The 55070-nt window shown below is 67.8% G+C and carries 56 protein-coding genes and 3 tRNA genes (2 of these 59 cut by a window edge); 34 read left to right on the forward strand and 25 right to left on the reverse strand.

Features of this window, described 5'->3' with window-relative positions:
- A protein-coding gene (locus tag LZ686_RS09565; protein WP_349547614.1) for a nickel/cobalt transporter crosses the window boundary here: on the forward strand, nt 1–767 show its 3' portion. 142 nt of this gene lie to the left of the window's left edge; 767 of the gene's 909 nt are visible here — the last part of the coding sequence; the start codon falls outside the window, past its left edge; it ends in the stop codon at nt 765–767.
- Between the two features lie 16 nt (nt 768–783).
- Here LZ686_RS09565 and hisG read toward each other — a convergent pair whose 3' ends face one another.
- From hisG to hisS, 3 genes are read right to left on the reverse strand one after another with little or no spacing between them, the layout of a single operon-like run.
- Nucleotides 784–1479 (reverse strand): ATP phosphoribosyltransferase, encoded by a 696-nt coding sequence (gene hisG / locus LZ686_RS09570; RefSeq protein WP_139597567.1) that lies wholly within the window; start codon nt 1477–1479, stop codon nt 784–786.
- A complete protein-coding gene (locus LZ686_RS09575) occupies nt 1476–2537 on the reverse strand; it encodes an ATP phosphoribosyltransferase regulatory subunit (RefSeq protein ID WP_502921994.1) in 1062 nt (353 codons plus the stop codon). Before LZ686_RS09575 ends, hisG begins: the two co-directional genes overlap by 4 nt.
- Nucleotides 2534–4015 (reverse strand): histidine--tRNA ligase, encoded by a 1482-nt coding sequence (gene hisS / locus LZ686_RS09580; protein WP_349547615.1) that lies wholly within the window; start codon nt 4013–4015, stop codon nt 2534–2536. The genes LZ686_RS09575 and hisS overlap by 4 nt, the downstream gene beginning before the upstream one ends.
- A gap of 58 nt (nt 4016–4073) precedes the next feature.
- Here hisS and LZ686_RS09585 point away from each other — a divergent pair, with 58 nt between their 5' ends.
- The 5 genes from LZ686_RS09585 to ispG all read left to right on the forward strand — a co-directional run bounded on the left by LZ686_RS09585 (nt 4074) and on the right by ispG (nt 7910).
- On the forward strand, nt 4074–4289 hold the full coding sequence (locus LZ686_RS09585; protein WP_045980808.1) for a SlyX family protein: 216 nt from the start codon (nt 4074–4076) through the stop codon (nt 4287–4289).
- Between the two features lie 164 nt (nt 4290–4453).
- Nucleotides 4454–5746, forward strand: coding sequence for an adenylosuccinate synthase (locus tag LZ686_RS09590; protein WP_127898375.1), 1293 nt, complete (start codon nt 4454–4456; stop codon nt 5744–5746).
- An 87-nt stretch (nt 5747–5833) separates the two neighbouring features.
- Complete coding sequence (locus LZ686_RS09595) at nt 5834–6043, forward strand: DUF2842 domain-containing protein (RefSeq protein WP_045980810.1); 210 nt, start codon at nt 5834–5836, stop codon at nt 6041–6043.
- A gap of 11 nt (nt 6044–6054) precedes the next feature.
- A complete protein-coding gene (locus LZ686_RS09600) occupies nt 6055–6714 on the forward strand; it encodes a thiamine diphosphokinase (RefSeq protein ID WP_349547616.1) in 660 nt (219 codons plus the stop codon).
- Nucleotides 6715–6776: 62 nt separating this feature from the next.
- Nucleotides 6777–7910, forward strand: coding sequence for a flavodoxin-dependent (E)-4-hydroxy-3-methylbut-2-enyl-diphosphate synthase (gene ispG / locus LZ686_RS09605; protein WP_045980812.1), 1134 nt, complete (start codon nt 6777–6779; stop codon nt 7908–7910).
- A 62-nt stretch (nt 7911–7972) separates the two neighbouring features.
- On the opposite strand, the gene moaA is transcribed toward ispG, so the two are convergent.
- Nucleotides 7973–8980 (reverse strand): GTP 3',8-cyclase MoaA, encoded by a 1008-nt coding sequence (gene moaA, locus LZ686_RS09610; protein WP_349547617.1) that lies wholly within the window; start codon nt 8978–8980, stop codon nt 7973–7975.
- 117 nt (nt 8981–9097) lie between these two features.
- Here moaA and LZ686_RS09615 point away from each other — a divergent pair, with 117 nt between their 5' ends.
- Complete coding sequence (locus LZ686_RS09615) at nt 9098–9577, forward strand: hypothetical protein (protein ID WP_045999307.1); 480 nt, start codon at nt 9098–9100, stop codon at nt 9575–9577.
- Here LZ686_RS09615 and LZ686_RS09620 read toward each other — a convergent pair.
- Complete coding sequence (locus LZ686_RS09620) at nt 9565–10278, reverse strand: DNA alkylation repair protein (RefSeq protein ID WP_349547618.1); 714 nt, start codon at nt 10276–10278, stop codon at nt 9565–9567. The genes LZ686_RS09615 and LZ686_RS09620 overlap by 13 nt on opposite strands.
- A gap of 119 nt (nt 10279–10397) precedes the next feature.
- Between LZ686_RS09620 and aroA the strand changes: the two genes are divergently transcribed.
- On the forward strand, nt 10398–11729 hold the full coding sequence (aroA, locus tag LZ686_RS09625) for a 3-phosphoshikimate 1-carboxyvinyltransferase (protein ID WP_349547619.1): 1332 nt from the start codon (nt 10398–10400) through the stop codon (nt 11727–11729).
- On the opposite strand, the gene LZ686_RS09630 is transcribed toward aroA, so the two are convergent.
- Both LZ686_RS09630 and LZ686_RS09635 read right to left on the reverse strand, forming a co-directional pair.
- Nucleotides 11726–13612: a propionyl-CoA synthetase gene (locus LZ686_RS09630; RefSeq protein WP_349547620.1), complete on the reverse strand. Its 1887-nt coding sequence runs from the start codon at nt 13610–13612 to the stop codon at nt 11726–11728. The two genes, aroA and LZ686_RS09630, sit on opposite strands and share 4 nt — an antisense overlap.
- A gap of 174 nt (nt 13613–13786) precedes the next feature.
- Nucleotides 13787–16066: an NADP-dependent malic enzyme gene (locus LZ686_RS09635; RefSeq protein ID WP_252930510.1), complete on the reverse strand. Its 2280-nt coding sequence runs from the start codon at nt 16064–16066 to the stop codon at nt 13787–13789.
- Between the two features lie 142 nt (nt 16067–16208).
- Here LZ686_RS09635 and LZ686_RS09640 point away from each other — a divergent pair, with 142 nt between their 5' ends.
- The 6 genes from LZ686_RS09640 (at nt 16209) to LZ686_RS09665 (ending at nt 21709) form a co-directional block, all read left to right on the forward strand.
- A complete protein-coding gene (locus LZ686_RS09640) occupies nt 16209–16607 on the forward strand; it encodes a cytidine deaminase (protein ID WP_349547621.1) in 399 nt (132 codons plus the stop codon).
- Nucleotides 16604–17887 carry a thymidine phosphorylase gene (locus tag LZ686_RS09645; RefSeq protein WP_349547622.1) on the forward strand — a complete coding sequence of 428 codons (1284 nt, stop codon included), beginning with the start codon at nt 16604–16606 and terminating at the stop codon, nt 17885–17887. The genes LZ686_RS09640 and LZ686_RS09645 overlap by 4 nt, the downstream gene beginning before the upstream one ends.
- Nucleotides 17884–19062 carry a phosphopentomutase gene (locus LZ686_RS09650; RefSeq protein WP_349547623.1) on the forward strand — a complete coding sequence of 393 codons (1179 nt, stop codon included), beginning with the start codon at nt 17884–17886 and terminating at the stop codon, nt 19060–19062. The genes LZ686_RS09645 and LZ686_RS09650 overlap by 4 nt, the downstream gene beginning before the upstream one ends.
- Nucleotides 19053–20018, forward strand: a complete 966-nt coding sequence (locus LZ686_RS09655) for an adenosine deaminase (RefSeq protein WP_349547660.1) — start codon at nt 19053–19055, stop codon at nt 20016–20018. The genes LZ686_RS09650 and LZ686_RS09655 overlap by 10 nt, the downstream gene beginning before the upstream one ends.
- Nucleotides 20018–20647, forward strand: coding sequence for a uracil phosphoribosyltransferase (gene upp, locus LZ686_RS09660; RefSeq protein ID WP_197054767.1), 630 nt, complete (start codon nt 20018–20020; stop codon nt 20645–20647). Before LZ686_RS09655 ends, upp begins: the two co-directional genes overlap by 1 nt.
- Nucleotides 20648–20716: 69 nt before the next feature.
- Nucleotides 20717–21709: an SPOR domain-containing protein gene (locus LZ686_RS09665; protein WP_349547624.1), complete on the forward strand. Its 993-nt coding sequence runs from the start codon at nt 20717–20719 to the stop codon at nt 21707–21709.
- Here LZ686_RS09665 and hemE read toward each other — a convergent pair.
- Entirely contained in the window at nt 21706–22734 is a 1029-nt protein-coding gene (gene hemE, locus LZ686_RS09670) for a uroporphyrinogen decarboxylase (RefSeq protein ID WP_349375077.1), read from the reverse strand. The two genes, LZ686_RS09665 and hemE, sit on opposite strands and share 4 nt — an antisense overlap.
- A 74-nt stretch (nt 22735–22808) precedes the next feature.
- On the opposite strand from hemE, the gene hemC reads away from it, so the two are divergent.
- The gene (hemC, locus tag LZ686_RS09675; protein ID WP_349547625.1) at nt 22809–23747 is read left to right on the forward strand and encodes a hydroxymethylbilane synthase; all 939 of its coding nucleotides are present in this window, start codon (nt 22809–22811) and stop codon (nt 23745–23747) included.
- A gap of 32 nt (nt 23748–23779) precedes the next feature.
- Here hemC and lexA read toward each other — a convergent pair whose 3' ends face one another.
- From lexA to LZ686_RS09710, 7 genes are all read right to left on the reverse strand, one after another.
- On the reverse strand, nt 23780–24496 hold the full coding sequence (gene lexA / locus LZ686_RS09680; protein ID WP_045980823.1) for a transcriptional repressor LexA: 717 nt from the start codon (nt 24494–24496) through the stop codon (nt 23780–23782).
- An 89-nt stretch (nt 24497–24585) separates the two neighbouring features.
- Complete coding sequence (locus tag LZ686_RS09685; RefSeq protein ID WP_349547626.1) at nt 24586–25767, reverse strand: molybdopterin molybdotransferase MoeA; 1182 nt, start codon at nt 25765–25767, stop codon at nt 24586–24588.
- The gene (moaC, locus tag LZ686_RS09690; protein WP_045980825.1) at nt 25764–26237 is read right to left on the reverse strand and encodes a cyclic pyranopterin monophosphate synthase MoaC; all 474 of its coding nucleotides are present in this window, start codon (nt 26235–26237) and stop codon (nt 25764–25766) included. Before moaC ends, LZ686_RS09685 begins: the two co-directional genes overlap by 4 nt.
- Nucleotides 26234–27025 carry an indole-3-glycerol phosphate synthase TrpC gene (trpC, locus tag LZ686_RS09695; RefSeq protein WP_349547627.1) on the reverse strand — a complete coding sequence of 264 codons (792 nt, stop codon included), beginning with the start codon at nt 27023–27025 and terminating at the stop codon, nt 26234–26236. The genes moaC and trpC overlap by 4 nt, the downstream gene beginning before the upstream one ends.
- A gap of 48 nt (nt 27026–27073) precedes the next feature.
- Complete coding sequence (locus LZ686_RS09700; RefSeq protein ID WP_349547628.1) at nt 27074–27709, reverse strand: uracil-DNA glycosylase; 636 nt, start codon at nt 27707–27709, stop codon at nt 27074–27076.
- A complete protein-coding gene (trpD, locus tag LZ686_RS09705; protein WP_349547629.1) occupies nt 27706–28725 on the reverse strand; it encodes an anthranilate phosphoribosyltransferase in 1020 nt (339 codons plus the stop codon). The genes LZ686_RS09700 and trpD overlap by 4 nt, the downstream gene beginning before the upstream one ends.
- A complete protein-coding gene (locus LZ686_RS09710) occupies nt 28722–29312 on the reverse strand; it encodes an anthranilate synthase component II (RefSeq protein ID WP_349547630.1) in 591 nt (196 codons plus the stop codon). The genes trpD and LZ686_RS09710 overlap by 4 nt, the downstream gene beginning before the upstream one ends.
- A gap of 122 nt (nt 29313–29434) precedes the next feature.
- On the opposite strand from LZ686_RS09710, the gene LZ686_RS09715 reads away from it, so the two are divergent.
- From LZ686_RS09715 to trpE, 4 genes are all read left to right on the forward strand, one after another.
- Nucleotides 29435–29974 (forward strand): hypothetical protein, encoded by a 540-nt coding sequence (locus LZ686_RS09715; RefSeq protein WP_349547631.1) that lies wholly within the window; start codon nt 29435–29437, stop codon nt 29972–29974.
- Nucleotide 29975: 1 nt separating this feature from the next.
- Nucleotides 29976–31151 (forward strand): aminotransferase, encoded by a 1176-nt coding sequence (locus tag LZ686_RS09720; RefSeq protein ID WP_349547632.1) that lies wholly within the window; start codon nt 29976–29978, stop codon nt 31149–31151.
- A gap of 67 nt (nt 31152–31218) precedes the next feature.
- The gene (locus LZ686_RS09725; protein ID WP_349547633.1) at nt 31219–33096 is read left to right on the forward strand and encodes a peptidylprolyl isomerase; all 1878 of its coding nucleotides are present in this window, start codon (nt 31219–31221) and stop codon (nt 33094–33096) included.
- A complete protein-coding gene (trpE, locus tag LZ686_RS09730; protein ID WP_349547634.1) occupies nt 33096–34601 on the forward strand; it encodes an anthranilate synthase component I in 1506 nt (501 codons plus the stop codon). The genes LZ686_RS09725 and trpE overlap by 1 nt, the downstream gene beginning before the upstream one ends.
- A gap of 54 nt (nt 34602–34655) precedes the next feature.
- Here the strand turns inward: trpE and LZ686_RS09735 are convergent, their stop codons facing one another.
- The 4 genes from LZ686_RS09735 to fabI all read right to left on the reverse strand — a co-directional run bounded on the left by LZ686_RS09735 (nt 34656) and on the right by fabI (nt 37525).
- Nucleotides 34656–35423 (reverse strand): PRC-barrel domain-containing protein, encoded by a 768-nt coding sequence (locus tag LZ686_RS09735; RefSeq protein ID WP_349547635.1) that lies wholly within the window; start codon nt 35421–35423, stop codon nt 34656–34658.
- Between the two features lie 137 nt (nt 35424–35560).
- A complete protein-coding gene (gene gpt, locus LZ686_RS09740; RefSeq protein ID WP_045980835.1) occupies nt 35561–36061 on the reverse strand; it encodes a xanthine phosphoribosyltransferase in 501 nt (166 codons plus the stop codon).
- A gap of 11 nt (nt 36062–36072) precedes the next feature.
- On the reverse strand, nt 36073–36681 hold the full coding sequence (locus tag LZ686_RS09745; protein WP_349547636.1) for a LysE family translocator: 609 nt from the start codon (nt 36679–36681) through the stop codon (nt 36073–36075).
- Nucleotides 36682–36697: 16 nt separating this feature from the next.
- Entirely contained in the window at nt 36698–37525 is an 828-nt protein-coding gene (gene fabI / locus LZ686_RS09750; RefSeq protein WP_045980836.1) for an enoyl-ACP reductase FabI, read from the reverse strand.
- 79 nt (nt 37526–37604) lie between these two features.
- Between fabI and pdxH the strand changes: the two genes are divergently transcribed.
- The 4 genes from pdxH to LZ686_RS09770 all read left to right on the forward strand — a co-directional run bounded on the left by pdxH (nt 37605) and on the right by LZ686_RS09770 (nt 39568).
- A complete protein-coding gene (gene pdxH / locus LZ686_RS09755; RefSeq protein WP_295169049.1) occupies nt 37605–38219 on the forward strand; it encodes a pyridoxamine 5'-phosphate oxidase in 615 nt (204 codons plus the stop codon).
- A gap of 148 nt (nt 38220–38367) precedes the next feature.
- Entirely contained in the window at nt 38368–38949 is a 582-nt protein-coding gene (locus LZ686_RS09760; protein WP_045999287.1) for a cold-shock protein, read from the forward strand.
- Entirely contained in the window at nt 38936–39451 is a 516-nt protein-coding gene (locus LZ686_RS09765; RefSeq protein WP_349547661.1) for a DUF192 domain-containing protein, read from the forward strand. Before LZ686_RS09760 ends, LZ686_RS09765 begins: the two co-directional genes overlap by 14 nt.
- 40 nt (nt 39452–39491) lie before the next feature.
- A tRNA-Pro gene (locus LZ686_RS09770) sits at nt 39492–39568 on the forward strand.
- A gap of 88 nt (nt 39569–39656) precedes the next feature.
- Here the strand turns inward: LZ686_RS09770 and LZ686_RS09775 are convergent.
- The 3 genes from LZ686_RS09775 to tyrS form a co-directional block, all read right to left on the reverse strand.
- Complete coding sequence (locus LZ686_RS09775; protein ID WP_349547637.1) at nt 39657–40604, reverse strand: alginate O-acetyltransferase AlgX-related protein; 948 nt, start codon at nt 40602–40604, stop codon at nt 39657–39659.
- Nucleotides 40605–40812: 208 nt separating this feature from the next.
- Nucleotides 40813–40965 (reverse strand): hypothetical protein, encoded by a 153-nt coding sequence (locus tag LZ686_RS09780; protein WP_157001283.1) that lies wholly within the window; start codon nt 40963–40965, stop codon nt 40813–40815.
- 121 nt (nt 40966–41086) lie between these two features.
- Complete coding sequence (tyrS, locus tag LZ686_RS09785) at nt 41087–42328, reverse strand: tyrosine--tRNA ligase (RefSeq protein ID WP_349547638.1); 1242 nt, start codon at nt 42326–42328, stop codon at nt 41087–41089.
- A 57-nt stretch (nt 42329–42385) separates the two neighbouring features.
- Between tyrS and LZ686_RS09790 the strand changes: the two genes are divergently transcribed.
- From LZ686_RS09790 to LZ686_RS09810, 5 genes are all read left to right on the forward strand, one after another.
- Nucleotides 42386–43492, forward strand: coding sequence for an anhydro-N-acetylmuramic acid kinase (locus LZ686_RS09790; protein WP_349547639.1), 1107 nt, complete (start codon nt 42386–42388; stop codon nt 43490–43492).
- A gap of 115 nt (nt 43493–43607) precedes the next feature.
- Nucleotides 43608–44192 (forward strand): hypothetical protein, encoded by a 585-nt coding sequence (locus LZ686_RS09795; protein ID WP_349547640.1) that lies wholly within the window; start codon nt 43608–43610, stop codon nt 44190–44192.
- A gap of 194 nt (nt 44193–44386) precedes the next feature.
- Nucleotides 44387–44463, forward strand: a tRNA-Asp gene (locus LZ686_RS09800).
- A 28-nt stretch (nt 44464–44491) separates the two neighbouring features.
- Nucleotides 44492–44568 (forward strand) — tRNA-Asp (locus LZ686_RS09805).
- A gap of 77 nt (nt 44569–44645) precedes the next feature.
- On the forward strand, nt 44646–45902 hold the full coding sequence (locus LZ686_RS09810; protein ID WP_502921997.1) for a glutamate-5-semialdehyde dehydrogenase: 1257 nt from the start codon (nt 44646–44648) through the stop codon (nt 45900–45902).
- On the opposite strand, the gene LZ686_RS09815 is transcribed toward LZ686_RS09810, so the two are convergent.
- Nucleotides 45899–46522 carry a histidine phosphotransferase family protein gene (locus tag LZ686_RS09815; protein WP_045980844.1) on the reverse strand — a complete coding sequence of 208 codons (624 nt, stop codon included), beginning with the start codon at nt 46520–46522 and terminating at the stop codon, nt 45899–45901. The genes LZ686_RS09810 and LZ686_RS09815 overlap by 4 nt on opposite strands.
- A gap of 42 nt (nt 46523–46564) precedes the next feature.
- Between LZ686_RS09815 and LZ686_RS09820 the strand changes: the two genes are divergently transcribed.
- The 4 genes from LZ686_RS09820 (at nt 46565) to LZ686_RS09835 (ending at nt 50846) form a co-directional block, all read left to right on the forward strand.
- Nucleotides 46565–46744: a DUF3553 domain-containing protein gene (locus tag LZ686_RS09820; RefSeq protein WP_042249936.1), complete on the forward strand. Its 180-nt coding sequence runs from the start codon at nt 46565–46567 to the stop codon at nt 46742–46744.
- A 127-nt stretch (nt 46745–46871) separates the two neighbouring features.
- Entirely contained in the window at nt 46872–47657 is a 786-nt protein-coding gene (gene olsB / locus LZ686_RS09825) for an L-ornithine N(alpha)-acyltransferase (protein WP_502921925.1), read from the forward strand.
- Nucleotides 47654–48487: a lyso-ornithine lipid O-acyltransferase gene (olsA, locus tag LZ686_RS09830; RefSeq protein ID WP_349547642.1), complete on the forward strand. Its 834-nt coding sequence runs from the start codon at nt 47654–47656 to the stop codon at nt 48485–48487. The genes olsB and olsA overlap by 4 nt, the downstream gene beginning before the upstream one ends.
- Nucleotides 48488–48581: 94 nt before the next feature.
- Nucleotides 48582–50846, forward strand: coding sequence for an adenosylcobalamin-dependent ribonucleoside-diphosphate reductase (locus LZ686_RS09835; RefSeq protein WP_349547643.1), 2265 nt, complete (start codon nt 48582–48584; stop codon nt 50844–50846).
- Nucleotides 50847–51112: 266 nt separating this feature from the next.
- Here the strand turns inward: LZ686_RS09835 and LZ686_RS09840 are convergent, their stop codons facing one another.
- Nucleotides 51113–51241 (reverse strand): hypothetical protein, encoded by a 129-nt coding sequence (locus LZ686_RS09840; protein ID WP_255352761.1) that lies wholly within the window; start codon nt 51239–51241, stop codon nt 51113–51115.
- Between the two features lie 310 nt (nt 51242–51551).
- Complete coding sequence (locus tag LZ686_RS09845; protein ID WP_349547644.1) at nt 51552–52094, reverse strand: CAP domain-containing protein; 543 nt, start codon at nt 52092–52094, stop codon at nt 51552–51554.
- 839 nt (nt 52095–52933) lie between these two features.
- Between LZ686_RS09845 and LZ686_RS09850 the strand changes: the two genes are divergently transcribed.
- Together LZ686_RS09850 and LZ686_RS09855 are read left to right on the forward strand one after the other, a co-directional pair.
- Nucleotides 52934–54088 carry an efflux RND transporter periplasmic adaptor subunit gene (locus LZ686_RS09850; protein WP_349547645.1) on the forward strand — a complete coding sequence of 385 codons (1155 nt, stop codon included), beginning with the start codon at nt 52934–52936 and terminating at the stop codon, nt 54086–54088.
- Nucleotides 54085–55070: the 5' portion of an efflux RND transporter permease subunit gene (locus LZ686_RS09855; protein ID WP_349547646.1), read on the forward strand. Its footprint extends 2125 nt past the window's final position; only the first 986 of its 3111 coding nucleotides appear in the window; it begins with the start codon at nt 54085–54087; the stop codon falls past the right edge of the window. The genes LZ686_RS09850 and LZ686_RS09855 overlap by 4 nt, the downstream gene beginning before the upstream one ends.

A 55070-nucleotide genomic window follows, 5' to 3' on the forward strand; every position in this document is an offset into this window, starting at 1 on the left:
GGGCGCTGCGGTCGGGCCAGCCGGGGGCGGTCGCGTCGCTGCTGGGGTTGTGCTTTGCCTATGGCGTCGCCCATGCGGTCGGGCCGGGGCATGGCAAGGTGATCATCGGCAGCTATGGGTTCGGCGCCCAGGTTCCGCTGGTCCGGCTGGCCGGACTGTCGGTCGCGTCGTCGCTGGCGCAGGCAGGCACGGCCATAGCCCTGGTCTGGGGCGGCATCACCATCCTGGACCTGGGACGCCAGACCCTGACCGACCTGTCGGAGGTCGCGATGGTGCAGGCCAGCACGGTCCTGGTCGCGTCGGTCGGCCTGTGGCTGGCATGGCGCGGCCTGTCGATGCTGCGCGCGCTGGCGCGGGCGGATCGCCACCACCATCACCACCACGGCGACGCCTGCGGCTGTGGCCATGCGCATGGCCCCACACCGCAGCAGGTGGCACAGACGCGGTCGCTGCGCGACGGGGTGCTGGTCGTGGCGGGCATCGCGCTGCGACCCTGCACCGGAGCGCTGTTTCTGCTGATCCTGACCTGGCGGATGGGCATCTTCGAGATGGGCATCCTGGGGACGCTGGCGATGGGCCTGGGCACCGCGGTGGTGACGGTCGCGGTCGCCTGCCTGGCAGTCTGGGCGCGGCGCGGCAGCTTTGCCCTGTTGTCCGAACACGGCCCCTGGGCGGGTGCCGCGCGCTGGCTGCCCGGAACGCTGCAACTGGGCGCAGGGGTGCTGATCGCGGCGATCTCGGTCGCGGTGCTGCTGCCGTGGCTTTGACGCGGATGCTGCGCGGTTAGGCTGACCGGTCTGCCTGCGGCGGCACCAACCGGGCGATCAGCGCGTCCATTGTCGGGCCCATCGCCGCGCGGCTGGCGAACAGCGTCGCCTGCGACCGCAGGATCGGCGCCTCGTCCAGGATGCGCAGGTTGTTCGCGCGCAGCGTTTCGCCCGACGAGGTGATGTCGGCGATCGCTTCGGCGGTCAGGTTGGCGACCGTGCCCTCGGTCGCGCCCTGGCTGTCGACCAGCTGATAGTCGGCGACCTCGTGGGCGGACAGCCAGGCGCGGACCAGGCGGTGATATTTCGTGGCGATGCGCAAACGGAATCCATGTTCGGCCCGGAAGTCGCGCGCGATGGCCGCGAAATCGTCCAGGTCCGTGCAGTCGCGCCAGCAATCCGGCACGGCCAGGATCAGGTCGGCATGTCCAAAGCCCATCGGCGCGACCTCGACCAGGTCGCTTGACCATCCGGCCAGCTTTTCGCGCACCAGGTCGGTGCCGGTCACACCCAGTTCGATCCGGCCGGCGGCCAGTTCGCGCGGGATCTCTCCGGCCGACAGCAGGACCAGCGACACGCCCTCGACCCCCTCGACCCGGCCCGCATATTCGCGGTCGGACCCGGCCCGCGACAGACGCACGCCGCGGTCGGCGAACCAGTCGAAGGTCTGTTCCATCAGCCGCCCCTTGGACGGCACGCCAAGACGGATCATGCCTGCGCCTCCAGTTCGGCAACAAGGCCGGGGCGGATGATGCCACCCACGGCGGGGATCTCGCGGCCGCGGCCCAGCACGCGGGTCAGCGCGTCATAGCGCCCGCCCGACGCCACCGGCGGCCATCCGGCGCGGTCGGCCTGGAACGTGAAGGTGAAGCCGTCGTAATATTCCATCGTGGTGCGCCCGTGGCTGGCGTCGAAGATCACCGTCTGCAAGTCGATGCCGCGCGCGGCGATGGCGTCCAGGCGGTCGCGGATGCGGGCCACCGCCGGCGCGATGGCGGGCATGTCGCGGGCCAGGTCGGCCAGCGTCGATAGGGCCTGCGGCGCCGGGGCGCGCAGGGCGAAAAGACGTTCCAGCCGGTCGGTCCAGACCGGGGCCAAGGGCGGCACCGCCACGTCCGACTGCAGGCGGGCGATGCGGCGGATCATCTCGTCCTCGGTCCGCATCCCGGCCCAGGACACGGTTACGTCGGGAAACTCCCGCGCGATCGACGGGGCCGAGAACCGCGCCAGCAGGCGCGCAAAGCGGCCCGGCCGCCAGATATGGTGCAGCAGCGCCACCGAACGCGCCTCGGTCAGGGGCAGGCCGCGCACCGCATCCAGCAGCAGGCCCATGTCGCCCATGCGCGCCTGCAGGCCCAAGGGCGCCAGCGCATCGTGGAACAGCGCAAAGACCTCTGCATCGGCCTGGGGATCGCGGGTGAACAGCTCGAACCCGCATTGCAGGTATTCGTGGTCGCGCGGCGTGGCGGGGCGGGTGTCGCCCGTGTCCTGCTTGCGGAACACCTCTCCCAGATAGCAGTAGCGGGCCGGATCGGCGCCGTTCTGCATGTGCGCCTGCACCACCGGCACGGTGAAGTCGGGGCGCAGCATCATCTCTCCACGGATCGGGTCCTGGGTGACATAGGCGCGGGCGCGGATGTCCTCTCCGTACAGGTCCAGAAGGTCGCCCGCGGGCAGCAGGATGTCGGGCGCGATCTCGGTCGCACCGGCGTCGCGGAACCGCGACAGCAGCCGCTGTCCGACCGCCTGCTTGGCCTGCTTCGGGATCATCCGATGATCCTGCGGACTTCGGCAACCAAGTCGGCGCGCGCGACCTCGGTCTGGGCGGGCTGGGATTTCCATTCCTCGACAGAGGCTTCTGCGGCAATCTTCGCGCCCAGGATCAGGTCCTTGACCTGCACCACGCCGCGTTCCGCCTCATCCCCGCCCTGGATGATCGCGACGGGTGCGCCGCGCTTGTCCGCGTATTTCAGCTGGTTGCCAAAGTTCTTGGGGTTGCCCAGATAGACCTCGGCACGGATGCCGGCGGCGCGCAGGTCGGCGGCCATGGACTGGTAATCCGACATGCGGTCGCGGTCCATCACGGTCACGACCACGGGACCGGCGACCTCGGCCCCGGCCAGACCCTTGGCGCGCAAAGCGGCCAGCAGACGGTCGACGCCGATGCTGACGCCGGTTGCCGGGACCTTCTGCCCGGTGAAACGCTCCACCAGCCCGTCATAGCGGCCACCGCCCGCGACCGATCCGAACTGCCGCTTGCGGCCCTTTTCGTCAAGAATCTCGAAGGTCAGCTCGGCCTCGAAGACCGGGCCGGTGTAATAGCCCAAGCCCCGGACCACGGCCGGATCGATCACGGCGCGATCTTCGGCCACGCCCATCGCGGCCAGCATCGCGGCGATCTGGCGCAGCTCGTCCACGCCCTCGGCGCCGATGGCCGATCCGCCGACGGCGGCCGACAGGTTGTCCAGCGTCGCGGCGTTGTCCGCACCCTTGGCCTCCAGGAAGGCCAGCACCGGCCCCGCCTGCGCCTCGGACAGGCCCACGCCATCGATGCGCGCGCCGCTATCGTCCAGGCGGCCCGTGGTCAGCAGGGCCAGCACGCCCTCGCGGCCGACCTTGTCGAACTTGTCGATCTGGCGCAGCACATCCTCGGCCTGATCCTCGCGAACCTGGGCCGCCTCCAGGACGCCGTTCAGAACCTTGCGGTTGTTGATCCGCACCAGATAATCGCCGCGGTCGATGCCCACCCCCTCCAGCGCATCGGCCAGCATGCCGCAGATCTCGGCATCCGCCGCCACCGAGGCTGACCCGACCGTGTCCGCGTCGCATTGATAGAATTGGCGGAACCGACCCGGCCCCGGTTTCTCGTTGCGCCAGACCGGGCCCATTGCAAAGCGGCGGTACGGGCTGGGCAGGTCGTTGCGGTACTGCGCCGCGACGCGCGCCAAGGGCGCCGTCAGGTCATAGCGCAGTGCCAGCCAGTCGCCCGCCGTGCCGCCGCCGGGCACCGCCTCCTCCTGCCAGGCAAAGACGCCGGCATTGGGCCGGTCCACGTCGGGCAGGAACTTGCCCAGGGCCTCGACCGTCTCGACGGCGCTCGTCTCCAGCGGATCGAAGCCATGGCGGTGATAGACCTGCGCGATGCGGTCCAGCATGTCGCGCCGTTCGGTCACGTCCTGCCCGAAATAGTCGCGGAACCCCTTGGGCGTCTCGGCCTTGGGACGGGGCTGCTTCTTGTCTTTTGCCATGGTATCAGTCGCCTTTTCGGGCCCATATTCAGGCGCCGCTGTAACGGAAGGTGACGACATGGACAAGCAGCAGGACCGCCTGCATCAGCTGGAGGAGGCCTTGGCCCATCTGACGCGGCTGACGGATGAGCTGTCCGAGGTCATCGCCCGACAGGACCGCGACCTTGCCCGCGTCACCCGCCGCCTGGATCAGCTGCTGCTGGCCGAGGCCGAGCGTCAGGCCGATGCGGCGGGCAGTGTCGCGCTGGCCGACCAGCGCCCGCCGCATTACTGAGACCGCCCGCTTCTTCTTTGACCAAATACCCTCCGGGGGTCCGGGGGGCGAAGCGCCCCCGGCGGTCGCCCCCCGGCAGGGTCCCGACAAAGCGGCTTTCCCCGCCGTGCCCGATGCGCTAATGCCGGGCTGAAAAGAACTTCGGACAACGAAAAGGATCGCTCATGGCCAATGTTGTGGTTGTCGGAGCCCAGTGGGGCGACGAGGGCAAGGGCAAGATCGTCGACTGGCTTTCGGAACGCGCCGATGTCATCGCGCGCTTTCAGGGCGGTCACAATGCCGGCCACACGCTGGTCATCGGCGACAAGGTCTTCAAGCTGTCGCTGCTGCCCTCGGGGATCGTGCGCGAGAACAAGCTGGCCGTGATCGGCAACGGTGTCGTGCTGGACCCCTGGGCGCTTTTCTCGGAGATCGACAAGCTGGCGGGGCAGGGCGTCGCCATCTCGACCGAGAACCTGATGATCGCAGAGAACACGCCGCTGATCCTGCCGCTGCACCAGGACCTGGACAAGCTGCGCGAGGAGGCCGCCGGCAAGGCCAAGATCGGCACGACCGGCCGCGGCATCGGCCCCGCCTATGAGGACAAGGTCGGCCGCCGCACGATCCGCGTCGCCGACCTGGCCGACGAGGAGACGCTGGACAGCCGTCTGGACCGCCTGCTGGCCCACCACGACGCGCTGCGCGCGGGTCTTGGCGCCACGCCGATCGACCGCGCCGAGCTGAAGGCCAAGCTGATGGAGGTGGCGCCCAAGCTGCTGCCCTATGCCCAGCCCGTCTGGAAGATCATGGGCGACGCCCGCAAGGCCGGAAAACGGATTCTGTTCGAGGGTGCGCAGGGATCGCTGCTGGACATCGATTTTGGCACCTATCCCTATGTGACCTCGTCCACGACGACGTCGGGGGCGGCGGCCAGTGGCACCGGCATGGGGCCGGGCGCGATCGGCTTTGTCCTTGGCATCGTCAAGGCATACACCACCCGCGTGGGCGAAGGTCCGTTCCCGTCGGAACTCGACGACGCCGACGGCCAGCGCCTTGGCGAGCGGGGCCACGAGTTCGGCACCGTCACGGGCCGCAAGCGCCGCTGCGGCTGGTTCGATGCGGTGCTGGTGCGTCAGACATGCGCGATCAGCGGCGTGAACGGGATCGCGCTGACCAAGCTGGACGTGCTGGACGGGTTCGACACGCTGAAGATCTGCACCGGCTACGAGATCGACGGCGTGACGTATGACTATCTGCCGACGGCGGCCGCGCTGCAGGCCAAGGTGCGCCCGATCTACGAGGAGATGGAAGGCTGGCACGAATCGACCGCCGGGGCGCGCAGCTGGGCAGACCTGCCGGCCGCCGCGATCAAGTACGTGCGCCGCGTCGAGGAGTTGATCCAGTGCCCCGTGGCGATGCTGTCGACCAGCCCGGAGCGTGACGACACGATCCTGGTGACCGATCCCTTCGCCGACTGATTGCGTCCCGCGACGTGCCGGGGGACATCCTGTCCCCCGGACCCCCTTGGGGCGCGTTCGGGGATACCGAGGAAAGAGCCAGACGACATGGAACTGAAGACCCGCAAGCGGCTGTCCATCCTGATCCTGGTGATCGGCATGCCCGCCTATGTCGTCGCGGCGGTGTCGCTGATGAACTGGCTTGACGGGCGGTTCGGCCGCCAGCCGATCTGGATCGAGCTGCTGATCTATGTCGCGCTTGGCGTGCTGTGGGCGCTGCCGTTCAAGCGCGTCTTCAGCGGCGTCGGCAAGGGCTGAGGGCGGGAATGGTGGACCAGCCCCGACCGGTCCGCCACCTGCGCGGGGTCACCGTGATCGGCGGCGGCATGGTGACGCCCGCCGATCTGTCGGTGGCGCTGTCGGTCGCGCCCCTGCTGGTCGCCGCGGATGGGGGTGCGGACCGGGCGCTGGCCCTGGGGCACGCGCCGGACTGGGTGATCGGGGACCTGGACAGCATCTCGGACCCGGCGCGGCGGTCGGTTCCGGCCGCCCGCGTGCTGGAGGTAGCCGAGCAGGACAGCACGGATTTCGCCAAATGCCTGGGACGAATCGACGCGCCGCTGGTCATGGCGGTGGGTTTTGCAGGGCTGCGACTGGACCATACCCTGGCCGCGCTGACGGTGATGGTCCAGCCCAACGTTCCGCGCGTTGTGATGCTGGCCAGCGATGACGTGATCGTGCTGTGCCCGCCGCGCCTGACCCTGCCGCTGATGCCCGGGACACGGGTGTCGCTGTACCCGATGGGACCGGCGCGCGGCAGCAGCCAAGGCCTGGAATGGCCCATCGACGGGATCGATTTCGCTCCGGGCCAGCGGGTCGGCACCTCGAACCGGGCGACGGGGCTGGTCAGCCTGCGGGTGCAGGGGCCGATGCTGCTGATGCTGCCCCGAGACTGTCTTGGAACGGTGCTGACGGCGATGCAGCGCTGAGGGGGCGGTTGTCGTTGCGGCCTGCATGGCTTATCTGAGGGGCGAACCCCCGGAGGCCTGCCATGTCGCTGAACCCGATCCGTCCCTGGCGCAACATCGAGCGCCGCAAGTCGCGCCAGATCATGGTGGGCAAGGTCCCCGTCGGCGGCGATGCCCCGATCAGCGTGCAGACCATGACCAACACCAACGGCCACGACGTCAAGGCGACCCTGGCCCAGGTCATCGCCGCCGCAGATGCCGGCGCCGACATCGTGCGCATCAGCGCCCCGGACCAGGAGACCACGCGCGCGCTGCGCGAGATCTGCCGCGAGAGCCCTGTGCCGATCGTCGCCGACATCCATTTCCACTACAAGCGCGCCATCGAGGCTGCCGAGGCGGGCGCCGCCTGTCTGCGCATCAACCCCGGCAACATCGGGGACGAAAGCCGCGTGCGCGAGGTCATCAAGGCGGCCAAGGATCACGGCTGTTCGATCCGCATCGGCGTGAATGCAGGCAGCCTGGAGAAGCACCTGCTGGAGAAATATGGCGAGCCCTGTCCCGACGCGATGGTCGAGAGCGGGCTGGACCATATCAAGATCCTGCAGGACAACGATTTCCATGAATTCAAGATCAGCGTGAAGGCCAGCGACGTGTTCCTGTCGGCCGCGGCCTATCAGCAGCTGTCCGAGGCGACGGACGCGCCGATCCATCTGGGCATCACCGAGGCCGGCGGTTTCGTCGGCGGCACCGTCAAGTCGGCGGTGGGCCTGGGCAACCTTTTGTGGATGGGGATCGGCGACACGATCCGCGTCAGCCTGTCGGCCGATCCGGTCGAGGAGGTCAAGGTCGGCTTTGAGATCCTGAAATCGCTTGGCCTGCGGACGCGCGGGGTGCAGATCATCAGCTGTCCCAGCTGCGCACGGCAGGGCTTTGACGTGATCCGCACGGTCGAGGCGCTGGAAAAGCGGCTGGAGCACATCAAGACCCCGATGAGCCTGTCGATCATCGGTTGCGTGGTGAACGGACCGGGCGAGGCGCTGATGACCGATCTGGGATTCACCGGCGGCGGGGCCGGGTCGGGCATGGTCTACATGGCCGGCAAGCAGAGCCACAAGCTGTCGAACGACCAGATGGTCGATCACATCGTCCGGCTGGTCGAGGAACGGGCCGAGGTCCTGGACGCCGAGGCGCGCGCTGCGGAAGCCGCCGCCGAGTAGGGTTGCGTCCCGCGAGGGCCGGGGGCGCTGGCGCCCCCCGGACCCCCCGCCGGCGCGCCTCGTCAGCCGCCGGTATGGCTCATGTGGCGGGTCATCTGGCCTGCGACGCCTTGGCGGGAATAGTCGAAGTCGTGACCCTTGGGTTTGCGCGCGATGGCCGCGCGGATCGTCTGGCGCAGGGCCTCGTCGTCGGCGCTGGCGCGCAGGGGCGCGCGCAGGTCGGCGTTGTCCTCCTGGCCCAGGCACATGAACAGCTCTCCGGTGCAGGTGACGCGCACGCGGTTGCAGCTTTCGCAGAAATTATGGGTCAGGGGCGTGATGAAGCCGATCTTCTGCCCGGTCTGGGCCAGCCTGACATAACGGGCCGGGCCGCCTGTGCGTTCGGCAAGATCCAGCAGCGTAAAGCGTTCGGCCAGCCTGGCACGCAGGTCGGACAGGGGCCAGTACTGATCCAGCCGGTCCTCCTCTCCCATCTCGCCCATAGGCATCACCTCGATGAAGGTCAGGTCGTGACCCTCGTCGCCGCACCATTGCACCAGATCGAACAGCTCGCTGTCGTTGACGCCCTTGAGGGCCACGGCGTTGATCTTGACGCGCAGGCCGGCAGCGGTCGCGGCCCGGATCCCCTCCAGCACCTGGGGCAGGCGGCCCCACCGGGTGATTGCCGAGAACTTGTCGGCGTCCAGCGTGTCCAGCGACACGTTCACGCGCCGGACACCGATATCGGCCAGTTCCGCCGCATGGCGGGCCAGCTGGCTGCCGTTGGTGGTCAGGGTCAGCTCGTCCAGGCCGTTCCCAAGGTGACGCGACACGTTGCGGAAAAAGCCCATGATGCCGCGACGGACCAGAGGCTCTCCTCCGGTGATACGCAGCTTGCGCACGCCCAAGCCGATGAAGGCGGTGGACAGGCGGTCCAGCTCCTCCAGCGTCAGGAGATCGGCCTTGGGCAGGAACTGCATGTGTTCCGCCATGCAATAGACGCATCGGAAATCGCAGCGGTCGGTCACCGACACCCGCAGATAGGTGATGGGGCGGGCAAACGGGTCGATCAGGGGCGGGTGCATGTCCATCCCCCATATCTAGGCGCGCCGGACTGCGGTCACAAGGCGGGGATTCGCCGGTCGGGTGGTGGACCTTGCCACGCTGGCGTGACTAATCTGCGGCAACGATGATTGAAGGAGACGCCGATGCGCCTGATCCCCCTTGCCGTCCTGGGCCTGTCGCTGGCCGGATGCACCCAGATGGCCGCGACGATGAACCGGCCCGAAGCGCCCAAGGCGACGGCGGCCCAGACCGCGGCCGCGACGGCCGTGACGCGCGCGCCCAGCCCCCGGCCTGCGGCACGCGCGACACCCGCACAGCTGGACACCACGACGCCCGAACAGCGCGTAGCCGCCGCCCAGGCCCCGGCGACGGCCGAGACGCGGCTTGGCACGACCGTCGGATCGCTTGGCAACCCGTCCGAGGGTGGGTTCTGGATGAAGACGCCCCTGGTCGATGCGCCCGTGCAGGGGCGCATCGTGAACCCCGCCACGGGCAAGTCGGCGCAGGTCGAGTTGCGGCCCCTGTCGGGATCGGGCACGGGCAGCCAGGTCTCGCTGCCGGCGCTGCAGCTGCTGGGCGTGCCGCTGACCGACCTGCCCACGCTGGAAGTCTACCGCTCCTGATCGCCGTCGGGGCGGGGCGCGTCGTCGGATTGCGGCGCGTCCTCGGCCAGAGGTTCAGGCTGCGGTTCGGGCGCGGCCATCGCCTCGTGGGCGCCGTGCCAGACGGCGACGCGATCCGGGTCGCGCTTTTCCAGGTTGCGCAGCCACAGCTTGGCCGCCTGACGCACGCCGCCGTGACGGTCGGACGCCAGGCGCAGCATCAGCTGCAGAACCTTTTCCCGAATCTCCAGATCCTCGGGCTTGGGGTTGTTCATCTTGGCCCAGGGCAGCGTGGCCAGCATCACGCCCCGGCGCAGCCACGGGTTCCGGCTGCCGGCCCATGCCGTGATCTGATCCAGACGGGTCGGATCGGCGACCACGCGCCGCGCGGCGGCGGTCATCACAGCATCGTCGATCTCGGCCCCGTCGATCTGCGGCGCCCAGTCCATGATCGCGGCCCAGGCCGCGTCGTCGGGCCGCATCCGGGCCTGCACCAGCAGGCGGGCGGCGGCCAGGCGGGCCTCGTGGACGTCGCTGTCCCACAGCGCCTCGGCCAGCGCGATGCGCGCGTCCAGATCGCGTTCCGCGCGCCATTCGGCGACGACCTCCTCCAGCGCGGCGGGGGTGACGCCCAGGGTCTCTCGATCACGCTTGTGGCGTGCACTGGCGCGGGCGGCGCGTTCGGGGTCGGCCAGGTCGCGCAGCCGGTCCAGTTCCTGCATGGGATTCTCCAATCCGTGATTGGCCCCCTTCTAGGGCGCGGGGGCGCCGGCCTCAAGATGATGGTGGCAGGGGCGCGCCGGGCGGGCTAAAAGGCGCGGCAAAACCACGAGGTAGGCCCATGTCGCATTCCGCAGACCCCCGTCCGATGACCGCCCGCCGCACCGGCCCCCTGTCGGGCGAGGCGCTGGTGCCGGGGGACAAGTCGATCAGCCACCGCGCCCTGATCCTGGGCGCGATGGCCGTCGGAGAGACGCGCATCACCGGTCTGCTGGAGGGCCAGGACGTTCTGGACACCGCCAGCGCCATGCGCGCGCTTGGCGCGCAGGTGACGCAGCACGGGCCGGGGGACTGGTCGGTGCATGGCGTGGGCGTGGGTGGGTTCTCCAGCCCGGCCGAGGTGATCGATTGCGGCAATTCCGGCACCGGTGTGCGTCTGATCATGGGCGCGGTCGCGACCACGCCGATCAGCGTGACCTTCACCGGCGACGCCAGCCTGTCGCGTCGTCCGATGGCGCGGGTGACGGACCCGCTGTCGCAGTTCGGCACCCAGATCACCGCGCGCGAGGGGGGGCGTCTGCCCATCACCATCCAGGGCGCGGCCGATCCGGTGCCCGTCACCTATCGCACGCCCGTGGCCAGCGCCCAGATCAAGTCGGCGATCCTGCTGGCCGGGCTGAATGCGCCGGGGGACACGGTGGTGATCGAATCCGAACCGACGCGCGATCATTCCGAACGCATGCTGGCCGGGTTCGGCGCGCAGATCCGGACCGAGACCACGCCTGACGGCCACAAGATCACCCTGACCGGCCGCCCTGAACTGCGCCCGCAGCCCGTGGCCGTGCCGCGCGATCCGTCCAGTGCGGCCTTTCCGGTGGCTGCGGCGCTGATCGTGCCGGGGTCCGAAATTCGCGTGCCGGGCGTCAGCCGCAACCCGACGCGGGACGGCCTGTACGTGACCCTGCTGGAGATGGGCGCCGACATCACCTTCGAGAACCCGCGCGAGGAGGGCGGAGAGCCCGTGGCCGACCTGCTGGTGCGCCACGGCCCGCTGAAGGGCGTGACCGTCCCGGCCGATCGTGCGGCCAGCATGATCGACGAATTCCCGATCCTGTCGGTGATCGCCGCGTTCGCCGAAGGCACCACGGTAATGAACGGCGTCGCGGAACTGCGCGTCAAGGAAAGCGACCGGATCGACGCGATGGCCGTTGGCCTGCGCGCGAACGGCGTCACGGTCGAGGACACGCGCGACACCATGACCGTTCACGGCGCGGCGCAGGTGGCGGGCGGCGGCCATGCGGTGACCCATCTGGACCACCGCATTGCCATGAGCTTCCTGATCCTGGGCCTTGCGACCCAGCAGCCCGTCACCATCGACGACGCGGGGCCGATCACGACATCCTTTCCCGACTTCGTGCCGCTGATGACCCGCTTGGGCGCGACGCTGGACTAGGCGGGATAGCCGATCCCGGCCAGGGATCGGCGGATCTCGTCCAGGATGGCGGGGTCGTCGATGGTGGCGGGCGCCTTGACCGTCTCGCCATCGGCGATCTTGGCCATGGTCGCGCGCAGGATCTTGCCCGACCGCGTCTTGGGCAGGCGGTCAACGACGCAGGCGGTCTTGAAGGCCGCGACGGGCCCGATGCGGTCGCGGACCATGCGCACCACCTCGGCCACGACCTGGGCATGCTCGGTCTCGACCCCCTTCTTCAGGCACAGAAGGCCCAGGGGTGCCTGTCCCTTCAGCGGATCGGCGACCCCGATCACCGCGCATTCCGCGACGGCGGGATGGCTGGACAGGACCTCCTCCATGCTGCCCGTCGACAGGCGGTGGCCCGCGACGTTGATGACGTCGTCGGTGCGGGCCATGATCCAGATATAGCCGTCATCGTCGACGTAACCCGCATCGCCTGTCTCATAGAAGCCGGGGAAATGCTGCAGATAGGCGCGGTTGAACCGATCCTCGGCGTTCCACAGCGTGGGCAGGGTGCCGGGCGGCAGGGGCAGCTTGATCGCGATCGCGCCCAGGGTGCCGGGTGCGACCGGGTGCCCCGCCTCGTCCAGGACCTGCACGTCGTAGCCGGGCATGGGCAGGGTCGGGCTGCCCTTTTTCACGGGCATCAGCCCCGCGCCGAAGGGGTTCGCCGCGATGGGCCAGCCGGTCTCCGTCTGCCACCAGTGGTCGATCACCGGAACCTTGACCCGATCCTCGGCCCAGGTGACGGTGTCGGGGTCGGCGCGTTCGCCTGCCAGGAACAGGGCCTGCAGGCCGGACAGGTCGTACTTGCCGACCAGCCGGCCCTCCGGGTCGTCGCGCTTTACCGCACGGATGGCGGTGGGCGCGGTGAAGAAGGACTTGACCTTGTGATCCGCGATCACCCGCCAGAACGTGCCCGCGTCGGGGGTGCCGACGGGCTTGCCTTCGAACACCACGGTCGTCGCGCCCGCGATCAGCGGCCCATAGACGATATAGCTGTGCCCCACGACCCAGCCCACGTCGGACGCGACCCAGAACACGTCGCCCGGCCCGATGCCATAGATGTTGGGCACGCTCCACGCCAGGGCGACCAGATGCCCCGCGGTATGGCGCACGACGCCCTTGGGCTGGCCCGTCGTCCCCGAGGTGTAGAGGATATAGGCCGGGTGGTTCCCCTCGACCGGGACGCAGTCGACGGGGTGCGCGTCCGCCACCGCCTGGCGCCAGTCCAGATCGCGGCCCGCCACCATGTCGGCCGCGCATTCGGGGCGCTGGAACACGATGGTGAAGTCCGGCTTGTGGGCGGCCTCGTCAATGGCGCGGTCCATCAGCGGCTTGTAGGGGACGACGCGACCCGGCTCCAGCCCGCAGCTTGCGGCGATGATCGCGCGGGGCTTGGCGTCGTCGATGCGCACCGCCAGTTCATGCGCGGCGAACCCGCCGAAGACGACCGAATGGATGGCCCCGATCCGGGCACAGGCCAGCATCGCCTGCAGCGCCTCGGGGATCATCGGCATGTAGATGATGACTCGGTCGCCCTTGCCGATGCCGCGCGCGGCCAGCACACCCGCCAGCCGGGCCACCTGGTCCTGCAGCTGGGCATAGGTCAGGCGACTGACGCTGCCGGTCATCGGGCTGTCGTGGATCACCGCCAGGCGGTCGCCGTGACCGGCCGCGACATGGCGGTCGATGGCGTTCCAGCAGGTGTTCACCATGCCATCGGCGAACCATTCCCCGGCAGGGCCCTGGTCGAAATGCGCGCGGCTTGGGGGCTGGGTCCAGTCGATGGCATCGGCGGCCTGCATCCAGAACGCCTCGGGATCGGCCTTCCAGCGCGCGTAGAGATCTTGATAGGACATGGACTCCCCTCCCTGAACCTGGGTTTTGTTACGCAGGAAGGGGGGCGTCGCGCAACCTTGTTAGCGGCGTGACAATGCGCTGATTAGCAGAAATCCGGCGATCGGGTTTGCAAACAGAACGGCTCGGCAAAGGCTCCTTTGCCGCGCCGCAATATTTGCAAAAATGTCGGCGAATCAGCCGTAATGCGTGACCGGCGTGCCGGCCAGCACCGACATGTTCAGCAGGCCGCGCGTGGTGATCGAGGGTGTCACGATATGGGCGCGGTTGCCCATGCCCATCAGGATCGGCCCGACCTCCAGGCCGCCCGCGCGCATCTTCAGCGCGTTGCGGACACCCGATGCGGCGTCGGTGCCCGCAAAGACCAGCACGTTCGCCACACCCTGCAGCCGCGAGGTCGGGAAGATGCGTTCGCGCAGCTCGGGGTCCAGGGCCGCGTCCACATGCATCTCGCCGTCATACATGAAGTCGGGCTCGCGTGCGTCCAGCAGCGCCAGGGCGTCGCGCATCTTGCGGCCGGAATAGCTGTCGGTGTTGCCGAACTGCGAATGGCTGCACAGGGCGATCTTGGGCGTCAGGCCGAACCGGCGGACGTGCCGCGCGGCGCCCATCACCGTCTCCATCACCTGCTGGGGCGTGGGGTCGTTGTGGCACTGGGTGTCCGCGATGAACAGCGGCCCGTCTTCCAGGATGATCATCGACAGTGCGCCAACCGGGTGCAGCCCGTCGCGGGCCAGGATCTGGCGCACGTATTGCAGGTGCCAGCTGTACTGTCCGAACGTACCGCAGATCAGGCTGTCGGCCTCGGCCCGGTGCACCATGACGGCGCCGATGGCGGTGGTGTTCGTGCGCATGATCGCGCGGGCGATGTCGGGGCTGACCCCGCGCCGCGCCATGATGCCGTGATACGTTTCCCAATAGTCGCGATAGCGGGGGTCGTTCTCGGGGTTCACGATTTCGAAGTCGACATCCGGGCGGATCGGCAGGCCCGCGCGTTCGGCGCGGGTGGCGATCACGTCGGGGCGGCCGATCAGAATCGGGACGTCGGTCGTCTCCTCCAGCATGGCGTTGGCGGCGCGCAGGACACGTTCGTCCTCGCCCTCGGCAAAGACGATGCGGCGCGTGGCGGTGGCCGCGGCCTCGAAGACCGGGCGCATGATCAGCGCCGATCGGAAGACCGACCCGTCCAGCTTCTGCTTGTAGGCGGCCATGTCGTCCAGGGGCCGGGTCGCAACGCCCGTCTCCATCGCGGCGCGGGCCACGGCGGATGACACGACGCCCATCAGGCGCGGATCGAAGGGCTTGGGGATCAGATAGTCGGCGCCGAAGGTCAGCGTCTCGCCGCGATAGGCCGCGGCGGCCTCGGCCGCGGTGGTCGCGCGGGCCAGGGCGGCGATGCCCTCGATGCAGGCGATCTTCATCTCGTCGTTGATGGTGGTCGCGCCGACGTCCAGCGCGCCGCGGAAGATGAAGGGGAAGCACAGGACGTTGTTGACCTGGTTCGGGAAATCGCTGCGTCCGGTGGCGATGATCGCGTCGGGGGCAACGGCGCGGGCCGCGTCGGGGTCGATTTCCGGGTTCGGGTTCGCCAGCGCGAAGATGATCGGGCGCGGGGCCATGCGGCCGACCATCTCGGGCGTCAGGACGCCCGGACCGGACAGGCCCAGGAACAGGTCGGCACCGTCGATCACCTCGGTCAGGCTGCGCTTGTCCGAGGCTTGGGCATAGGCGGCCTTCTGCGGGTTCATGTCGATGTCGCGGCCCTCATGGACCAGGCCGTGGATGTCGCACAGCCAGACGTTCTCGCGCTTGACGCCCAGTTTCAGCAGCATGTTCAGGCAGGCGATGCCCGCCGCCCCGCCGCCGGTCGAGACGATCTTGATGTCCTCGAACCGCTTGCCGGCGATGCGCAGCGCATTGGTCGCGGCCGCGCCCACCACGATGGCGGTGCCGTGCTGGTCGTCGTGAAAGACCGGGATGTTCATCCGCTCGCGGCAGATCTGTTCGACGATGAAGCAGTCGGGGGCCTTGATGTCCTCCAGGTTCACCGCGCCGAAGGTCGGCTCCAGCGCGCAGACGATCTCGGCCAGCTTGACCGGATCGGGCTCGTTCACCTCGATGTCGAAGCAGTCGATGTTGGCGAATTTCTTGAACAGGACCGCCTTGCCCTCCATCACCGGCTTGGAGGCCAGCGCGCCGATGTTGCCCAGGCCCAGGACGGCCGTGCCGTTCGAGATGACGGCCACCAGGTTGCCCTTGGTGGTATAGCGTGCGGCGGTTGCGGGATCGGCCTTGATCTCCAGGCAGGCTTCGGCGACGCCGGGGGAATAGGCGCGGGCCAGGTCGCGGCCATTGGCCATCGGCTTGGTCGCGCGGATCTCCAGTTTGCCCGGTCGCGGGAACTCGTGATAATCCAGCGCGGCCTGTCTTGCGCTGTCCTGCCTGCGGTCTTCCATCTTTCGCCCCTCCGGTTTCGGAATTGGTTTACCGTTAAACCATTCTGACGTCGGGGAACAGCGGGGTTCTGCGCGCCCGCGCGCGTCTTGCACAACCCCGTCCGCGGGCGCAGATTGGCGGCCAGATCGAACGGGGTGAACCATGACGACGTCATTGCTGGATGCGGCGCGCGACGTGCGCGAACGGGCCTATGTGCCCTATTCGAAATTCAAGGTCGGCGCGGCCATCCGCGGCGCGTCGGGCACCGTCTATCGCGGCTGCAACGTCGAGAACGTGGCCTATCCCGAAGGCACCTGCGCCGAGGCCGGGGCCATCGCCGCGATGGTCGCCGCCGGTGAGACGCAGCTGATCGAGGTCGCCGTCATCGCCGACAGCCCGACCCCCGTGCCGCCCTGCGGCGGCTGCCGCCAGAAGCTGGCTGAATTCGCATCCGCAGAGGTGTCGGTCCTGCTGGCCACGACCGACGGCGCGCAGATGCACACGACCGTGGGCGACCTGCTGCCCGGCCGGTTCGACGCGGGCCACATGGCGCGCACATGACGGATCCGCGTCCTGTCATATCGGCGATCCACGACGGGCGGGGCCTAGACGGGCCGGGCGCGGCGCTGATCGCGCAGGGGCTGGCCGACGGGTCGGTCAGCGACGCGCAGGCGGGTGCCTTTGCGATGGCGGTGCTGACCAAGGGCGTCGGACCGGCGGGCCGCGTGGCGCTGACGCGCGCCATGCGCGATTCGGGGCATGTCCTGCAATGGGACCTGTCGGGTCCGGTGGTGGACAAGCATTCGACCGGCGGCATCGGCGATACGGTGTCGCTGGTGCTGGCGCCGCTTCTGGCCGCGCGCGGGGTGTTCGTACCGATGATCTCGGGTCGCGGCCTGGGCCATACGGGTGGCACGCTGGACAAGCTGGAGGCGATCCCCGGCTATTTGTGCGACCAGCCGGAGGATGACTTTCGCCGCATCGTGCGCACCATCGGCTGCGCGATCGTGGCGGCCACGGGCGACGTGGCCCCTGCGGACCGTCGCCTGTACGCGATCCGCGACGAATCGGGGACAGTGGAATCGATCGACCTGATCACCGCGTCGATCCTGTCGAAGAAGCTGGCGGCGGGGCTGGATGCGCTGGTCCTGGACGTAAAGGCGGGGTCGGGCGCCATCCTGAAGAAGGCCGACAGCGCCGGCCGGCTGGCCCAGGCCCTGGTCGAGACCGCGAACGGGGCGGGCTGCCGCACCTCTGCCTTCATCACCGACATGGATCAGCCACTGGCCCGCAGCGCCGGCAATGCGCTGGAGATCCACGAGGCGATCCGCGCCCTGCGGGGCGAGGCCGGGGCGCTGCGCGACCTGACGCTGGCGCTGGCGGCGGAATGCCTGACGCTGGCGGGACGGTCCGCGGACGGTCTGGCCGACACGCTGGACAGCGGCGCCGCGGCCGAGGTGTTCGGCCGCATGGTCGCGGCCCAGGGCGGACCGCGCGACCTGCTGGACCGCCCCGAGGCGCATCTGGCCCGCGCGCCGCTGATCCTGCCCATTCCCGCGCCCGACGCGGGGCGCGTGGGGCGCATCGACGTGACCGCGCTTGGCCACGCGGTGCTGGCGCTTGGCGGCGGACGTGTGCGCGCGGCCGAGGCGATCGACCACCGCGTGGGCCTGGACCGCCTGGCCAAGCTGGGAGAGGAGGTCGGCCCCGACCGCCCCCTGGGCATGGTCCACGCCGCCGACGACACGGCGGCACAGGTGGCCATCGCCGCCGTGCAGGCCGCCTATGTCTTGGGCGACGGCCAGCCCGGCCCACTGATCCGCGACCGGATCGGCGCATGAGCCGGGCGTTCCTGATCGTCATGGACAGCGTGGGCATCGGCGGCGCGCCCGATGCCCACGCCTTCTTCAACGACGGTCGCCCCGATACCGGTACGAACACCGTCGGGCATATCGCGCAGGCGCGTCCGCTGCGGATGCCTGTGCTGGACGGGCTGGGGCTTGGGGCGGCGGTGCGGCTGGCCTCGGGCACGGATGCACCGGGTCTGGGCGCCGAACCCCGCGGCCTGTGGGGTGCGGCATCCGAGGTGTCGCGCGGCAAGGACACCCCCTCCGGCCACTGGGAGATCGCGGGCGTCCCCGTGCCGTGGGATTGGACTTATTTCCCCGACGCCGACCCCGCCTTTCCTGCCGACGTGACCGCGCGGATCTGCCAGCTGGCAGGGACCGACGGCATCCTGGGCAATTGCCACGCATCTGGCACGCAGGTCATCGACGACTTCGGCGCCCGGCATCTGCAGACCGGCTGGCCGATCTGCTATACCTCGGCTGACAGCGTGCTGCAGATCGCGGCACATGAGGAGGCGTTCGGCCTGGACCGCCTGATCGCGCTGTGTCGCGATCTGTCACCGATGCTGCACGCGATGCGCGTGGGCCGGGTCATCGCGCGCCCCTTTGTTGGCCAACCAGGCGCGTTCCGTCGCACCGGCAACCGCCGCGATTTCGCGATCGCGCCGCCGGGCGACACCATCCTGGACATCGCGCAGGGTGCGGGCCGGGTCACCCATGCCATCGGCAAGATCGGCGACATCTTCAGCCATCGCGGCATCACCCGCCTGCACAAGGGCGAAGATGACGCGGCCCTGGCCGAACACCTGGTCCGGCTTGGCACCCATGCCGAAGCCGGCAGCCTGACATTCGCCAACTTCGTCGAATTCGACACCAATTTCGGCCACAGGCGGGACATTCCCGGCTATGCCGCGCAACTCGAATGGTTCGACGGTGTCGCGGGGAGGTTCCTGGCGACGCTGTCGCCTGGCGATCTGGCGATCTTCACCGCCGATCACGGCAATGACCCGTCCTGGTCCGGCACCGACCACACCCGCGAGCGCGCCCCCGTGCTGGGCTGGGGCGCGGGCGTGCGCGGCGTGGGGCAGGTGGGCTTTGCCGATATCGGCGCCTCGATCCTTGCGCATCTGGGGCTGCCCGCCCCCCGACACGGGACATCATTCCTATGAAGAAGATCGAACTGCACCTGCATCTGGAGGGTGCCGCGCCCCCCGATTTCATCCGCGGCCTGGCTCAGGAAAAACGCGCCGACCTGTCCGGCGTCTTCGATGAGCGCGGGCATTACGCCTATGACGACTTTCCGGGCTTCCTGCGCTGCTACGAGGCCGCGACCAGCGTCATCAACGGCCCGCGCGACTATGCCTGCCTGCTGGCCGAGGTGCTGGACCGCTGCGCCGAGGAGGGCGTGGTCTATGCGGAACTGTTCGTCTCGCCGGAGTTCTGCGGCGGTGCGGACCTGTCGGCCTGGCGCGATCATCTGGCCGCGATGACCGAGGTCGCGGACCGCGCCCGGGCGGACGGCATCGACAGCCGCGGCATCGTCACCGCGATCCGTCACTTCGGCGCGGATCGTGCGCGCAAAACCGCGCGCTGTGCTGCCGAGACCGCGGGCGGCTGGATCACCGGCTTCGGCATGGGCGGGGCCGAACAGGTCGGCCGGGCCACCGATTACGCCTGGAGCTTTGACTGCGCGGCAGAGGCCGGGTTGGGCCTGACCTGCCATGCAGGCGAATGGGGCGGCCCCGACAGCGTCCGGCAGGCGCTGGACCTGGGCTGCACCCGCATCGGGCATGGCGTGCAGGCGATCGACGACCCTGCGCTGGTGCGCGACTTGGTCGAGCGCGGCGTGACGCTGGAGGTGTGTCCGGGATCGAACATTGCGCTTGGGGTCTATCCGTCCTGGGGCGCCCATCCCATCGCGCGGCTGGCCGATGCCGGGGTGCGGGTCACCGTGTCCACCGACGATCCGCCGTTCTTCCACACGACGATGCGCCATGAGTACGATCGGCTTGCGTCGACCTTTGGCTGGGGCGATACCGAGTTCCGACAGATCAACCAGTGGGCTGCCGACGCCGCGTTCTGCGATGCGTCCACCCGCGACCGCCTGAAAAAGGAATTCGCCTGATGCAACACCTGACCGTCGTCGACCACCCGCTGGTTCAGCACAAGCTGTCGATCATGCGCCAGAAAGAGGTGTCCACCGCCGGTTTCCGCCGCCTTCTGCGAGAGATCAGCCTGCTTCTGGCCTATGAGGTCACGCGAGAGCTGGAACTGACCACCATGCACATCGAGACGCCCATGTGCGAGATGGAGGCCCCCACGCTGGAGGGCAAGAAGCTGGCCCTGATCTCGATCCTGCGGGCCGGAAACGGGCTGATGGACGGCATTCTGGAGCTGATCCCCGGCGCGCGCGTGGGCTTTGTCGGCCTCTATCGCGACCCCGAGACGCTGAAGCCGGTCGAATACTACTGCAAGGTGCCGCGCGAACTGGACGCGCGGATGACCATCGTGGTGGACCCGATGCTGGCCACGGGCAATTCGTCGGTTGCGGCCATCGACATGCTGAAGGAGCGCGGCGCCAAGAACATGCGCTTCCTGTGCCTGCTGGCCGCCCCCGAAGGCGTCGAACGGATGCGACAGGCGCATCCCGACGTGCCGATCTTTACCGCCGCGCTGGACGACCGTCTGGACGATCATGGCTATATCGTACCCGGCCTGGGCGATGCAGGCGACCGGATGTTCGGTACGAAATAAGGCCGCCCGTTAACCGCCGTTTCACGGTTCTGCGCTAGGTCTGGTTCAGAACAACGGAATGGATGGCAGATGATCGGGCAATTGCGGGTCTTGGCGATGCTTTTGCTGGGCGGGGCGGCGCAGGCCGCCCCGACCCCTCCGCCCCCCGACAGCTTTGCGGGGGCACAGTATATCGACGGAAACGGCTGCGTCTTTGCGCGTGACGGCGCGGGCTGGACCGCACGTCAGGACGGGCAGGGACAGGGCCTATGCGGCTTTCCCCCCAGCCTTGCCGTGCGGCGCACCGATCCGCTGACGGAACGCGCGCTGCCGCTGACCCAGGCACCGCCCCCGGATGTCGAGACGCTGCTGCTGGAACAGCTGTCGCGCGACCTGCGTCCCGGCGAATGGGCCGCCGATCCGGCCACGGCCGAGACGCGCACCGAACCGGCCCCGTCGCGGGTCCCGGACCCGATCCAGACCGCGCTGCAGGATGCGCTGACCATGGCGCCCGCGCTGCGCGAGGCGTCTGGCCTTTCGGGCAGCCCCGAACTGTGCGCCCGCCTTGGCTACAAGCCGGATCCCTCGGGTTTGGCGCAGGGGTCCACCCTTGGCCTTTGTCCCGGAATGCGTGCGACCTCGGCGACCGCAGCGCTGACGCCCGGTGCTGCGGCCGCCCGCAGTCAACCAGAACCGGCCGTCGCACCATCACTGCCGGTGACCAGGACCGCCGCCGCGGCACCGCGGGCACCTGCCCGGCGAGCCGCTGCGCCCGCAGTCGCGGCGCCCGTTGCCGCGAAGCCTGTAGTCACGGCGCCAAGGCAGACCACGGCGCCGGGCCCCGAAATGATCCCGGCATCCGCCCGCTACGTCCAGGTCGGTGCCTATGGCGAGGAAGGGAATGCGATGATCGTACTGCGGGCGCTGGCCGCGCGAGGCTATCCGACGGGGCAGGGCCGCACCAACGATGGATCGAAACCCCTGAGGCTGATCATGGCGGGACCGTTCACCGACCGTCAGTCGCTAATTGCCGCACTGAACGATTTGCGCGCGAACGGCTATCCCAAGGCGGTGGCGCGCTAGGCGCTGCGCACCGCCTCGATCATCCGGGCGACGTTGTCGGGATCCGCGTCCGGCGTGATCCCGTGGCCCAGGTTGAAGACATGCGGCCCGCCGCGCAGGGCACGGGTGATGCGCTGCGCCTCGGCCACCAGCTCGGGCCCGCCCGTGACCATGTGCCGCGGGTCCATGTTGCCTTGGACGCAGCCCTCGGTCTGGACGTGGCGGGCGGCCCAATCGGTCGACACCGAATTGTCCAGCGCGACGCAGTCGGCTCCGACCGCCGCCCGAAACCCGACATAACGCTCGCCCGCCTCACGGGGGAATGCGATGACAGGCACGCCGGGATGACGCGCCTTCAGCGCGGCGATGATCCGCTTGGCCGGAGCGATCGCGAAGTCGTCGAAATCCTGGCCCTTCAGGCTGCCGGCCCAGCTGTCGAACAGCTTGACGACTTCGGCCCCGGCCTCGATCTGGCGTGACAGGTAATGGATCGTCGCATCCGTGATCAGGTCGATCAACGCGGCGAATGTCGCGCGGTCCTGATCCTTCAGCAGATGCGCCGGTCCCTGATCCTTGGTGCCGCGGCCCGCGACCATGTAGGTCGCGACCGTCCATGGCGCGCCGGCAAAGCCGATCAGGGCGGTTTCCCGCGGCAGTTCGCGCGACAGGATCCGCAGCGTCTCATAGACAGGTGCCAGCTGCGCATCGACCTGATCCGCCGGTTTCAGCTGCGCCAAATCCGACGCGCTGGTCACGGTGGACAGCCGCGGTCCCTCTCCGGTGACGAACCACAGGTCGGCGCCCAGGGCCTGGGGGATCAGCAGGATGTCGGCAAAAAGGATCGCGGCATCAAAGCCAAAGCGGCGGATCGGCTGCAGCGTGACCTCGGCGGCAAGGTCGGGATTGTAGCAGAGCGACAGGAAATCGCCCGCCTGCGCGCGTGTCGCACGGTATTCCGGCAGATAACGCCCGGCTTGACGCATCATCCAGATCGGCGGGGTGGGCAGGGTCTCGCCGGCCAGGGCGCGCAGCAGAAGTTTGGTCATGGGGCCTCCTGCGCCCCTTGAAGGTCAGGCGACAGGCGTTGTCAAGCGCAGCCCCGGCGGCTATGCCGTGGCGCATGACACAGATGCCCACTCCCACCCGACCGCTTCGGATCGGCACGCGCGGATCGGTCCTGGCCTTGGCGCAGGCCCATGAGACGCGCGATCGCCTGATGGCTGCGCATGGCCTGCCGCAGGACGCGTTCCAGATCATTCCGATCAAGACAACCGGCGACCGCGTCCTGGACCGCCCCCTGTCGCAGATCGGCGGCAAGGGCCTGTTCACCCGCGAGATCGAGGAGGCCCTGACCGAGGGCGCGATCGACATCGCCGTGCATTCGATGAAGGACATGCCCACGCTGCAACCGGACGGCTTGATCATCGACTGCCTTCTGCCGCGGGAGGATGTCCGGGACGCCTTTGTCAGCCCGCACGTGGCCTCGATCAGCGCGCTGCCGCAGGGGGCGGTCGTTGGTTCCTCCAGCCTGCGCCGGCGCGCACAATTGGCACACCGTCGTCCCGATCTGCAGTTGGTGGAATTCCGGGGGAATGTGCAGACGCGCCTGCAGAAGCTTGCAGACGGGGTGGCCGTGGCGACCTTCCTGGCAATGGCAGGACTGTCGCGGCTGGACATGCGTCATGTCGCCCAAAGCGCCATCGATCCGGACGAGATGCTGCCCGCTGTCGCACAGGGGGCCATCGGCATCGAGCGCCGTGCCGACGATCAGGGCTGTGCGATGCTGCTGTCGTCGATCAACGATCCGCTAACGGCGCTGCGGATCGAGGCAGAGCGCGCGTTCCTGCGCCGTTTGGACGGATCCTGCCAGACGCCCATTGCGGGGCTTGCCACGCTGGATGGCGACTGCATGACGCTGCGTGGTGAAATCCTGCGCCCGGATGGCAGCGAGGTCGTCGCCGGTGTCCGTGATGGTCTTGCGTCGAATGGTGCGGCCATGGGCACGGATCTGGCGGAGGAACTGCTGTCCCGCGCCGGACCCGGCTTTCTGATCGCCTGAGGATATGCCGGGGCACAGCCCCGGCAAGCGAGTCAATAGCTGCGGATCAGTCCGACCAGCCGGCCCTGGATGCGCACGCGGTCCTCGGGAAGAAGACGCGTCTCGTAGGCCGGATTGGCGGCCTCCAGCGCGATCATCGATCCTTTGCGGCGATAGCGTTTCAGGGTGGCTTCCTGATTGTCCACCAAGGCCACGATGATGTCGCCCGTCTCTGCGGTGTCCTGTTCGCGGATCACCACGACATCGCCATCGTTGATGCCGGCCTCGATCATCGAATCGCCGGTCACCTCAAGCGCGTAATGATGTTCACGGCCCGACAGCATCGTTCCCGGCACCGCGACATGGTGCGACACTTCCGAAATCGCCTCGATCGGCACACCGGCGGCGATACGGCCCATCAGGGGCAACTGAACCGCAGGGCTGTCGACGACCGTCATGGCGCCGCGCGGGCGGGCGGGGCGCGTGTTCGAGATGACGCGCGGCGTGAAGGCCGGACGCGTCTCCTCGGGGGCGGCGTCGGTCAGGTGGGACAGGGCGTCGGGCAGGCGAAGCACCTCGAGCGCGCGGGCACGGTGCGGCAGGCGCCGGATGAAGCCTCGCTCTTCCAGCGCGGTCACCAGCCTGTGGATGCCGGACTTGGACCGCAGGTCCAAAGCATCCTTCATCTCGTCGAAGGAAGGCGGCACGCCGTCCCGCGCCATCCGCCTCTGGATGAACTCAAGCAGTTGGATCTGCTTTTTCGTCAACATGGCCCGCCCTTTTCTTCGTGTTCCGCGTCTGTTCTAGCTTATCCACAGAATCGCGTCAATCAGTTGACCGTGAAAGGGTGAAAAAACAGTTAACTAGCGGCAAGGGGAATGTAATCGACCAGATCGCCTGCCGATCTGGCCGGATCATGCGGCGGACGAACCAGCAGTGCATTCGCCTGTGCCATCAGCGCCAGCCGTGCCGAATCCTGATCCGCGAAGGGCGCGATCAGGGGCAGGTCCTCGCCCGCAGCCAATGTCGCCCGCAGGTAATGCTGACGGGGTCCTTCAGCCGGCAGGTCATGGGCCAGCCTTGCCTTGCGCAACGGCGCATCCGCCGGAAGCCCCTGCATCGCGCGGATCAGCGGCTGCATGAACAGAACCGCGCAAACCATTGCCGATACGGGATTTCCTGGCAGGCCCAGCATGGCGCCTTTCGCCATCCGGCCCGCCATCAGCGGCTTGCCGGGACGCAGCGCGACCTTGTAAAAGGCCTGTTCGATACCGTGTTCCTGCGCGATCTTGCCGATCAGGTCGTGGTCGCCGACCGATGCGCCGCCGATGGTGACCAGCAGATCCGCGTCCGCCGCCGCGCGGAAACTGGCACGCAGGCTGTCCTCGGTGTCGCGGGCGATTGGCAGGATGTGCGGCTCGCCGCCCGCATCACGGACCATGGCCGCAATGGCCAGGCCGTTCGAGCTGATGATCTGACCCTCCGCAGGGTCCGTGCCAGGGGGAACCAATTCATCGCCGCCCGCCAAGATGGCGACGCGGGGGCGCGCGGCGACCGTGACATTGTCGACGTTCATCGCGGCCAGCAGACCGATATGAGCGGCGCCCAGGACGATCCCCGGCGCGACGTTATCGCCTTGCGCAAAGTCGTTGCCGCGCGCCCGGATGTTGCTGCCCCCGGATCGGGTCACAACGCGGATCACGTCGCCGTCGCGGTCCACGTTCTCCTGCAGTTCGACATGGTCAAAGCCTTGCGGGACCGGTGCGCCGGTGAAGATGCGGATGGCGGTGCCCGGGCGGGCAGTGCCGCCCCACGGATGGCCTGCCGCGCTGGTGCCGATCACAGTCAGGGCGTCGTCCAGATCGGCCGCCCGCATCGCATAGCCGTCCATCGCGGACGCGTCGAAGGGTGGCTGGGTCAGCCGGGACACGGCGGGCTGCAGCAGGGCGCGGCCATGGGCGTCGGCCAGGGACACAACCTCGGGGCGCGGCGGGTTGGCAAGCGCCAGAACGCGTTCAAGGGCCTCGGCGACAGAGATCATCGCGGCGCCTCGTAGGGGCCGGACTTGCCGCCGTCCTTGCGCAGCAGGCGGATGTCCTGAATTTCCATCGACTTCTGCGCCGCCTTCAGCATGTCGTATACGGTAAGGCAAGCGGTCGTGACGGCGGTCAGCGCCTCCATCTCGACCCCGGTGCGGCCGGTGGTGCGGACGGTCGCGGTGACGCGGATACCGGGCAGGTCTGGATCGGCCACAAGGTCGACCGCGACCTTGGCCAGCGCTAGCGGATGGCACAGCGGGATCAGATCGGCAGTGCGCTTTGCGCCCATGATGCCCGCCAGGCGCGCCACGCCCAGCACGTCGCCCTTGGCCGCGCCCCCCTGCGCCAGGGATAGCGTTTCCGGTGTCATGATCACGCAGCCCGTGGCCACGGCCTCGCGCGCGGTTTCGGACTTGGCCGAGATGTCGACCATATGCGCCTGACCAGCGGCGTCGAAATGCGTCAGGGTCATGCGGCAACGTCCAGTATGGCGCGGGTGGCCGCGGTCACGTCGGCCTGACGCATCAGGCTTTCCCCGATCAGGAAGCGCCGCGCGCCGGTCTGCATCATCGCGCCCAGGTCCGCCGGGGTGAACAGCCCGCTTTCGCAAACCAGCTGGCGGTCGTCGGGGATGCGCGGTGCAAGGTCGCGCGTTACGTCAAGTGTGACGTCGAAGGTCTTGAGATTGCGGTTGTTCACGCCGATCAACGGTGATTTCAGGCACAGGGCGCGGTCCAGTTCGGGCGCGTCATGCACCTCGATCAGGACATCCATGCCCCAGCTCATAGCAGCATCCTCCAGGTCGCGGGCCTGGGCGTCGTCGACCGAGGCCATGATGATCAGGATGCAATCCGCGCCCAAGGCCCTGGCCTCGGTCACCTGATAGGTGTCGTAGAGGAAATCCTTGCGCAGCGCCGGCAGGTCGCAGGCGGCGCGCGCGGCCGTCAGGAACGCGGGCGCGCCCTGAAAGCTGGGGCCGTCGGTCAGCACCGACAGGCAGGCCGCGCCGCCCGCCTGATAGGCACGGGCCAGCGACGGCGGATCGAAATCGGGCCGGATCAGGCCCTTGGACGGGCTGGCCTTCTTGATCTCGGCGATCAGGGCGGGGCCGCCGGCTGCGGCCCGGTCCAGCGCGCGGGCAAAGCCGCGGGGGGCGTCGGCCGCACGGGCCTGCGCGTCGAGGTCGGCCAGCGGACGCGCGGCCTTGGCGGCGGCGATCTCTTCCAGCTTGTAGGCCTTGATCTTGTCCAGAATATCCATGCCCCCGTTCTATCCCCACCGCGCGGGCGGGGAAAGGGGGCGCGGCGGTCAGCCGGTCCAGTCGATGGCCGCACGCCCCTGGTCCGTCAGCCAGTCGTTGATGCGGCTGAAGGGCCGCGATCCAAAGAACCCGCGCCGGGCCGACAGGGGCGAGGGATGGGCCGTGGCGATCACCAGATCCTGCGCGCGCGGCAGGCCCGCCACCGCTTTCCGCGCGTGATTGCCCCACAGCAGGAAGGCCAGCGGACCGTGCGCCTGCGCCTCGGCAACGGCCTGTCGGGCCAGCCGTTCCCAGCCCCAGCCCGCATGGGCCCCGGCCTGTCCCGGCACGACCGACAGCGCGGTGTTCAGCAACAGCACGCCCTGATGCGCCCAATGCGACAGATCACCCGTGGTGGGCGCGTCGCCCAGGTCGTCGCGCAGTTCGGCAAAGATATTGCGCAGCGACCGGGGCAGCGGCGTGTCGGGCGTGACCGAGAATGCCAACCCGTTCGCATGGCCCGGTGTCGGATAGGGATCCTGACCCAGGATCACGACGCGCACATCCCGCGGCGATGTCGCCTGCAGGGCCGCGAAGATCCGATCAGGCCCGGGCAGGAACGCCGTGTCCGCCAGCCGGTCGCGGATCACCGGCCAGTCGTCCCGAAAGAACGGCAGATGCGCCCAGTCCGACGGAGGGGTCACGATTCGGGTGCGCCGGTGACCTGCGCCAGCGCCACCAGCCGTGCCTTTGCCGCACCGCTGTCCAGCGATTCGGCGGCCATCCGGGCCCCGTCGCGCAGGTCGGGAACCCGCCCCGCGATCAGCAGCGCAGCGGCCCCGTTCAGCAGGACCGCGTCGCGATAGGCGCCCTGTTCGCCGTCCAGCAGGGCCCGGAAGGCCGCGGCATTGTGCGACGGCTCTCCGCCCACGATCGCGGTGAAGGGGTGACGGGAAAGGCCCGCATCCTCGGGGGCGATGGTGAATTCGGTGATCTGGCCGTCCTGCAGCGCGGCCACGTGGCTGTCCTCGGCGATCGACAGCTCGTCCGTGCCGTCGCCGCCATGCACCAGCCAGGCCGATGTCGACCCCAGGTCGCGCAGCACCTCGGCCATGGGGCGCAGCCAGTCGGCACTGAACGCACCGGTCAGCTGGCGGCGGACCCCGGCCGGATTGGTCAGCGGTCCCAATAGGTTGAAGACGGTGCGCGTGCCCAGTTCGGTCCGGGGCGGGCCGACATGGCGCATCGCCGGGTGGTGCATCGGCGCCATCATGAAGCAGATGCCCGCCTCGTCCAGCGCGCGCTGCGCCACGGCGGGGCCGCCCAGCACGTTGATGCCCATCTGGGTCAGCGCATCGGCCGCCCCGGATTTCGACGACAGGTTGCGGTTGCCGTGCTTGGCCACGGGTACGCCGGCCCCCGCCACGACAAAGGCCGTCGCGGTCGAGATGTTCAGCGTCCCCTTGCCGTCGCCGCCGGTGCCCACGATGTCCATCGCGCCGTCGGGGGCGGTGACGCGGTTCATGCGGGCGCGCATGGCGCGGGCGGCGGCTGCGATCTCGTCCACGGTTTCGCCGCGCACGCGCAAGGCCATCAGCAGGCCGCCGATCTGGGCGGGGGTCGCCGCACCGTCGAACAGCGCAGAGAAGGCGGCCTCGGCCTCGGATCCCGTCAGGGGGCGTTCGGCGGCAAGGCCGATCAGGGGGCGGATGTCCGTCATGCGGCGTCCTTGCGGAAAGTGCAGCGGTCCAGGAAATTGCGGATCATCTCGTGTCCGAACTGCGAGGCGATGGATTCGGGGTGGAACTGGACGCCCTCGATCGGCAGGTCGGAATGGATCAGACCCATGATCGTGCCGTCGTCCGACGTCGCGGTGACGCGCAGGCAGTTCGGCAGGGTCTCGGGTTCGACGGTCAGCGAATGATAGCGGGTGGCGTTCAGCGGCGATTGCAGCCCCGAAAATACGCCCGTGCCGTCATGGCTGATCGCGTCGACCTTGCCGTGCAGGATGCGGTTGGCGCGCACGACGCGACCGCCGAACGCCTCTCCGATCGCCTGGTGGCCCAGGCAGACCCCGAACAGCGTCACGGCGCGGTCCGCGGCCGCGCGGATCAGGTCCAGGCAGATCCCGGCCTGCGCCGGATCGCACGGCCCCGGAGAGATCACGATCCCGTCCGGCGCCATCGCCAGGGCCTCGTCCACGGTGATCTGGTCGTTGCGGCGCACGACGACCTCGGCCCCGGCCTCGCCCATGTAATGGACAAGGTTCCAGGTGAAGCTGTCGTAATTGTCGATCAGAAGGATCATCGATGCACCTTGCGGCCAGAAGAAGGGGGGCGGTTTCCCCCGGAAAAAGCGTCCGCTATAGATGGGCCAAAGCGCCACCGGGGGTCAAGACCGGGCGGACGCACAGCACGGACGGGGCAGGGATGGCACGGGGATTTCTGGCGGGGGCGGCGACGGGCGGGCTGGTTGGGGTCCTGACGCTGGCCGGGCTGTCGCTGGCGGTGCCGCTGGCGCCGCCGGGGCGCGACGCGCTGTCGATCGGCATGCCGATCGGGTCCGAATTTGGACGCGGGGGCGACGTCTCGCCGACCTTGCCCGCACCCAGTGCGGCCAGCCTGCGCGATGCGGCCACGCCCGCCGCGGTGCCCGCACCCCAGGATGAACCGGCCCCCGTGACGAATGACACGATGCGCCCCAGCCTGCAGCCCACGGACCGGATGCCCGCGCAACCCGCGCCCGACATGGCCGCCGATGCGCCCGGCCTGACCCTGCGCGACGATACGCCGGTGACGGTGACCGGCCCCGCGCCCCAGCCCGCGATCCGCGCGGCGCAGGACGGATTGCCGCGGATCGCGCCGTCGGACGATGTGCCGCTGGACCGGGCGCCCGCGATGCCCGCGCCGGCGCTGGACCTGTCGCTGCCGCCGGACCTGACCGACCTTCGCAGAATGGAACGAGACTGACATGCGCCCGCTGAACCCCGCCCTTGCCGCGACCTTTGCCCCCCCGGTGATGGAGGCGCGCCGCTGGCTGAGCGGCGTCAGCTTCCCCGCCGACCGACCCCTGATCAATGTCAGCCAGGCCGCCCCCGTCGATCCGCCGCCCGAAGGGCTGCGCCGGGCCATCGCCGAGGCGGCCCTGCACCGACCCGAGGCGCATCTGTACGGCCCCGTCCTGGGCAACAGCGATCTGCGCGATGCCGTGGCGGCGCAGTTTTCCGCCGCCTATGGTGGTGCTCTGACGGGGACCAACGTCGCGATCACCCAAGGGTGCAACCAAGCGTTCTGCGCGGTCATGGCGACGCTGGCCGGACAGGGCGATCAGGTGATCGTGCCGACGCCGTGGTACTTCAATCACAAGATGTGGCTGGACATGGCAGGCGTCGCCACGGTCCCGCTGCCCTGCGGGGCCGACATGCTGCCGGACCCCGATCACGCGGCGGCGTTGATCACGCCCGCCACGCGAGCGATCGTGCTGGTCACGCCGAACAATCCGTCGGGCGCGGAGTACCCGGCCGATCTTGTGGGGCGGTTCTTCGATCTGGCGCAGGCGCACGGGATCGCGCTGGTGGTGGACGAGACCTATCGCGATTTCGACAGCCGCGACGGGGCACCGCATGACCTGCTGACACGGCCTGACGGGGACGGGACGCTGATCCAGCTCTACAGCTTTTCCAAGGCCTATCGCCTGACCGGGCATCGTGTCGGCGCCATCGTCGCCGGCATCGAGCGGCTGCAGCAGGTCGAGAAGTTCCTGGACACCGTGGCCATCTCTCCGTCGCAATTGGGTCAGATTGGCGCAGTCTGGGGGATGGAGCACCTGAAGGACTGGCTGGCTGGAGAGCGGGCCGAGATCCTGGCGCGCCGCGCCGCCGCCGCGGCCGCCCTTGGCGCCTTGCCCGGCTGGCGGTTGAAAAGCGCGGGGGCGTATTTCGCATGGGTCGAACACCCGTTCGCCGAAGGCTCGGCCGATCTGGCGCGGCGGATGGTGCGGGACGCAGGCGTCCTGGCGCTGCCCGGAACGATGTTTACGCCCGAGGGCGACGCCACGGGCCCGCGCCACCTGCGCATCGCCTTTGCCAATGTCGATGCGGACGGAATCGCGGCGCTGGCGGACCGGCTGGCCGGCCTTTCGGCCTGATCCACTTGTGGCTGACCCGCCCGCGCCCTAAAGACGGGCGGGACACGACCACGAGGAAGGCCGCGCCATGTCACAGCTGCGTACCAAGGGCAAATCGACCATCGTCTGGATCCTGATGGGTCTGATGGTGCTGGGGCTGGGAGGCTTTGGCATCACCAGCTTTTCGGGCGGCACGACCGAGATCGGATCGGTCGGCGACACCAAGATCACGGCCGACGACTATGCCCGCGCCCTGCAATCGGAAATGCGCGCCTTTTCCCAGCAGACCGGCCAGCAGATCACCATGCAGCAGGCCCAGCAGATGGGGCTGGCGCAGTCGGTGCAGGCCAATCTGATCGCGGCGGCCGCGCTGGCGGAACAGGCGCGCGCCATCGGCGTGTCGGTGGGCGATGCGCAGGTCGCGCAGACGATCATGCAGGCGGGCGCCTTCCAGGGCCCGAACGGGTCGTTCGACCGTGCCGCCTATGCCGAGGTGCTGCGCCGCGAGAACCTGACCGAGGCCGATTTCGAGGCGACCGTGCGCGACGACGAGGCGCGCCTGCTTTTGCAGCGCGCCGTCGTGGGCGGCGTGACAGCGCCGGCGCCGATGGTCGACCAGACCGCGCGCTGGCTGCTGGAGACGCGCGATTTCAGCTGGCGCGAACTGACCGAGGACGAGTTGCCCGCCCCCGTGGCCGAGCCCGACGACGCGACGCTGCGCGCCTGGCATGCGGCCAATGGCGACCGCTTCACCGCGCCCGAGACGCGCGCGATCACCTATGCCTGGGTGACGCCCGACATGCTGTCCTCCGAGGTGCAGCTGGACGAGGCCGCGCTGCGCGACACCTATCAGTTGAACATCGACCAGTTCCAGCGCCCCGCGCGCCGGATGGTCAGCCGGCTTGTCTTTCCCGACGAGGCGCAGGCGCAGGCCGCCCGCGAGCAGATCGACGCCAACACCGCGCCCTTCGAATCCTTCGTCCTGCAGCGCGGACTGACGCTGGACGACGTCGATCTGGGCGAGGTGACCGAGGCGCAGCTGGGTTCGGCGGCCGAGGCCGTGTTCGCGCTGGACCAGCCGGGGGTCGTGGGCCCGCTGCAGACCGATCTGGGCCCTGCGCTGTTTTCGGTGAACGCGATCCTGGACCCCGTCGACATTCCCTTCGAGGAAGCGCGCGAAGGCCTGCGCGGAGAGGCGGCGCTGTCCGCGGCCGCGCGCCAGATCCAGGACCGCATCGCGGATCTGGAGGACGCGCTGGCAAGCGGCGCGACGCTGGAGGAACTGGCCGAGGATACCGAGCTGGAACTGGGCCAGATCGACTGGACCGCCGACGCGGAGCCGGCCGAGGGCAGCATCGCGGGATACGAGGCGTTTCGCGAGCGCGCCGCCCAGATGGAAAGCACCGATTTCCCCGAACTGGCCGAACTGGCGGATGGCGGCGTCTTCGCGATGCGCTTGGACGAGATCGTTCCACCGACCCTGCGCCCCTTCGAAGAGGTCCGCGACGAGGTTCTGGCCGATTGGCGCCGCGCCGAGGTCCAGCGCCAGCTGCTGGAACTGGCCGCCGATCTGAGCCTGGCCGAGGTCGCCCAGACCGAGGCGACCCCGGACGAGGCGCAGGCCGACGACGCCTCCGCGTGGACGACCGAAACCGGCCTGGCGCGCAGCGACTGGATGGACGGACTGCCGCCGCAGCTGCTGTCGCAGGCCTTTGCCGTGACCGAACCCGGTCAGGCCGAGGTTGTCGATGCGGGCGACCGGGTGTTCGTCGTGCGGCTTGACCAGATCAACGATGCCGACCTGTCTCAGCCCGATGCCGCGCAGGTGCTGGACGGGGTGCGGTCGCGTCTGGATCAGTCGCTGCAGGTCGACCTGTTCGACTATTACGCCCGCTATGCGCAGCGCCAGTCCGCGGTCGAATTGAACCAGTCCGCGATCAACGCCATCAACGCCCAGGTCCAGTGATGCAGCTGACGCCGGAATTTCCGCAGTTCGAGGCCGAATGGGCCGCAGGTCGCAACCAGCTGGTGACCATCCGGCTGGCCGCGGACCTGGACACCCCGGTCAGCCTGATGCTGAAGCTGGCCGAGGCCGCACCGCAGAGCTTCATGCTGGAATCGGTCACGGGCGGAGAGCTGCGCGGCCGCTATTCGATCGTCGGCATGAAGCCAGATCTGGTTTGGGAATGCCGCGACGGTCAGGCGCGGATCAACCGGCAGGCGCGGTTCTCTCAGGACTTCGAGGATGATACCCGCCCGGCGCTGGACAGCCTTCGGGCCCTGATCGCGGAAAGCCGGATCGACGCGATGCCCGAGGGCGTGCCGCCGGTCGCGGCGGGCCTGTTCGGCTATCTGGGCTATGACATGATCCGGCTGGTCGAAGATCTGCCGGATGTAAATCCCGATCCGCTGGACCTGCCGGACGCGATGATGATGCGCCCGTCGGTCGTGGCCGTGCTGGACGGCGTGAAGGGGGAGGTGACCCTGTGTGCTCCGGCTTGGCATGACGGTACCGACAATGCGCGCGCGGCCTATGCGCGGGCGGCGGAACGGGTCATGGATGCGCTGCGCTCGCTTGACCGGCAGCCGTCAGAGCCGCGGGTGATGGGCGACGACACGCAGATCGGCGCGCCGGTGTCCAATTTCGCCAAGCCCGATTATCTGGCCGCGATCGAGACCGCAAAGGATTACATTCGCGCGGGCGACATCTTTCAGGTGGTTCCCAGCCAGCGGTGGCGGATGGACTTTCCGCTGCCGCCCTTTGCGCTTTACCGCAGCCTGCGGCGGACCAACCCGTCGCCCTTCATGTTCTTCCTGAACATGGGCGGTTTCCAGATCGTCGGTGCAAGCCCCGAGATCTTGGTCCGCCTGCGCGACGGAGAGGTAACGATCCGCCCCATCGCCGGAACGCGGCCCCGCGGCGCGGACGAGGCGCAGGATCGTGCGCTGGAGGCCGATCTTCTGTCCGACCAGAAGGAACTGGCCGAACACCTGATGCTGTTGGATCTGGGCCGCAACGACGTGGGTCGCGTGGCCAAACCCGGCACCGTCCGCCCGACCGAGCAGTTCGTGATCGAACGCTATAGCCATGTCATGCACATCGTGTCCAACGTTGTCGGAGAGTTGCGGGAGGGCGAGGACGCACTGTCCGCGCTGTTGGCGGGCCTGCCTGCCGGGACGGTGTCGGGCGCGCCCAAGGTCCGCGCGATGCAGATCATCGACGAGCTGGAGCCTGAAAAGCGGGGCGTCTATGGCGGGGCAGTCGGCTATTTCGCGGCCAATGGCGAGATGGACATGTGCATCGCGCTGCGCACCGGCGTGGTCAAGGACAAGGCGCTGTATATTCAGGCTGGCGGGGGCGTCGTCTACGACAGCGACCCCGAAGCGGAGTTCGAGGAAACGGTTAACAAAAGCCGTGCCCTGCAGCGCGCCGCAGAAGGCGCGTCGCGGTTCGTCCGCGGAAACAGCTGAGCGCAACGAAAAACGGCGGCCAAAGGGCCGCCGTTCTTTCGTCAGGATCGCAGATCAGTTGGCGGGTGCGGTCTCGGTCGTCGTGCCGTCGGCCGGTTCCGTTGCCATCGTGTCTGCCGGCTCGGTCGCCATCGTGTCGCCGGGTTCAGCCATACCGTCGGCGGGTTCGGCCGCCATGTCACCTGCAGGTTCGGTCGCCATCGTGTCGGCGGGCGGGGTCGCGGTGCCGGTAGCCATCGGGTCCGCGGCAGGGGCGGCTGCCGGGTCAGCGGCCGGGTCGCTCATCATGTCGCCGGCCGGGGCTTCCTGATCGCGGAACACGTATTCGGGTGCGGCCTCAGCCTCTTCGCGGGTCAGATCACTGGTGATCTCCTGCGCGTCCGAGTTGATGGTCAGGTCAGCCCACGGCAGGGCGATCTGCTTCTGGCCGATGCCGAGGAAACCACCCACGCCGATGATCGCGGCCTTCATCTCGCCGGTGTCGCCATCGACGATCAGGTCGCTGATCGAGCCGATGTCAGTGCCATCAGGCGACGTCACGCTGGCGCCGGTGATCCAGTCGATGCGCCATTCGTTTTCAGCCTGCTGAACCTCGACCTTTTCTGCAGCGGATGCGGCAGCGGCGGCTTCATCGACGTCTTCGGTGGCCATATCGTCCGTAGCCATGTCACCCGTCGCCATGTCCCCGGTTCCGGAGTCGGTCATGGGGGCGGTCTCGGCGGGCTCCATCGCGGGATCAGCGGCGGGCGCCGTATCCTGCGCGAAGGCTGCGCCAAGGGTCAGAGGCAGAGCAAGGGTGGTGGTCAAAAGCAGCTTACGCATGTCTTTGGTCTCCTGTGTGTGCCTTGCGGGTTGCTTGGGCAGCCCGCCATTGGGTGCTTAATGCACCGGCATCACGTCAGGTTCCCGCCCTGTCGGTGACAGAAATGTCAGGGGTTCGCCAAACCCCTGATATCGTTTCAGTCTTCGCCGCGGAAAGGTTGCACGTACTGCAATGCCATGTCCCATGGGAAGAAGATCCAGGTGTCCTGACTGACCTCGGTCACATAGCTGGCGACCATCGGCTTGCCCTTGGGCTTGGCATAGACGGTGGCCAGGTGCGCCTTGGGATACATCTCGCGGATCAGTTCCAGCGTGCGTCCCGAATCAACCAGGTCGTCCACGACCAGGATGCCCTCGCCGTCGCCCATCAATTCGGGGTCGGGGCGCTTGAGGACCTCCAGCTGGCCCTGGCCCGCTTCCGTGCCGACGCCCTTGTAGGAGCGGATCGAGATCGTGTCGATGGTCCGGATGTCCAGTTCCCGCGCGACGATCATCGCGGGGACAAGCCCGCCGCGTGTCACGGCGACCACGGCCCGCCATTCGGTGCCGTCCATGCGCCATGCCAGGGCGCGCGCGTCGCGGTGCAGCTGGTCCCAGCTGACATGGAAGCCTTTTTCGTGCGGCAGGCGGTCGTTCATCGTTGTCTCCTTCACGGGCGCAGGACCAGGGACAGGCCAAGGGCGGCAATCGCCAGCCCGGCCCCCCGGTCGATCCAGAATTTCAGGGCCGCATAGCGCCGCCGCAACAGCGGCAGGGCCATCAGGCTGGCCAGTGCGGTATAGAAGAACAGCTCGACCGACAAGGCCACGGCATAGATGGCGCCCTTGTCGGCGACACTCAGCGCTGTGGGGAAGATTGACAGCAGCACGGCGGAGTAAAACAGCGCCGGTTTCGGGTTCGACAGGTTCAGTGCCATGCCGGACCACAGGCTCATCCCGCCCGCCGCGGCGTCGGGCATCGGGTCGCGGGCATGGATCCACATCAGGATTCCGATGCGGATCAGATAGGCCCCGCCCAACAGTTTCAGCAGGATCAGGGTCCAGGGGGCGACGCGGAACAGGGCTGTCAGCCCCAGCAGCGCGACCAGGCACCAGACCGACGCGCCGATCGCCAAGCCCCACCCATAGGTCAGCGCGCGTCTGCGCCCCAGGGCAAAGGCGCCCTGGCTGACGGCGATCACGCCGGGGCCTGGTGACAGGATCGCGGCCGACAGCGTGGCCACGAAGATGCCCATCTGTTCGGCCGTGATCTGGATCATCGGGGCTACGTGTCCGTCAGTCCTTCTTGACGGTCGCGATGTCGGGGGCGTCGACGGCCTTCATGCCCACGACGTGATAGCCGGCATCGACGTGATGCGTCTCGCCGGTCACGCCAGCACCAAGGCGCGACAGAAGGTACAGGGCGGAATTGCCGACATCTTCCTGCGTGACATTGCGACGCAGCGGAGAGTTCAGTTCGTTCCACTTCATGATGTAGCGGAAGTCGCCGATGCCGCTGGCGGCCAGCGTCTTGATCGGACCGGCGCTGATCGCGTTGACGCGGATGTTGTCCTTGCCGAAATCCTCGGCCAGATAGCGGACCGAGGCTTCCAGCGCGGCCTTGGCGACGCCCATCACATTGTAATGCGGCATGACGCGTTCGGCGCCGTAATAGGTCAGCGTCAGCATCGACCCGCCATCCTTCATCATCGCGGCCGCGCGGCGCGCGACGGCGGTGAAGGAATAGACCGAAATATCCATCGTCATCAGGAAGTTGTCGCGTGTCGTCTCGGCATAGCGGCCGCGCAGCTGGTCCTTGTCCGAAAAGCCGATGGCATGGACGACGAAATCCAGCCCGTCCCATTTCGCGCCCAGATCCGCGAACAGGGTATCGATCGATGCCTCGTTCGACACGTCGCAGGGCAGCACCGTGTCCGACCCCAGCTGCGCCGCCAGCGGATCGACGCGCTTCTTCAGCGCATCGCCCTGATAGCTGAACGCCAGTTCCGCACCCTCGGCCGCCAAGGCCTTGGCGATGCCCCAGGCAATCGACTTGTCGTTGGCCAATCCCATGATGAGACCGCGCTTGCCGGCCATCAGGCCGGGCCTCTGCTCGCTTGACATGTCCTGTCCCTCACGCTTTCAACCGTTTCAAAGGTGATTAGGGCAAGTGTCCTGTCGCAGCAAGCACAAGGAATGCGCGATGAGTGATCGGACCGGAATCTTTGCGGGCGACGACCCGTTCGACATCGCCCGCGTCTGGCTGGAAGAGGCGCGGGCGTCCGAGCCCAATGACCCGAATGCCATCGCGCTGGCCAGCGTCGATGCAGACGGGCTGCCGGATGTGCGGATGGTCCTGCTCAAGGATATCGACGGGCAGGGGCTGGACGGATCCTTCGTCTTCTATACCAACTATGACAGCGCCAAGGGCCGCCAGATCGAGGCCTCGGGCAAGGCGGCCTTCGTGATGCACTGGAAATCGCTGCACCGGCAGATCCGCGTGCGCGGCACCGTCACCCGAGAGGACGGACCCCAGGCCGACGCCTATTACGACAGCCGAGCGCTGCAGAGCAGGTTGGGGGCTTGGGCCTCGCGCCAGTCGCAACCGCTGGATGCCCGCGCGACGCTGGTGGCCGAGGCCGCTAAGGCCGGGCTGCGCCACGGTCCGCGCCCCGCGCGGCCGCCGTTCTGGGGGGGCTATCGCATCACTCCGTCGCATCTGGAATTCTGGGCGGACGGCGCGTTTCGCCTGCACGACCGGTTCCGGTGGACCCGCGACGCGGATGCCGGATGGTCGGTCGAACGGCTCTATCCATGACCCGCCGCGATATGTCGTCGCAGGAACGGAACCAACTTTTGTTAACCTCGTTGGCATAGTCTCGCCTCCAAGCCACTGTTGTGTTGTAGTCAGTGGAGGGGGTCATTACTGTCCTAGGACAATTGGCTAGCGTGAATACGGAAATGCGATGACAGAAGACGGCAGCCTCAAGCTGGTGACAGGGTTGGTCAAGTGGTTTGACCCCTCGAAGGGCTATGGCTTCATTCTGGACGAAAACGGCGGCAGCGATATTCTGTTGCATGGCAACGTGTTGCGCAATTTCGGCCGCAGTTCCGTCGCTGATCAGTCACGCGTGCAGGTGCTTGTGCAGCATACCAGCCGCGGCGTGCAAGCCGCAGAGGTCGTTTCGGTCGAGCCACCCGCCACCGACGGACAGGCCCCCATCGCCGACCTGGACATCGACATCATCGAGAACCTCGACAGCCTGCCGCTACGTCCGGCGCGCGTGAAATGGTTCGACAAATCCAAGGGCTTCGGGTTCGCCAACATCTTCGGTTACTCCGAGGATGTCTTCATCCATATCGAGGTCCTGCGCCATTCCGGTTTTGCAGACCTTGCCATCGGGGAGGCGCTTTGCCTGCGCATCGTCGAGGGCCCGCGTGGCCTCATGGCGGCACAGATCGCGGCATGGGATGCGGCGCAGACGGCCCATGACGAAAAGGCGCAGGCCGAATCGCTTCACAACTCGCTTCCCCATGTTGCGGAGTAGCCTTGCCGCCGCCCTGTTGCTGGCGCTTGCTGCGCCGCTTGCGGCCCAACCCATCGTCCCGGCAGCCGATGCGCAATGCAGGTCGGATGCGGCGCTGATTCGCACAACTGGCGACACGGCTCTGTCCTTTCAGATCGAGGTTGCCGACACACCCGAATCACGGGCCCAAGGCCTGATGTTCCGCAGAAACCTGCCTGCGGGACAGGGAATGCTGTTCGTCTATCCCGAACCCCAGCCGGTCAGTTTCTGGATGCGTAACACGCTGATCCCGCTCGACCTGATCTTTTTCGACGAAACCGGCGTGATCCGTCATATCCACCGCAACGCCCGCCCCTTGGACGAAACGCCGATCCCCGGTGCCGCCGTCGGCGATCCGCAGCCGGACCGCCTGATGGTCCTGGAAATCGCAGGAGGCGAGGCGGCAAGGTTGGGCCTTGGCGCCGGCCAGCAGCTGGCTCATCCCGCGCTGGATCGCACTACCGCAGCTTGGCCGTGCCGCTAGGGCTTTTCACCACCGCGCCCTTGCGCTAAAGCGCAGGTGTCGGGGCGTAGCGCAGCCTGGTAGCGCGACGGTTTTGGGAACCGTAGGCCGTAGGTTCGAATCCTATCGCCCCGACCACTGAACACCGCGATTCTATTGATGCGTTGCGCGCCCGCTTACGCGGTATTCTCTCGATCTTTGTTCAGAACCTATCGCGATCAAACGATCATCTGTTCAATGCCAAGGCGTTGGCATCGATCATCTCGTCCCAAAGCGTGGCGAACATCGCATCGGGAGCGGTGCTTCGGCCGTGCATCAGCGGATAGGCAAGAAAGTGCGGTCGTTCAGTGTCGGGCCGGGTGGAGGCGAAATAGCGTTCCGCCAGCCCGCACAGAACGTCGTCCGGCTTGACCGCCGCCATCATCTCCTGATGAAAGAACGGCGTGCGGCAGAAGACGATCTTGCGCCAGTAACGTGCCAACTCTGTCAACAGCGAGCGAAAGAACGAGTCGCCAAAGATCATTAGCGTCCGCGGCGTTACCGATTTCGGGGACGATATCAGGTGCATGATTCCCATGTTCCCGGCCTGAACCCCATTGGCAGCCGAGGTGATCTGGGGGTGTGCCATCGGCGAACGCCTGATCTCGCTGATTTTCGGCGTGCATTGTGTACCCAGGTCCCCCACGTATTCTCTGTCCGGACCCATGCTGGATGTAAGATCAGCCAGAACCTTGCTTGCATCGATATGCAAAGTTCGTTCAGCCACGTCGGCGGCCAGATGCATGTTCGCGACGGGAGTGTAGTGACTGTCGGTCATGCTCAGCCGATCATTCCGCCCGAACAGATGGTCGATCGGATAAAGCAGATCGTTGGGCCGCGCGTCAGATGGCATCGAGCGTTCGAATATTGATCGATACCCAAGCCCTGCCGTGACGGCGTTCAGAACAATCGGATCGGGAAACACCCATTGGGAATAGGTGCAGCCGTTCTCATCCGCCCACTGCTTCCGCGTGCGATGATTGCGTCTGAAAATCTCGATGCGCTCCTCCGGCACCGTGGAACTGCCGCGTTCGAACATCTGCGCGACCCCGTGATTTCCGCCGACAAGCACAAGCCGCCCGTCCTCCAGGCGACGTATATTGGGCGGCACCGTCACGTCGGGTTGCGCAATCATCGGGATGTGTCCTTTTCGACTGTCATGCCCATCTCAGTACCGTTCCGCAGCCTGACGTTTCAAGTTGTGACAGAACCGCATGGTGGGCCGCACCGCGACGCCCAACCGAACCCGTGCAGAGGCGACGGGTGGCAGCCGCGGTTCTTCCGCGGTCCGGACATGGAAAAGGGGCCGCATGGGCCCCTTGCTTCCGGCGATCTTTCCGGTGTTATGCAGCCTTCTGGGCGTCCAGTTCGCTGACGACGGGACGGGTGCCGTCTTCGCGGGCATAGTATCCGTACATCTGATCCAGTGCGGCATCTGCCTGCTGGCTGCGCTTGCGGTCCGCGATGCTCAGCGGCTTCTGGGTCTGGTTCGACATTGTCATTCTCCGATCAGGGCGTTTCCTCCCGTGACCGTCAGATATTGACTGCCCAGTCAAAATGAAACCGCCCTGACGCAAGGTCAGGGCGGGTGCAGGGCAGCCATGCAATGCGGACAACTCAGCCGATGCGCAGGATCCGATGCTTTTTCTTGCCGACCGAGATCTTGATGCCGCGCTCCAGTGCAGCCTGGTCCAAGGGCATCTGCGGATCGGTGACAGGCGCGTTGTCGGCGCGCAGGCCGCCTTCGGCCACCAGTCGCTTGACCTCCTTGCCGCTGGCGACGATGCCCGACTGGACCAGGGCCTGCGCGATGGTGACGCCTTGCGCCTGATCGGCGGGCAGCACCGCGACCTCCAGATCGCCGCCCGCGCCGCCGTCCTGAAAGACGCTGCGCGCGGTCGCCTCGGCACTGGCGGCGGCATCGGCGCCATGCAACAGGGTCGTCACCTCGTTAGCCAGACGGACCTTGGCCTCGTTGATTTCGGACCCCTGCAGCGCGGTCATGCGGTCGCATTCGTCCACCGGCAGTTCGGTGTACAGCTTCAGGAACCGGCCCACATCGGCATCGGTTGTGTTGCGCCAGAACTGCCAGAACTCATAGGGCGACAGCATGTCCGCCGACAGCCAGGTCGCTCCGCCCGCCGACTTGCCCATCTTGCGCCCGTCGCTGGTCGTCAGCAGCGGAGAGGTCAGGCCCCAGACCTGCCGGTCGTCCACCCGCCGCGTCAGGTCGATTCCGTTGACGATGTTGCCCCACTGGTCCGACCCGCCCATCTGCAGAACACAGCCGTGGCGGCGGTTCAGCTCCAGGAAGTCGTAGGCCTGCAGGATCATGTAGTTGAATTCCAGGAAGCTCAGCGACTGTTCCCGGTCCAGCCGGGACTTGACCGATTCGAAGGACAGCATTCGGTTGACGCTGAAATGCCGGCCGATGTCGCGCAGGAAGGTCAGGTAGTTCAGGCCGTCCAGCCATTCGGCGTTGTTCAGCATGACCGCCCCGTCGGGGCCGTAATCCAGATAGCGGGCGAAGACCCGGCCCATCCCGTCGATATTGGCCTGGATCGCGGCATCGTCCAGAAGCGGGCGCTCGTCGCTGCGGAAGGACGGATCGCCGACCTTGGTCGTGCCGCCGCCCATCAGGGTCAGCGGCTTGTTGCCGGTCTTCTGGAACCAGCGCAGCATCATGATGTTCAGCAGGTGCCCGACATGCAGGCTGGCTGCCGTCGCGTCATAGCCGATATAGGCCGTGATCGGTCCTGCCAGCAGCGCCTGATCCAGCCCGGCGTAATCCGTGCAGTCGGCCAGGTAGCCGCGTTCGGACATGATGCGCAGGAAGTCGGATTTGGGCTGGTATGTCATGGGCTTCATCCTTGTGTATCCGCGCGATATACAGGCAGGAGCAGCGAAGGAAAAGCGATGATCCGGGCTTTGGGGATGATGTCGGGCACGTCGCTGGACGGTGTCGACGCGGCGATGATCGAAACCGACGGGGTGCGAATCGGCGGCTTTGGGGACAGCGCCTTTCGTGCGTTCGGCGACAACGAATCGGCCGTGCTTCATGCGGGGCTGGGCCTGTGGCCCGACGCGCCGGAGGTGACGGAGCTGGCGCAACTGGTCCAGGCGGCCCATGCCGACCTGGCACGGCAGTTTCCAGATGCGCAGCTGATCGGGTTTCACGGCCAGACGCTGGCCCACGATCCGCGCGGGCGCGGCACGCATCAGGCGGGTGACGGCGCGGCGCTGGCGCGCATGACGGATCGCCCCGTGGTCTGGGATTTCCGGTCCGAGGATGTGCGTCAGGGGGGCGAGGGCGCGCCTTTGGTGCCGTTCTTTCATTGGGCCTGCGCGAACTGGGCCGTGGGGCAGGGGCGCCTGCCCGCGGCCCCCGTGGCGTTCCTGAACCTGGGCGGCGTCGGCAACATCAGCTGGGTGGACCCCACGGCCCCCGCACCCGAGACCGCCGGTGCCTGCGTCGCCTTCGACACGGGGCCTGCGAACGCGCCATTGAACGACCTGATGCGCCGGCGCCGCCGTCAGTCGCGGGACGAAGGCGGCGCACTGGCGGCCAGCGGCACCGCCGATCAGGGCATCGTCGCGGCGTTCCTGGATGATCCGTGGTTCCGGCGACCCGCCCCCAAATCCTTGGATCGCGATCAGTTCGCCGGCTTGACCAGCGCGGTTGCCCCGCTGTCCGATGCCGATGCGGCGGCGACGCTGGTGTCGGCACTGGCCGGATCGGTTGCGGCAGGCATGGCGTGGCTGCCCGCGCTGCCTGCGCAGGTTCTGGTCTGCGGCGGGGGGCGCCACAATACGGCCATCATGGACGCGCTAACAGCAGCGTTGCCCGTGCCCGTCCGGCCGGTCGAGGCGATCGGTCTGAACGGCGACATGCTGGAGGCGCAGGCCTTCGGCTGGCTTGCGGCGCGCGTGCTGCGAGGGCTGCCCATATCGGGGCCGATGACCACGGGCGTTCCGGCACCGGCCTGCGGAGGACGGATCAGTCACCCACGATCACGTGACTAGATCATACAAATGTTTAGGGAACGGTCTTCGAAATGCCCGCGTTGATGCCGTGAAGATGACGAAAAGACATCATCGAAACAAAGAATTGATGCGGAGATCTAGAATGAAAACCCTCATGATGACGACGGCTGCTGCTCTGGCATTTGCGGCTCCGGTGTTCGCACAGGACGCGACGACGCCCCCGGCCACCGACGCCATGCCGGCCGAGACGATGCCCGCAGAGACCATGCCCGCAGAGACCATGCCCGCAGAGACCATGCCCGCAGAGACGATGCCGGCGGATGCCATGCCCGCAGAGACGATGCCCGCCGACGAGATGGCGACCGACATGAGCGACATGGAAGTGACGCTGTCGGCCGAGAATCCGGGCATCACCGCATCGTGGCTGCAGGGCCGCGCCATCTATACGACCAACCAGCCGTCGACCACCGAATGGACCGATGCAACGGGCGATGCGGTTCCGGGTGACTGGAACGAGATCGCGACTGTGTCCGACATCGTGATGTCGCCGGATGGTCAGGTCATGGGCTATATCGCCGACATCGGCGGCTTCCTGGGCATGGGCACGCACACCGTGCTGCTGGACCGCGATGTCCTGAACATGGCGATGTTCGGCGACGACACGGTTCTGGCGACCAACTACAGCCAGGAAGAACTGGAAGCGCTGCCGGAATTCGACATGGAAACCGTCCGCGACTGATCCCACCCGGTTTGTTTACAAGTTGCTTGGTTCATCGGGGCGCCCATCGGGCGCCCCTTTCGCGTTCTTTGCACCGTCATTTCAAAGATTTGCCCGAATGTGGCAAAATTCGTTCAACGCGCCCTTGACGCCGCGCGGCGGTCTGCGTAAACCCCGGCCTACTCCGGCGGGCGATCGTCCGGGGGATGAGTTGGGCGGTTGTAGCTCAGTTGGTTAGAGTACCGGCCTGTCACGCCGGGGGTCGCGGGTTCGAGCCCCGTCAACCGCGCCACAACTCATCATTCGCCCGAAGGAAATGCGCGGTTGTAGCTCAGTTGGTTAGAGTACCGGCCTGTCACGCCGGGGGTCGCGGGTTCGAGCCCCGTCAACCGCGCCATTTCTTCCCTTCCCCTTCTCGGCAGGATCACGCTAAGACAGCGTCGATTTTGCGTATCGGAGGAAGCGATGACGGACATGGTCCAAGCCCGGCAACTGATCGACGCCCTTGGCGCCGCCGCCCGACAGGCCGCGGTGGTTCTGGCGCAGACGCCAGCCGGACCGAAACGCATGGCCCTGCTGTCCGCCGCCGACGCCATCGCTGCCCGTACCCCTGATATCCTGGCGGCCAACGCCCGTGATCTGGACTTCGCGCGCGAAAAGGGGCTGTCGGATGCGATGCTGGACCGGCTGCGTCTGGACGGCGCACGCATCGCCGCGATCGCGCAAAGCCTGCGCGAGGTTGCCGAACAGGATGATCCGGTGGGGCAGGTCATCGCGGAATGGGACCGGCCCACGGGGCTGCATATCCGCCGCGTGCGCACGCCCATCGGCGTGATCGGGGTCATCTATGAAAGCCGGCCGAACGTGACCGCCGATGCGGGGGCGCTGGCGTTGAAGTCCGGAAATGCGGTGATCCTGCGCGGCGGTTCGGAAAGCCTGCATTCCAGCAGCGCGATCCATGCCTGCATGGTCGAGGGTCTTCGCGCGGCGGGCCTGCCGGAAACCGCCATCCAGATGGTGCCCACGCGCGACCGCGCGGCGGTCAGCGCCATGCTGGGCGCACAGGGGCTGATCGACGTGATCATCCCGCGCGGCGGCAAGGGGCTGGTCGGGCTGGTGCAGGACCAGGCCCGCGTGCCGGTCTTTGCGCATCTGGAGGGGATCTGCCACATCTATGCCGACGCTGCGGCCGATCTGGAAAAGGCGCGGCGCGTGGTGCTGAACGCCAAGACGCGGCGCACAGGCGTCTGCGGGTCGGCCGAATGCCTGCTGATCGACAGGGCGTTCCATGATCGCCATGGCGACGTCCTGATCCGTGACCTGCTGGAGGCGGGGGTCGAGGTGCGTGCGGATGGCGATCTGGCGCGCATCCCCGGCACCGTGCCGGCCAAGCCCGACGATTTCGGGTGCGAGTTCCTGGACATGATCATCGCCGCCAAGCTGGTGGACGGGGTCGAGGAGGCCATCGCCCATATCCGCCGCCATGGCAGCCAGCACACCGAATCGATCCTGACCGAGGATGACGCGACCGCCGAACGGTTCTTTGCCGGGTTGGACAGCGCGATCCTGATGCGCAACGCCTCGACCCAGTTCGCGGACGGTGGAGAGTTCGGCATGGGCGCCGAGATCGGCATCGCCACGGGCAAGATGCATGCCCGCGGGCCTGTGGGGGCGGAACAGTTGACCAGCTTCAAGTACCTGGTCACGGGCGACGGGACGATCCGCGCCTAGAACGCGATCTCGCCCCCGGTGTCGTCGAACTCATGGCGCAGGGGGCGGTTCTCGGCCCGCGCGGCCTCGGCCAGCAGGGCGAAATGCACCTCGGACGGGGCCAGGGTGCGGGGTTGGGGGCCGTCCAGCCAGCCCCACAGGGTCGGGTCGACCTTGCTGCGGTCGCATTCCGCGACCAGCCGCCATTGCGGGCCGTCACGCAGCACGATCACCCGGCCGCCCCAGGGCATCGCGCTTTCCATGCACATCACCGCCAGCACCAACATGCGGATCTCGGGCCGCGCGAAATCGCCTGCGGCGTCCAGGGTGATCGTCAGGCGGCCCTGTGCGGCGATCCCGTCCAGCAGACGGCGCAACTCGGCCAGGCCGATCCGCTGTTCGCCCTGCGCCATGCCGAACGCCATGCGATAGGCCTGGATGCGCGCGCGTGCCGCGCCCACCGCTTCGGAGATCAGGCGCAGTTCGGGGGATTGGGCCAGGCCCGGAAAATCGGGCGACATCTCCAGCAGCTCGACCCCGTTGCCGATGGCCCCCAGGGGCGACACCAGGTCATGGCACAGCCGCGATCCCAGCAGTGCGGCCAGATCGCCCGCAGCGATCCGCGTTGTATCGACCGTCATGTATGATTACCTTCCAAAGTGCAGAGAAATGGAGTTTTCGCGGTGAACGATATCCTTGAACCCGGCATGATCGTGCGTCATCCCGGCGCGCCCGAATGGGGCGAGGGGCAGGTCCAGTCCCGGATCGGCGACCGCATCACCGTGAACTTTACCGAGGCCGGCAAGCAGGTCATCGACGGACGCCGCGTGGCGTTGCAGATCCTGCGCATGGGCGACATGTAAACTCCTGATATTGCTTGCGCGACGATGCAACTGAAGGTTGCGCGATGCAAGCGGAACTTGGGCCGCACGTGTTGCATTGGCCGCGCGGCTTTCCTAGACAGGCCGCAGCCCAAGCACCGAGGCCATCGTGAACCGCGCCGACCCCGCCTTTTTCCAGATCCGCCTTGCCACGACGCCCCGCGACCTGATGGCCGCACAGCGCCTGCGCTATCGCGTGTTCGTCGAGGAGCTGGGCGGCACCGGCCCGCTGGTCGATCACGACGCGCGGCTGGAACGGGACGAGTTCGACCCCGTCGTCGACCACCTGTGCCTGATCGACACGCGCCGCGACGCGGAGGCGCTGGATCACGTGGTCGGCGTCTATCGCCTGCTGCGCAGCGATGTGGCGGCCGATTTCGGGCGGTTCTACTGCGACGGCGAATACGACCTGGCCCCGCTGCGCGACAGCGGCCGACCGCTGCTGGAACTGGGGCGGTCCTGTGTCGATCCCGATCACCGGGGCGGGGCGGCGATGTTCCTGATGTGGAACGCGCTGGCCGATTACGTGCTGGACCACGGCATCCAGATCCTGTTCGGCGTGGCCAGCTTTCACGGCACAGACCCGACGCTGCTGGCGCCGTCGCTGTCCTGGCTGCACCACAATCACCTGGCCCCGCCGGACCTGCGGCCCCGCGCGCGGCCCGACGGGTTCCAGACCATGGACCTGATCGCCCCCGACCGCCTGGACCGGCGCGAGGCGTTGGTCGGGATGCCCGCGCTGATCAAGGCCTATCTGCGCCTTGGCGGTCTGGTGGGCGAGGGGGCGTTCATCGACCGTGCCTTCAACACGACCGACGTGTTCCTGCTGATGGACACGGGCGCGATGTCCGCCAAGCACAAGCAGTTCTACGAAAGCCGCTGGCAGCCGACATGAGCCCGACCTGGCGCGATGCCGAACCGCCTGTGCCGGCCCCCCCGCGCGGGCTGCGCGACTGGCTGCGGGTGATCCGCCGCGGCGTGCCGGCGGTTCTGGTGCTGATGCTGGGCGTGCTGCTGATCCTGCCGCTGCGCGGGATCGAGCGACTGGTGCATGGCCGCCGCCGCCCCTGGACCGGACCGCATGTCCAGATCGTCTGCCGTCTGGTCCTGGCCTGCATCGGCCTGCGCTGGCGGCGCGAAGGGACGCCCCTGCGAGGCCCCGGCGCGGTCGTGGCGAACCATTCCAGCTGGCTGGACATCCTGACGCTGAACGCCGCCCTGCCGGTCTTCTTCGTCAGCAAGGCCGAGGTCGCCCGCTGGCCCGGCATCAACATCCTGACCCGCGTGACCGACACGCATTTCGTGACACGCGACCCGAAACTGGCCCGCGCGCAGGCGGTGGAATTCGCCGAACGCATCCGCGCCGGGCATCGCCTGCTGTTCTTCCCCGAAGGCACGTCCAGCGACGGACGCCGCGTCCTGCCGTTCAAGCCGACCCTGTTCCAGGGGTTTCTGGCCGACGACCTGCCCGCCAGTCTGGCGATCCAGCCGGTCAGCGCGACCTATCACGCGCCGCCCGGGCGGGATCCGCGATTCTATGGCTGGTGGGCGGACATGGATCTGGGGCCGCACCTGCTGTCGATTCTTGCGGCAAGACGCCACGGGCATGTGACCGTCCGGCTGCACCCCCCGATTCCCGTCGCAGGAAACGGCCGCAAGACCCTTTCGGCAGCATGCTATTCTGCGATAGAAGCCGATTTTCGCGGTCTTGCCACACCTGCCTGAAACCGTCGGGCCGACCCCTGTCAAGACCTTGCCAGCCGCGTTTTGACGCTATATCTGGTGTCCAACCCTGAACAAACCACCAAGGAATGAGCGTATGACCCGCTTTGCCGCCCCCATCGCCGAACAGATCTGGGACATGAAGTACCGGATGAAGGATTCCGAGGGGCAGGCCGTCGACGGGTCGGTCGAGGACAGCTGGCGTCGCGTCGCGCGCGACCTGGCGCGCGTGGAAAGCGACCCGGCCAAGTGGGAGGACAAGTTCTATTCCGCGCTGGAGGACTTCAAGTACCTGCCCGCGGGCCGCATTCTGGCCGGTGCCGGAACGGGCCGGTCGGTCACGCTGTTCAACTGCTTCGTCATGGGCACCATCCCCGACAGCATGGGCGGCATCTTCGACATGCTGAAGGAGGCTGCGCTGACCATGCAGCAGGGCGGCGGCATCGGTTACGACTTCAGCACGATCCGCCCGCGGGGCGCGGTGGTCAAGGGCGTGGCGGCCGATGCGTCGGGCCCGCTGTCCTTCATGGATGTCTGGGACGCGATGTGCCGCACGATTATGTCAGCCGGCTCGCGCCGTGGCGCGATGATGGCGACGATGCGCTGCGACCACCCTGATGTGGAACAGTTCATCGTGGCCAAGCAGGACAGCGCGCGCCTGCGCATGTTCAACCTGTCGGTGCTGATCACCGACGATTTCATGGATGCCGTGCGCGCCGATGCGCCTTGGGACCTGAAGTTCGAGGGTCGGGTCTACAGCACCGTCCAGGCGCTGGACCTGTGGAACCGGATCATGAAGGCGACCTATGATTTCGCCGAGCCGGGCGTGATCTTCATCGACCGGATCAACAAGGCCAACAACCTGTCCTATGTCGAGACGATCGCGGCCACCAACCCCTGCGGCGAGCAGCCCCTGCCGCCCTATGGCGCCTGCCTGCTGGGCTCGATCAACCTGGCCCGGCTGGTCAAGAACCCGTTCACCGAAACGGCCGAACTGGACCCCGAAGGCCTGGACGATCTTGTCCGCACGGCGGTCCGGATGATGGACAACGTGGTCGACGCATCGAAATTCCCGCTGGACGCGCAGGCCGAGGAGGCCCGCAACAAGCGTCGCATCGGCCTGGGCGTGACCGGTCTGGCGGACGCGCTGCTGATGCTGGGCCTGCGCTACGGCGCCGATGACGCGGTTGCGCAGACCCGCGTCTGGATGAAGGCCATCGCGCGGTCTGCCTATCTGGCATCCGTCGAGCTTGCCAAGGAGAAGGGCGCCTTCCCGCTGTTCGACGCCAAGAAATACCTGGCCTCGGGCTTCATGTCCAAGATGGACGCCGACGTCCGCGACGCGATCGCCAAGCACGGCATCCGCAATGCCCTGCTGACCTCGATCGCGCCGACGGGCACGATCAGCCTCTATGCGGGCAACGTGTCGTCGGGGATCGAGCCGGTCTTCGCCTATGCCTACAAGCGCAAGGTCCTGCAGAAGGACGGTTCGCGGACCGAGGAGGAGGTCGTCGATTACGCAGTGCAGATGTGGCGCGACCTGAAGGGCGACGCGGCGCTGCCCGATTACTTCGTGAACGCGCAGACGCTGGCACCCAAGGACCACGTTGCCATGCAGGCCGCGGCGCAGGAATGGGTCGACAGCTCGATCTCGAAGACCATCAACTGCCCCGAGGACATCAGCTTCGAGGCGTTCAAGGACGTCTACATGGCGGCCTGGGATCTGGGCTGCAAGGGCTGCACGACCTATCGTCCGAACGACGTGACCGGCTCGGTGCTGTCCGTCAGCGAAACGACCGAAAAGGCGCCGGAGGCCGACAAGGGCGCGGATGTCGTCTATCTGACCGAGCCGCTGGACCGTCCCGCGGCGCTGGAAGGCGCGACATACAAGCTGAAGTGGCCGGGGTCGGAGCACGCGATCTACATCACGATCAACGACATCATCCACGGCAACCACCGCCGCCCGTTCGAGATCTTCATCAACTCCAAGAACATGGAGCATTATGCCTGGACGGTCGCGCTGACGCGCATGGTCTCCGCCGTGTTCCGCCGCGGGGGCGACGTGTCCTTCGTGGTCGAGGAGCTGAAGGCGGTCTTCGATCCGCGCGGCGGGGCCTGGATGCAGGGCCGCTATGTCCCCTCGATCCTGGCGGCCATTGGCGGCGTGATCGAACGCCACCTGATCGAGACGGGCTTCCTGGCGGGCGAAGGGCTGGGCCTCAAGTCCGACCCGCAGGCCGAAGTGATGGCCGTGGGCGAGGCGCCGCGCGGCCCGGCCTGCTCCAGCTGCGGTCAATACGGTATGCGCATGGTCGAGGGCTGCATGACCTGCCCCAGCTGCGGCCATTCCAAATGCGGATGATCTGAAGCGGTCCCCAAGCGATCATAAGTGAAAAAGGCGGTCCATCTGGACCGCCTTTTATTCATGATCGGCACAGCCCTACGCGTCTGGCGATTGATATTGTCGCGGAATGAGGCGCTATGGAGGGGCAGAAGTCAGCCATCATGGACCACCGGAGATGGGTGCAGCGCCGCTGATCCCCATCCCGCATCACGGGCATGCCCATGCGTCACGCGCGTTTATGATCAGCCATCGACATCGTCAGACGCGCTGCCTCACCGCGATGGTCATTTGCCCTTGGCAGCAACGGCCGCCGAGACGACATCCTTGGTGCTGGGCGCCGAAGCGTTCGTCTTGGGCTTCTGCTTCTTCGGCTTCTTCTCGTCGCGTTTGCGTTTGTCCATGCCCTTGGCCATGTTCGTTTCTCCAATAGCCGCCGTGGACCGGCGGGTGGAAACGATACGCCTTTGCAGAAAAAAGGATAGACACGTCGGCGGCATCACCGCCGTTTCGGGGCGATCAGGGCTCGAAGCCTGGCTCGTACTCGACGAAGGCGCTCATGCACAGATCGGCGCAGGGGTCCTTCGGGGCGGCGCAGGCGGACAGCGCCAGGATGGCGCAGAGGGACAGGCGAAACATGATACTGACTCCGATACTATCGAAGCCTTATATAGGTCATTTGTTCAATTTGCTAACCTGTCTTTCCGGTCAGGACAGGCATCGCCCCTATCTGCCGCGTGGCGCCGCATAGACCGCCGCCCAGTAACGCGTGCGCCCATTCGCGCCAAGCGCCTGCCCGATGCCGAAGTTGCTGACCTGCGGGATCATGGTGTTCGAGACATGGCCCGCAGAGGCGTTCCATTCCGCCAGAACCCGATCCAGGCCGAAGGGCCCCGCGGCGATGTTTTCTGCCGTGACGGTGGGCGCATAGCCAAGCGCCTTGACCCGCTGCGACGGGCCCGAGCTGCGGCTGCCCGCATGGGTCATGCGGCCGCGTTGCGCCATGTCGCAGGCATGCCGTGCCGCGGCGCGCGCCAGCAGATCGTTCGCCTGCACCGGGGGCAGGCCGGATCGCTGCCGGAGCGCGTTGGTCGCCCGCACCCCGGCCGCCTGCTGGTCCGCCGTCGTGGCAGGGCAGGTGGCAGGACCGGGCGCCGAGGCCTGGACGTCGATCGTCGATGCCGGCCCGGTCGGGGCCGATGCACAAGCAGCCGTCAGCAGCGCCAAGGTCAGCACCCCGCAACGACCGTAGGGACCAGATGCCGACATCAGGAGCTCCCGTCATGATTGCATTATGTGCTATTTGACACGCATAAGGTATGTCCTGTCACCTGTTTTGTGCAGACCTTGTCCGAAACCGTCAACACGGCGGAACTTGGGGCAGACGGCTCCACCACCGGGCGGCCATGGGCGCAATTATGCGTCGCGGCGCTGTCGGCGATCCGGCGGGCGCGTCGGTTCGCCGCCGCATCATCATGGGCGGACACGTAGCCCATCATGCAGGCGGCGCGGTTAGTTGGCTGACCGACCTTGGAGACGACCAGGATCGCGTGCTTCACCTGCCATCGGCAACGGCCAGGTGAAAGTGCTGGATAGCCGCGACGGGGACTGACCGGCTGCCGACCTGTGCCATGCGCCATTCCCCGGTTGGCCCCGCTTGGCCGAAGGCACCGAATGTCGGCATGCCCGGCCCAGCGGCAATGGCCATAGGTCACCGCCTCGCGGCCGTCGGTCTGGCGCAGCAGATAGGACTATCCCCCAACGCCGGGGCAGGACAGATCGGCCCAACTGCCCTCGTCCGGCGGCGACCGGTCGATCACGCGGCAATTGCGCGCCGGTCCGTTCGTTTTCTAGATACTGGTCAGCCCGCCCAGGCAGGGTGCGCCAAGGCGATCAGGATCGCTGCTGCGCATCGTGTCATCAATCCTCTCCGACCGTGGTTCCGGCGGGGGAACGCGCGGGGGCGGGCATGGGTCTCGGCCAGGGCGGACGCCTTGACGCAGGGGACAAGGGTCACGACTGTTGACCTGCGCGTCCCAAGAAACCATCTAGGATGACAAGACCGCCCGGTGCCATGGCCGGGGCGGGGCCCCTGACATGGATTGACGATGACGCGGTACCTGTCCTCCTCGACGCTCGCCTTTCTGGCGATCCTGGGCTTTCTGGCCTTCTGGATCGGTGGCGGCATGCTGAACCGTGAACCCCCCGCCGAGGCCGCCCCGGTCGAGGTGGCGGTTCCCCATGTCGCGGCCAGCATGTCCGTCGCCGAGGAGATCGTGCCGCGGACGGTGCTGTTCGGGAATGTCGTCCCGGACCAGACGTCGATCCTGCGGGCGCGCACCGCAGGGATCGTCGAGGAGGTCGTGCGCCAGGGCCACGTCGCCGAACAGGGCGAGCAATTGGCGCTGCTGTCGGCCGACGACCGCGAAGCCGGCGTGGCGCGCGCCGATGCGGCCGTGGGGTCGGCCGAGCGCGACTATGACGCCGCGCGGCAGTTGCGGGAACGGGGCGTGACCTCGGAGGCGGAGCTGCAGTCGCGCTTCGCACAGCTGGAATCGGCCCGGGCCGAACTGCGCGCGGCCCAGCTGGAACTGCAGAACACCCGTCTGACCGCCCCGATCAGCGGCACCGTCAGCAACGTCATGGCCGAACTGGGCAGCTTCGTGGATGCCGGCGGAGAGGTCCTTGAGATCGTGCGCAACGATCCCCTGATCGCCCAGATCGAGGTCCGCCAGTCCGAGATCACCTCGGTCGCGCTTGGCCAATCCGCGCAGGTCGTCTTTCAGGGCGGGCGCGAGGCCGAGGGTCGCGTCCGCTTCATCGCGCCGGTCGCCACGGCCGAAACGCGGACCTTCCGCGTCGAGGTCGAGATCCCCAATGCCGACAACGCCGTGCCCGCGGGCCTCAGCGCGCAGATCTCGCTGGAGATGGACGGGGTGCGGGCGCACCGGTTATCGCCGGCCCTGATCCGGCTGGACGATGCCGGGCGGATCGGGGTGTTCGTGGTGGGTGACGATAATCGGACCCTGCGTTTCGCACCGGTCGATATCGTGCAGGCCCGTGCCGAGGCGATCTGGGTCACCGGTCTGGACGACCGCGCGCGGGTCGTCACCATCTCGCAGGGCGCGCTGAGCGACGGACAGCAGGCCCGCGTCAGCGACACGCCCGACGCGTATCGCGGCGTGGTGGGCGATGGCGAGGTGGCCGACGCGGCCGCCCTGCTGGGTGCGGCCGAGGCCGCCGACGGCGTGGCCGGACCATGAACGGGATCATCGCGGCGGGCTTTTCCCGCGCCCGCACGGTGATGATGGTGATGGTGGGCCTGCTGCTGGCGGGCTTTACGGCCTATGTCACCATCCCCAAGGAATCGATGCCCGAGGTCGACATCCCGATCTTCATCGTGAACGTCACCTATAGCGGCGTCAGCGCCGAGGATGCCGCCACCCTGCTGGCCGAACCGATCGAGCGGCAGGTGAACGCGCTGGAGGGGCTGCGGCGGATGGAGACCGTGGCCAGCGAGGGTTTCGCCTCGGTCACATTGGAGTTCCGCCCCGGCTTCGATCAGGCGCAGGCGTTGCAGTCGGTCAAGGATGCCGTCGACGACGCGGGGCCGGACATTCCGCCTGAGGCCGACGGCCCCTTCGTGCGCGAGATCGACATGGCGCTGTTCCCGATCCTGACGGTGGCGCTGTCCGGCCCCGTCCCGGAACGCGAGCTGATCCGCCTTGGCCGCGCGCTGAGCGACGAGATCGAGACCGTCAGCGGCGTCCTGCAGGCCGACCTGACCGGAGAGCGCGAGGACCAGCTGGAGATCCTGATCGATCCGCTGGCGCTGGAGACCTATGGCATCTCTCCGGGGCAACTGTCGCAGGCGATCCAGGCCAACAACCAGCTGATCGCGGCGGGGTCTTTCGATACCGGGGCGGGCCGCATCGGGGTGTCGATCCCCGGCACCGTCGTCCGCCTGGACGAGATCATGTCGATCCCGGTCCTGGTCGACGGGGCCACCGTGCTGCGCGTCCAGGACGTGGCCGAGGTGCGCCAGACGTTCAAGGACCCGGTCAGCTTTGCCCGCATCGACGGACAGCCCGCCCTGGCCATCGACGTGCGCAAGACGGTGGGCGCGAACGTGATCGACACCGTCGCCGCGGTCCGCAACGTGGTGGCGCAGACCCGCGCCGACTGGCCCGAACAGGTCGGCGTCGTCTTCATGAACGACCAGTCCAAGGAGATGCGCACCCTTCT

Source organism: Paracoccus sp. NFXS7 (assembly GCF_040148865.1).
GTDB lineage: Bacteria > Pseudomonadota > Alphaproteobacteria > Rhodobacterales > Rhodobacteraceae > Paracoccus > Paracoccus marcusii.

Excerpts from the sequence above, each read along its gene's own strand:
- LZ686_RS09795 (WP_349547640.1), top strand. The coding sequence starts at position 43,608 with ATGATGACGACGGCTGCTGCTCTGGCATTTGCGGCTCCGGTGTTCGCA.
- moaA (WP_349547617.1), bottom strand. The coding sequence starts at position 8,980 with ATGGACATGCACCCGCCCCTGATCGACCCGTTTGCCCGCCCCATCACC.
- LZ686_RS09775 (WP_349547637.1), bottom strand. The coding sequence starts at position 40,604 with ATGATTGCGCAACCCGACGTGACGGTGCCGCCCAATATACGTCGCCTG.
- LZ686_RS09710 (WP_349547630.1), bottom strand. The coding sequence starts at position 29,312 with ATGATCCTTCTGATCGACAATTACGACAGCTTCACCTGGAACCTTGTC.
- LZ686_RS09735 (WP_349547635.1), bottom strand. The coding sequence starts at position 35,423 with ATGCGTAAGCTGCTTTTGACCACCACCCTTGCTCTGCCTCTGACCCTT.
- trpE (WP_349547634.1), top strand. The coding sequence starts at position 33,096 with ATGCAGCTGACGCCGGAATTTCCGCAGTTCGAGGCCGAATGGGCCGCA.
- LZ686_RS09585 (WP_045980808.1), top strand. The coding sequence starts at position 4,074 with ATGGACAAGCAGCAGGACCGCCTGCATCAGCTGGAGGAGGCCTTGGCC.
- LZ686_RS09720 (WP_349547632.1), top strand. The coding sequence starts at position 29,976 with ATGCGCCCGCTGAACCCCGCCCTTGCCGCGACCTTTGCCCCCCCGGTG.
- LZ686_RS09745 (WP_349547636.1), bottom strand. The coding sequence starts at position 36,681 with ATGATCCAGATCACGGCCGAACAGATGGGCATCTTCGTGGCCACGCTG.
- hisS (WP_349547615.1), bottom strand. The coding sequence starts at position 4,015 with ATGGCAAAAGACAAGAAGCAGCCCCGTCCCAAGGCCGAGACGCCCAAG.
- fabI (WP_045980836.1), bottom strand. The coding sequence starts at position 37,525 with ATGTCAAGCGAGCAGAGGCCCGGCCTGATGGCCGGCAAGCGCGGTCTC.
- LZ686_RS09810 (WP_502921997.1), top strand. The coding sequence starts at position 44,646 with ATGGTCCAAGCCCGGCAACTGATCGACGCCCTTGGCGCCGCCGCCCGA.
- LZ686_RS09845 (WP_349547644.1), bottom strand. The coding sequence starts at position 52,094 with ATGTCGGCATCTGGTCCCTACGGTCGTTGCGGGGTGCTGACCTTGGCG.
- LZ686_RS09725 (WP_349547633.1), top strand. The coding sequence starts at position 31,219 with ATGTCACAGCTGCGTACCAAGGGCAAATCGACCATCGTCTGGATCCTG.
- hemC (WP_349547625.1), top strand. The coding sequence starts at position 22,809 with ATGACACAGATGCCCACTCCCACCCGACCGCTTCGGATCGGCACGCGC.
- LZ686_RS09815 (WP_045980844.1), bottom strand. The coding sequence starts at position 46,522 with ATGACGGTCGATACAACGCGGATCGCTGCGGGCGATCTGGCCGCACTG.
- moaC (WP_045980825.1), bottom strand. The coding sequence starts at position 26,237 with ATGACCCTGACGCATTTCGACGCCGCTGGTCAGGCGCATATGGTCGAC.
- hisG (WP_139597567.1), bottom strand. The coding sequence starts at position 1,479 with ATGATCCGTCTTGGCGTGCCGTCCAAGGGGCGGCTGATGGAACAGACC.
- LZ686_RS09635 (WP_252930510.1), bottom strand. The coding sequence starts at position 16,066 with ATGGAAGACCGCAGGCAGGACAGCGCAAGACAGGCCGCGCTGGATTAT.
- LZ686_RS09835 (WP_349547643.1), top strand. The coding sequence starts at position 48,582 with ATGACCCGCTTTGCCGCCCCCATCGCCGAACAGATCTGGGACATGAAG.
- LZ686_RS09640 (WP_349547621.1), top strand. The coding sequence starts at position 16,209 with ATGACGACGTCATTGCTGGATGCGGCGCGCGACGTGCGCGAACGGGCC.
- LZ686_RS09685 (WP_349547626.1), bottom strand. The coding sequence starts at position 25,767 with ATGATCTCTGTCGCCGAGGCCCTTGAACGCGTTCTGGCGCTTGCCAAC.
- LZ686_RS09590 (WP_127898375.1), top strand. The coding sequence starts at position 4,454 with ATGGCCAATGTTGTGGTTGTCGGAGCCCAGTGGGGCGACGAGGGCAAG.
- lexA (WP_045980823.1), bottom strand. The coding sequence starts at position 24,496 with ATGTTGACGAAAAAGCAGATCCAACTGCTTGAGTTCATCCAGAGGCGG.
- LZ686_RS09595 (WP_045980810.1), top strand. The coding sequence starts at position 5,834 with ATGGAACTGAAGACCCGCAAGCGGCTGTCCATCCTGATCCTGGTGATC.
- LZ686_RS09630 (WP_349547620.1), bottom strand. The coding sequence starts at position 13,612 with ATGTCCTATCAAGATCTCTACGCGCGCTGGAAGGCCGATCCCGAGGCG.
- pdxH (WP_295169049.1), top strand. The coding sequence starts at position 37,605 with ATGAGTGATCGGACCGGAATCTTTGCGGGCGACGACCCGTTCGACATC.
- olsA (WP_349547642.1), top strand. The coding sequence starts at position 47,654 with ATGAGCCCGACCTGGCGCGATGCCGAACCGCCTGTGCCGGCCCCCCCG.
- LZ686_RS09665 (WP_349547624.1), top strand. The coding sequence starts at position 20,717 with ATGATCGGGCAATTGCGGGTCTTGGCGATGCTTTTGCTGGGCGGGGCG.
- LZ686_RS09765 (WP_349547661.1), top strand. The coding sequence starts at position 38,936 with ATGTTGCGGAGTAGCCTTGCCGCCGCCCTGTTGCTGGCGCTTGCTGCG.
- gpt (WP_045980835.1), bottom strand. The coding sequence starts at position 36,061 with ATGAACGACCGCCTGCCGCACGAAAAAGGCTTCCATGTCAGCTGGGAC.
- trpC (WP_349547627.1), bottom strand. The coding sequence starts at position 27,025 with ATGGATATTCTGGACAAGATCAAGGCCTACAAGCTGGAAGAGATCGCC.
- LZ686_RS09760 (WP_045999287.1), top strand. The coding sequence starts at position 38,368 with ATGACAGAAGACGGCAGCCTCAAGCTGGTGACAGGGTTGGTCAAGTGG.
- LZ686_RS09650 (WP_349547623.1), top strand. The coding sequence starts at position 17,884 with ATGAGCCGGGCGTTCCTGATCGTCATGGACAGCGTGGGCATCGGCGGC.
- LZ686_RS09715 (WP_349547631.1), top strand. The coding sequence starts at position 29,435 with ATGGCACGGGGATTTCTGGCGGGGGCGGCGACGGGCGGGCTGGTTGGG.
- LZ686_RS09790 (WP_349547639.1), top strand. The coding sequence starts at position 42,386 with ATGATCCGGGCTTTGGGGATGATGTCGGGCACGTCGCTGGACGGTGTC.
- LZ686_RS09575 (WP_502921994.1), bottom strand. The coding sequence starts at position 2,537 with ATGATCCCGAAGCAGGCCAAGCAGGCGGTCGGACAGCGGCTGCTGTCG.
- LZ686_RS09850 (WP_349547645.1), top strand. The coding sequence starts at position 52,934 with ATGACGCGGTACCTGTCCTCCTCGACGCTCGCCTTTCTGGCGATCCTG.
- tyrS (WP_349547638.1), bottom strand. The coding sequence starts at position 42,328 with ATGACATACCAGCCCAAATCCGACTTCCTGCGCATCATGTCCGAACGC.
- LZ686_RS09620 (WP_349547618.1), bottom strand. The coding sequence starts at position 10,278 with ATGCAGGAACTGGACCGGCTGCGCGACCTGGCCGACCCCGAACGCGCC.
- LZ686_RS09840 (WP_255352761.1), bottom strand. The coding sequence starts at position 51,241 with ATGGCCAAGGGCATGGACAAACGCAAACGCGACGAGAAGAAGCCGAAG.
- LZ686_RS09615 (WP_045999307.1), top strand. The coding sequence starts at position 9,098 with ATGCGCCTGATCCCCCTTGCCGTCCTGGGCCTGTCGCTGGCCGGATGC.
- hemE (WP_349375077.1), bottom strand. The coding sequence starts at position 22,734 with ATGACCAAACTTCTGCTGCGCGCCCTGGCCGGCGAGACCCTGCCCACC.
- aroA (WP_349547619.1), top strand. The coding sequence starts at position 10,398 with ATGTCGCATTCCGCAGACCCCCGTCCGATGACCGCCCGCCGCACCGGC.
- LZ686_RS09780 (WP_157001283.1), bottom strand. The coding sequence starts at position 40,965 with ATGTCGAACCAGACCCAGAAGCCGCTGAGCATCGCGGACCGCAAGCGC.
- ispG (WP_045980812.1), top strand. The coding sequence starts at position 6,777 with ATGTCGCTGAACCCGATCCGTCCCTGGCGCAACATCGAGCGCCGCAAG.
- upp (WP_197054767.1), top strand. The coding sequence starts at position 20,018 with ATGCAACACCTGACCGTCGTCGACCACCCGCTGGTTCAGCACAAGCTG.
- trpD (WP_349547629.1), bottom strand. The coding sequence starts at position 28,725 with ATGACGGACATCCGCCCCCTGATCGGCCTTGCCGCCGAACGCCCCCTG.
- LZ686_RS09645 (WP_349547622.1), top strand. The coding sequence starts at position 16,604 with ATGACGGATCCGCGTCCTGTCATATCGGCGATCCACGACGGGCGGGGC.